The sequence below is a fragment of the Andreprevotia lacus DSM 23236 genome (assembly GCF_900176275.1).
GTDB classification, from domain to species: Bacteria; Pseudomonadota; Gammaproteobacteria; order Burkholderiales; family Chitinibacteraceae; genus Andreprevotia; species Andreprevotia lacus.
Genome location: NZ_FWXD01000002.1, coordinates 44,917 through 102,587, shown reverse-complemented (window position 1 = coordinate 102,587; position 57,671 = coordinate 44,917). Strand labels below are relative to the sequence as shown.

Sequence of the window (57,671 nt, the reverse complement as noted above, 5' to 3'; positions counted from 1 at the left end):
GCGTCATATCCACTGCTGCCGGCTCAAGCCGGCGACCTGCGGTCAACCCAGCCAGGACGTCAGGCGCGACCACAGGCCGCTCTGGGCCGGATAGTCCCGCTTGATTCCGACCAGCACGACTGAAATATTGTCGCGACCACCGGCATCGTTGGCCATTTGCACCAGCTGCTCGGCAGCCAGCGGCAAATTGGCCCGCAAAGTGTTAAGTGTATCGGCAATATCACCATCTTCGAGCATGTCGGACAGGCCATCTGAGCAGAAAAGATACAGATCGCCCGGCTGGGTCTCGAATTCACTGAGGTCAACGGCCACATCGGGGTCGATGCCGACCGCACGCGTCACCAGATTGCGGTTGGCCGAATGGCGCGCTTCCTCGGCGGTGATCAGCCCGGAATCGAGCTGTTCCTGCAGCAGCGAGTGATCGCGGGTAATCTGCTCCAGCGCGCCACCACGCAGCCGGTACAGCCGCGAATCGCCCACATGCGCCACCAGCACGCGGTTGTCGAAATACAGGCCCACCACCACGGTAGTGCCCATGCCGGCGCATTGCGGCTGGCTTTGTGCGGTGCCATAGATCGAGGCATTGGCCTGGCGTACCGCGTGTTCAAGCATGTCGTAGGCGGCCGGCTGGCCGTGTGCCTGCAAGGCGCGCTCGGGGGCATTCTTCAGCAGCATTTCGCGCAGCAAGTGCGCAATCACCTCAACGGCGATGCCGCTGGCCACTTCGCCTGCGTTATAGCCGCCCATACCGTCGGCCAGTACGACGAAGCCGTCGGCGGCATCGAAGCCGATGGCGTCCTCGTTGTGCTCGCGCACCTGGCCGGAGTCGGTCAGGCCGGTAATGTCGAGGGCCTGGGTGAGATTAACCATTCTGTTTTGCCTGACGTGCTTTCAGCCCGGCTTCCAGCTTGGCCAGCGCCGCAGCAAAGTGCGCGCCGGACTGGAAGCGGGTCTCGGTTTTCTTGTGCATGGCCTTCATGATAATCGCGGACATGATGGGTGGCAGCTGCGGATTGAGCGTGCGCGGGTCGGCCGGCTCGGTATTGGCGATGCGGTACATCAGCTCGGCCATCGAATCACCGTTGAACGGCAGGCTGCCGGTCACCAGCTGATAGAGCATCACCCCCAGCGAGAACAGATCGGAACGACCGTCGATCTTCTGCCCCGACAATTGCTCGGGCGACATATAGGACGGCGTACCCAGCACCATGCCGGTCTTGGTCTTGGACGAATCGGTAATGCGCGCGATGCCAAAGTCGGTCACCTTCACCGTCTTGCTCTCCGGCTCGTACATGATGTTGGCCGGCTTGATGTCACGGTGCACCACGTTCTGCTTGTGCGCGTAGTCCAGCGCTTCGGCCACCTGGCGCACAATGGCCAGTGCATCGAGCAACGGCAGCAGGCTGTCCGGTTTGGTGTAAGGCAGCAGGTCACGCCCCTTGAGGAATTCCATGGCGATATAGGCGAGGTCGTGCTCCTCGCCGGCATCGAAAATGGTGACGATATTCGGGTGGTTCAGCCGCCCGGCGGTTTCCGCCTCGCGGAAGAAGCGCTCGCGGGCTTCATCCAGCAGCTCGGCCTCGAATTCCTCGCTCAGCGCCATGGTCTTGATCGCCACTACACGGCTGATCTTGGGATCGATGCCCTTGTAGACCACGCCCATGGCGCCCTTGCCCAGTTCCTTTTCGATCTGGTAGCGCCCCAGCATTGGCTTTTCGACATCACCGCTGGCCAGCAATACCGTGCCGCCGGGGCCGCCACTGCCGCCGCCCAGCATCACCGTCTCGGACAACTGGCGCGCGCGCTTGAGCTTGGCGGCAATGTCCTTGAAGTTGGCATCGAAGTCGGCCATGTAGCGATACACGCTCTCGGCCTTGTTGAACTGGCGCTTGCGCTCGAAATCCAGCGCCAGGTTGTAGAGGATTTCCAGCATCGACTCGTCCAGCGTCACCTTGCGGAACTTGTCGAACGCCATGTCCAGCTGCCCCTGGCCCTGGAAGGCCAGCCCCAGCATGCGGTTGGATTCGGCCGACTCGGCGCTGCTTTTCTGATGTTTCTCTTCGGTCAGCAGGTAATGCTTGGTAGTCAGCACGCCGTGGCCCAGCAACAGCAGCAAGGCCGGCCCCAGCAGCGGTACCCACAGCATGCCCTGGGTCAGCAGCGCGAATTCTGCAATCACCAGCAGCAGCAGCAAGCCCCCCGTGATGGCCGCGCCTGGCCCGGCCTTGAGGCGCGGCAGCGCCAGCGTGAGGTAGAGCGCAATCAGCAGCAGCACACCCAGCACTGCCACCGTGGCCCAGTGTGGCGATACGAAGTAATGCTGTTCCAGCAAGGCGGACAGCGTATTGGCGGTCAGCAACACCGGTGATTCGGCTGGCGATACCGGCGTGACCAGCGAGGCACCGATGCCCAACGCCGTGGCGCCAATCAGCACGATCTTGCCGCGATATTTCTCGACCGGAATCTTGCCCGAGTACACGTCGTAGAAGGAATCAACGGCAAAGGCCGGCGTACCGCCGTTGCCGCGATAGAAATAGGGACGGAAACGCCCGTCGCTGCTGATGGGGATATGCACATTGCCCAGCGCGATCGACTCGCCAAAGGTGAGCTTGATCTGCGCCGGTTTGAGGTTGAGGCCATAGGCCGCCGCCAGCAGTGGATAGGTCGGGAATACCTGATCGTAATAGCGCACCACCAGCGGCACGCTGCGCACCACACCGTCGCCGTCGGGCTGCTGCGTATCGGTGCCGATGCCGCGCGCCTTGTCACCCAACTGGGCAATCGGCACCGTCGCGGCATTCACCGCCAGCGGCCAGCCATTGGCCGGGTCGCCGGACGGCTCCAGTTCGGTGCGCGCCACATAGGGGGGCAGCGGCTTGTCCGGTTCTCCCTTGGGCTCACCCAGCTCGAACAGCATGGGCAGCATCACGTTACCGGCACGGCCCATGCTGTCGGCCAGCTGGCCGTCCACATCCAGCGCCTTGATGGAGGTATCCAGTTCGCTGGCGATCTCGGACGGAAACGAGGCTTGCGCTGTGGCCATGCCCTTGATCTTTTGCAGCGCCTGCAGGCCCTTGTCCTGCTGCGGCTCGGTAAAGAACACCGTGGTGGCAATCAGATTGGGCTGGGCGGCAGCCAGCTTGTCGATGAAACGGGCGTGGATGTCGCGCGACCAAGGCCAGCGGCCGATGTTGTCGAGGCTCTGCTGGTCGATGGCGATGACGGCGATCTTGGCATTGGGCTCGCGGCTGGTCATGCGCACGCCCACGTCGTAGCCACGGCGCTCCAGCCCGCCGATGGCCGGCGTCAGCAGCCAGACGGCCAGATAGATCAGCACGACCGCGAGCGCAATCAACCAGTCATGCTGCCAAATCCGCCGCTTCATCCTGCGCCCTGCCTTGTTTTTCGTCATCTATTGATAGCCGATCCTGCCTGCTTTGGACACCTGACACCAGCATGCCGCCGTGCATGCGGCAACATTCAGGGTGCCTCGGCATAAGGCATGCGGCGCTGGATGATGGCCGCCTTGCGCAGCAACTTGCGGTCACTGCGGTGCTCGTCGAAATAACGCGGGTTGGGCACCATGGCCGCCAGCTTGGCGGCCTGCGCGCTGCTGAGCTTGCTGGCCGGCACCTGATAGTAATGTTTGGCAGCCGCCTCGGCGCCGAATACGCCGTCGCCCCACTCGATCACGTTCAGGTAAATCTCGAAAATGCGCTGCTTGTCCATCACCGCCTCCAGCATCACGGTGATGATGGCCTCCTCGCCCTTGCGCCATGGCGTGCGCTTGCTGGACAGGAACAGGTTCTTGGCCAGCTGCTGGCTGATGGTCGAACCACCGGCAACGATGTGGCCCTTCTTGAGATTTTTTTCCCAAGCATTCTGGATACCTTCCCAGTCGAAACCGTCATGATCGAGGAACTTGGCATCTTCGGAGGCCACCAGTGCACGCTTGAGATTGGGCGAAATCTGCGCATACGGCACCCACTGGTGGCGCAAGGTGGCATTGGGGTCTTCGGCCTGCAGGCGCGCCTGCTGCTCGTCCATGAAAGCGGTATCGGACGGATTGACCCAGCGCCAGGCCAGCACGTGCAGGAAAATCCACAGGTTCCACAGCAGGAACAGGCCGATCAGGCCGAGCGTGATCCGCCCCAGCCACCATCCGAATGAACGCTTCTTGCCCGCTGCCATATCCCGGCTTCTTGTAAGAGAACGGCCCGCAGTATACCGGGGCCGCCATATTTTGAACCGAACGCTTTACAGCGCGCTGCGCAATGCCTGCAACACGGGCGCGACATCCGGCCTGTGGCCGGTCCACAGCGCGAATGCCTCGGCCGCCTGCCCTACCAGCATGCCCAGACCATCGACCCGCAGCAGCACACCAGTCGTGCGTGCCTGGGCCAGAAACGCGGTTTCATCGCGGCCATACATCATGTCGTAGGCCAGCGCACCGGGGGCGAACACGCCGTCCGGCAGCGGGATACCCTCGCCGCCCAGGCTGGCCGAGGTGGCATTGATCACCACGTCATGGCCGCCCTGTAGCGCATCGAAGCCGCAACCGTGCAGCGGCAAGGCGATATGGGTGCGGAATTCGTCGATCAATGCCACGGCCTTGGCGGGGGTACGATTGGCCAAAGTGATGGATGCCGGCTGTTGCGCCGCCAGCGGCAACAATACGCCGCGCGCCGCACCGCCAGCGCCCAGCAGCAGCACGCGCTTGCCGGCCAGCGTGGTGTGGCGCAACACATCGGCCACCAGTCCGGCGCCATCGGTGTTGTCGCCCAGCAAGCTGCCGTCGGCCTGCAGCTTGAGCGTGTTCACCGCCCCGGCCGCTTGCGCACGCGCGGTCAGCGCATCGGCCAGGCGGAAGGCTTCTTCCTTGAATGGCACTGTGATGTTGCAGCCCTGCCCGCCCTCGGCAACAAAGCCGCGCACCGTGGCGGCAAAACCATCCAGCGGCGCCAGCAGGCGCTCGTACGAGAAGCCCGGCAGGTCGAACTGGCTGGCAAAGGCCGCATGGATTTGCGGCGACTTGCTGTGGGCAATCGGGTTACCGATAACGACATATTTCATATTGGCATTCACGCTAGTGGACGAGGCTGCGGCCGCTTACGCCACGCGGTCGGCCGATTCGAGCAGCGATTCTACCGCGCGCTCGAACACCGCCGGCACTTCGATGAAGCGGGCGCGGCCAGACGACAGCAGGCGGCGGATCAGCTTGGCACCGATCACCAGTGGTGGCCTGTCGTCGCCCATGCTCAGGATCAGCGTCGATTCGGACTGGTTGACCCAGCTCAGCGTGCCTTCCGTGGGGTTGCCATCCAGATTGACCTCGATGGGCACGCCGCTGCGCAGGATGGCCAACGGGTCTTGTTGCGGTACGACGGCAACGGTCGCATCGCCCAGCGCACCGGTATCGACCATGCCCTCTTGCTCTACACTCGCATCGTTGGCGCTATCGCTATCACCCAGCATGCGGTCGAACACCTGCAGATCGACTTCCAGCTCGCGGATTGCCTCGTCGAACAGGCGCTCATCCATTTGCGGCGGCTCGCTGGCCGACACAGCCTGTTCGGCCTCGCGGGCCTTGGCAAACACCGGCGCAAAGCGCTCGTGCAGCATGGACAGCGGCGGCGGCACCCCCGGCAGGTCTACCACACGCAACGCGTCCTTGTGCGCCTCCACCAGCCAGTGCACGAATTGCTGGCGCTGTGCCTCGCTCCAGCCGATCAGGCTCAGCCCCTGCTGCAACGCAGGCAACAAGGCGGGAATCATGGCAAACAGCTGCTTGCGCTCATGGGGCCCCGGCTTGGGCACGATGCTCCAGATCAGGTCGGGAATCAGCAACTGATAGCTTTGGGCGCGCGCTTCGTCGGTGCGGCCGGCATGCTCGATGACTTGTGCCCAGGTCTGGATCAGGAAGTCACGCAGATAGCCGTCCAGCGTCAAGCCGGTCAGCCCCTCGGCAATCATCGCGGTGATGCGTGCATATTGCAGCGTGCGGCTTTCGGTGTTTTCCACCGCCTGCGCGGCACGCTGCACCCGTGCATCGGCCGTGCGCAGCTCGTGCGCGATAAAGGCATCGAGCTGGTCGAGCATGGTGCTGAACAGGGACACATCGTCATGCGGGTCAGCCAGCAGCGCCTCGATGATGCGGCGGATTTCATTCGCCACACGCTCGCCACCCGGGTCAACCCGGTGCAGGCCGGCCGAAATCGAGCCGATGCGGTTCACCAGCATGCGCGCCGGGTGATTTTTCTGCGAGAACAGTGCCGGGTCCAGCAGCGCGATCCGCAGCACGGCAAACTGCAGCCGCCCCAGTTGCGCACGCACCTCGGCCGGCACCTGGTTATCGCGCAGGATGAACTCGAACAGCATGCCGACGATGTCGATGATCATCTGCTCGTTGCTATCACCCACGGCCTGATTCAGCGTCTGGCGCTGCTCGATGATCAGGTTCTGCAGTGTGCCTTCGGCACCGTCCTGCTCATCCGGACGGAACGGGCTGTGCTGCAGCGACTGCACCATCTCCAGCAGCGGTGTTTGCACCCCGGCGGCAACCGGTTCAAGCGGACGCAGCCCGCCGGGCCGCAAACCGGAAAACAAGCCGCGCAACACGTTGCCGACCGATTGGGCACCAGCCAGCCAGCCGGTGCTCTGCGTTGCGGGTGGCACGGTCTGGCCATCACGCAAGGTATGGGCCAGTTGCTCCACGGCGGCGGAATCAATCACGATGGGCGGTGGCGCGGCACGATCCGGGTGCTGAACCAGCTGGAACAGATTGTCGAGCCGGCTTTGCGCGCTGAGCAGCTCGCTCAGCTCGCTCAGCTGGCTCATGGTCGCGGCCATGGCGGCGGCATCAAAGGGTTGTGCAGCGGGCGGTGCGGCTGCCGCTGCGTCGGGCGCCCGGTCAGCCTCCGCGCCAGCGGGCTGCGGTACTGCACCCGGCCCGGCAACCTGACGACGTATCTTGAGCTGCAGTTCGGCGGCGATGCCATGCCGGGCGAGCAGCACGTTCAGGCGTTCATAAAGGACGGCAACCCGATCGAGCAGGCCATCACACAGGTGGTCGGTCAGCAGCACGACGATCTCGGGCACCGTGCTCATGCTCTCCGCCGAGCTGGCAATGCAGCGCGACAGCAAATAGGGGCGGAAGGGGTTCTCGCGCTCCTTGATGTTGTCTTGCTCGAACAACAATGCCACACGGATATTGAGGTCGCGTAGCGCTTCCTCGGCCTGGCCGCGCAAGCGGTTGGTGACGGCATCAAGCCGTAGCTCGCCCTCGACCGCGCTGGTATCGAGCAGGCTGAGCGAACTGGCGGAAAACGAATCGGAGAAGGATGGGCGGAACGTGCTGTAGGCGGTCTGGAAGCTGCGGTTCAGCAGCCGTTCCATGCCATCCAGCAATTGCGCGTGCAGTTGCCCCGCATGCTGCCCCAGCACGATGCGCGCATCGAGCAGATCACGCTGCTCGGCCATTGAACGGGCGCGATCGGCGCTCTCGAACAAACTGGCCGACGCACGTTCGGCCAGATCAGAAATGCTTGCGGCAAAGGCGCGCAGAAATTCGCTGCGCGTTGCCGCCAGAAGGTCGTTCCGGTCCATGCTGCTCTCATCCCCGCCATCCGCCTGTGGCGGACGCCCGGATCGGGGCCGGCACGGCCTGCGATTCCGGGTTCATTATTGGTTTATTTGTTGCAGAATCAGGTAGCTAGCGCCACGCCGGCCACCTTGGTCCGCGGGCCGGAGTTTAGCACAGCGTTGTAAGCACACGCAGGGCCGCGCGTCGCTGCAGCGGCCTAGGGCCTGTTAACACTTATTTCGCGCTTGCGCTGGGCCGCAAAGAGGTCAGCTACAAGGCACGCAACGCGGCAATAACCGGTTATTGCCAAGGCGCGTAACGCCGTAGATGGCCTCTTTGCGGCCCAGCCCTGCGGGTTCGGGGTATTTCGGGCGGTTCGCTGCGTTGCAAACCGCTTGCGGTACCCGTACCGCGGCGCGTTCTGCGCCTTGCGCTCCATCCCGAACTACCCCAAACGCAAGCGCGAAATAAGTGTTAACAGGCCCTAGAGCACGCCGTCGTCGGGGCCAAGCACCATGCTGGGCGGGTAAAGCTGATTACGCACGCGCTTGCGCGTCAGCAGCTTGCTTTGCGCCTCGGGCGGCAGATCGGTAATGCGCAGCAGGTTCTTGTGGATCAGCACGTCGATCAGGTCTTCCAGCACACGGATCAGGTCCTGGTCCAGATCGCCCAATGCCGCCGTATCGGCAGCAAGACCGAGAAAGGCCTGCACTTCCGGGCTGCCCTGTGGCAGGTATTCCTGCGCCTCGCCTTCGGCAGACTGGAACAGGGCCTTGATGGTGCCATCGGCTGCACGCAGCGCATAGGGCATGGAATTCTCCTGCAAATGGGCCAATGGCGGATTCACTCCACCCGCCCAGCCACAATAAACGATATTGCGTCACCTTGCTCGTTGCGCAAGCAAGCTGCCATTCCGGCCATGCCCTGGCGCGCAGCCCACAGGACTGCGCCCTTCCCGAGTGGGCACGCGCTCAACGCAGCTGGTACTTGCCTGCCACATCCAGCAAGGATGCAATGGCGCGATCAAACAGCGGTTGTGGCTCGACAAACTGCAGCTTGCCCTGTGCAAACAGTTGCATCAAGGCGTCAAAACCCAGCAACAACGGCTTGCTGTCATCCGGCCAGACCAGCAAGGCATGGTGCTGATCGGCGGCCAGCCAGCCCAGCAGGCCGCGCCGTGCGGCAGCACCATCCTGCCAGCGCAGTGCCACGCCGGGCTGCAAGCGGGCCAGCACGGCATTGCGTCGTTCGCTCAGCGGCAAGCCGGCCAGGCCGGATGCAGCAATGACGTCGCCGATCTGCATTTCGTCCGGCACATGCATGACGTCGACATCGGCCTGTGCCGCTTGCAGCGCGGCGGCCAGGTAGCGCGCCTGCGTGCCGGCTTCGGGCTCGACCACCAAAGCGCCGTTGAACAACTGCTGGTAATGCGGCGCAAAGCGGTCACGCAGCATGGTCAGCGACGGCACGGTGTACTGCGTTTCCGGCATGTGCAGCGCGAGCTTGTGCGCCTCGACCAGCCAGCGCTGCATTTCATCCAGCTGCGCCTGTGCCCAGCCCAGCGCCTTCAGCCCGTCCTTGAGCACCGGCAGCAGGTTGGGAATCAAGGTCAGCAATTGCTTGCGCTCGGCGGCATCGGTCTTGGGCGCGATGCTCCAGATCAGGTCGGGCACCAGCCACAACGATTGCTCGGCCAGCGCCGGGCTTTGTCGCCCCTGCAACTCGATCACTGCCGGCCAGGTTTCCTGCAGCAGCTCGACGACATAGGGGGTGAAGCGCAAGCCATCCATGCCAGCCACGATGGCGGCACGAATGCCCTGATAACGCGCGCTGCGCGCCTGCGCCAGCGATTGGGCCTGTACCGCGGCGATGGCCAGCGCGGCATGACGCTTGTAGCGATGGCGCAAGTCAGCCTCGAAACGGTCCAGCATCACGGTCACCAGCGGCGGGTTGTCGCCCCGGTCGGCCAGCAGCGGCTCGATGGCAAGGCCCGCCTCGCGCTGCAGCCACTCGGCGGCCTCGTCGTTGCCGGCACTGGCAATGGCAACGCTGGCCAGACGGTTGATCAGCCGGCGCAGCGGGTGGGTGTCGCGGGTAAACAGGTCAGGCTCGACCAGACCGATCTTGAGCGCCAGAAACTGCAACCGCGCCAGCTGCTGGCGTATGGCCAGCGGCACCAGTTCGTCGCGCAGGATGAATTCGTACAGCAAGCCCACGATATCGATCACGCGCTGGCGCACGTCGCCGGCCGCGCCGGCGCTGAGCTGCGCATGGTGCTGCATCAGCAGGTTGTCGAGTGCGCGCTCGCCCTGCGGCACGCCCAGCGCGGCATTGGCGGTCAGCAGGCCATCCAGCGTGGATTGCAACTGCGCAGCCGGGTGATATTGCGCCAAGGCATTCCCGGCCACGCCCGCAGCATCGGCGGAAAAAACCGAGCGCAGCGATTGCTGCAGGGTCAGGCCCAGATTGGCTGCGGCCGCCGGCAGCATGCCGGCCGACGCGGGCGCGCTGCCCAGCATGGCATCCGGCAGCGTTTGCCCCTGCGCGGACAACACCAGGCGCAGCAAGGACTCCAGCCGCGTCTGCGCCGCCAGCATCTGCTCGGGCGCCAGGGTCTCGGCACCGGCCTGTGTGGCTGGATCATGCAGCTGCGGGCCGGCAGCGGCATCGGCACCACGCGCGGCCGAGGCTCCGGATACCGCTTCGGCCTGTTTCTTGATGGTCAGGCGCAGGTCGGCATCCACACCGTGCTGCGCGAGGAAATCGTTCAGTTGTGCGTAGATGCCCACGACTTCGCTGGTGGTGCTGGTGCCCAGCGCCTCGCACAGCACGGTGGCCACATCGCCGGACTGATCCAGCAGATCAACGGCACCGACGATGCAGCGCGCGAACATATAAGGGCGGAACGGGTTCTCGCGCTCGTGGATATGATCCTGGCCAAACAACTGGGCCACGCGGATGTTCAGATCACGGATTTCCGTTTCGGCTGCGTTGCGAAAGCGCCGCGCCAGCCAGTCAAGGCGGATTTCCGATTCGACCGCACCGGTATCGATCAGCGACAGCGTGGGCGCATGCGCCGCATCGGCAAACGAGGGGCGGAATGAATCATAGGCCGTCTCGAAGCCACGCTCGACCAGCCGCACCATGCCCTCGGACAGATGCTGCTTGAGCGCCATGTCGGCATTGCGCAATGCCTTGCCGGCATCGGCCGCCACGCGCTGGGCATCGCCGCTTTCAATGGCGGCGCGCTCGGTCAATTCCGTGCCGCAGCGCTGCAGCCACTCGTCGATACCCTGTACAAAGCTGCGCAGAAACAGCCCCTTGGCCGTGCTCAGCAAATCATTCCGATTCATGCGGCGCTCAAGTCCCTACCCATGTTGTTCCAGACTGCGGCCTCGGCCGCAGCAGCGTTGCGGCAAAAAGATCAGCCCTGCACCCACGGCAGGCCAGCGGCCTTCCAGCCGTTGACCGTATTGCGGTGCTGATCGGCGTTCTTGTCGCCCTCGAAGCCCTCAAGGATGTTGTAGGCCTCGCCATAGCCCAGCTGCGCGGCCAGCGCGGCGGCATTGTGGCTGCGCGCACCGGAACGGCACAGGAACAGCACCACGCTCTGCGGATCGACCTGCTGCTTGAGCTGGTCGGCAAAATGCGGGTTGGGCTGCATGCCAGGAAAGTGCGCCCACTCGATCTGCGCCGAGCCGGGCACGGTGCCGACGAACTGCCATTCTGCCTGCGAGCGCACATCCACCAGCCGCGCCTGTGGCAGCGCCTGCAACACTGCATGCGCCTCGGCCGGGGTCAGTGCTCCCGAATACGGCAGTTGCTGCGCCTGCGCACGTTGCTGCGCAGTCTGCAGGATGGCGTTGATCTGGCTCATGCCCGGCACTCCTTTCAATTGATGATCTGCTGCCTGCGATTCTCTGCCAGGGCGACAGCAATGGCAATCCGCAACAACCATGACGCCACGGCGCACAACGCACCACAATTGCGCACCACCTGACCGCATTCGCACCATAACAGTGCAAAACAAAAAGTCGCCGGACGGCGAGCAACACCGTGCAAGCGCTGGCGGCGGTTTGTGGCACAATAGGCGCGCCGTGCGAACCAGCCCTTGGCACGCTTCATGCTTCCCAGTAGGGCCACTCCCCCGCCAGTGCCTTGAGCCCCGGCCAGGGATACCAGGATTCGCTTTAAATCACTTTCGCAACCAGGAGCACTAACATGGCGGCAGCCGACGTTCTCAAGTTGATCAAGGACAACGACATTCGTTTCGTTGATCTGCGTTTCACCGACACCATTGGTAAAGAACAACACGTGACGATCCCGTCGCACGTCGTTGACGAAGAGTGGTTCACCAACGGCCACGCCTTCGACGGTTCGTCGATCACAGGCTGGAAGGGTATCCAGGCTTCCGACATGCTGCTGCTGCCGGATCCTTCGACCGCCAAGATCGACCCGTTCTACGACGAACCGACCGTGTTCATCACTTGTGACGTGATCGAGCCGGCTACCGGCAAGGGCTATGACCGCGACCCGCGTTCGCTGGCCAAGCGCGCTGAAGCCTACCTGAAGACCACCGGCATCGGCGACACCGCCTTCTTCGGTCCGGAACCCGAATTCTTCATCTTCGACAACGTGCGCTGGAATGCAGACCTGTCGGGCTCGTTCGTGAAGATCGGCTCGGAAGAAGGTGCCTGGGCAACTGGCGAAAAATTCGAAGGCGGCAACCTCGGCCACCGTCCGCGCCTGAAGGGCGGCTACTTCCCGGTTCCGCCGGTTGACAGCCACCAGGACATCCGCGCGACCATGGTGATCGTGCTGGAAGAACTGGGCGTTCCGGTTGAAGTGTTCCACCACGAAGTGGCCAACGCTGGCCAGAACGAAATCGGCACCAAGTTCAGCACCCTGACCCAGCGCGCTGACTGGACCCAGATCCTGAAGTACGTCGTGCACAACGTGGCCGACCAGTACGGCAAGACAGCCACCTTCATGCCGAAGCCGATCGTTGGCGACAACGGTTCGGGCATGCACGTTCACCAGTCGATCTGGAAGGACGGCAAGAACCTGTTCGCAGGCAACGGCTACGCTGGCCTGTCGGAAACCGCGCTGTTCTACATCGGCGGCATCATCAAGCACGCCAAGGCACTGAACGCCATCACCAACCCGGGTACCAACTCGTACAAGCGTCTGGTTCCGCACTACGAAGCACCGGTCAAGCTGGCTTACTCGGCCAAGAACCGCTCGGCTTCCATCCGTATCCCGCACGTGGCATCGGACAAGGGCCGTCGTATCGAAACCCGCTTCCCGGATCCGCTGGCCAACCCGTACCTGTGCTTCGCCGCGCTGCTGATGGCCGGTCTGGATGGTATCCAGAACAAGATCCACCCGGGCGATCCGGCTGACAAGAACCTGTACGATCTGCCGCCGGAAGAAGATGCCAAGATCCCGGCAGTGTGTGCATCGCTGGACGAAGCGCTGGACGCACTGAACAAGGACCGCGAGTTCCTGACCCGTGGCGGCGTGTTCACCGACGAATGGATCGACGCGTACATCGAGCTGAAGATGAACGACGTGAACAAGATCCGTATGTGGACTCACCCGGTCGAGTTCGACATGTACTACTCGCTGTAATTTTTCGAAGCGTCCAGAGCAATCCGGGCGCGTCCAGAAATACAGCCAAACCCCGCGCCGTCACTCGGTTGCGGGGTTTTTTATTGTCCAGATCATTCCAGCGCCGTCCTGTCGAAGCCAGCGAATTTGTCCCCTACCCTGCCCCTTAGATGTACGATGGTCACAGCAGGGGCAAAAAACAGGGGACAGAAATGCCGCTAACCGAGCTGCAATGCGCCAAAGCAAAGGTCACAGGGGACGAGTACCAACTGGCCGACGGCAACGGGCTATCACTGGTGGTGCGCGCCAAGGGGACGAAAGCCTGGCGGTACGAATTCCGCCTGGGTGGCAAGAAGCAGAAGCACCTGTATGGCAACTACCCCGAAATCAGCCTGGGCGAAGCGCGAGCCATTCATGCGATAGCGCGCAAGCTGATCGAGCTGGGGCAGCACCCGGCCGAGCTGCTGGATAACGAAGCAGCCCGACGTCTCGCACTGGCCGGCGCATCGCTCGATGCCATCCAAGCAGCGGCAGCGCAAACCGAGGCTGCAGCCGCCGCGTCTGCCCGCATGACCTTTGGCGAAGCAGCCGCACGCTACAAAACGGAGTGGGTGGACCACAATTGGAAAAGCCCGGACAAGGGTTTTACCCCTGCCCGCGTTCACCTGCTGCCGGCGCTGGGCGACCTGGCCCTTGATGACATCAATGCTCCACTGCTGCGCGAGTTGTTTTACGACATACGCGAACGGCGCGGCCCACAAGCGGCCCTGCATTCCCACGGCTGGGCAGCGCGCATCTTTGGTTATGCGCTTGAGCACGAATGGTGCAGCGCCAACCCGGCCCAGCAGATCAAAGCCGCGCGGATCGGCACCAAGGGAAAGCGCAGCCGCTGGCTGACCCTGCCGGAGCTGCGCCGTTACCTGATCGGGCTTTACCAAGCGGATTGCTATCGAGGCTACAAGCTGGCCCTGCATCTGCTGTTGATATTGGCGCTGCGCAAAAACGAGCTATGCGGCGCCAACTGGCAGGAGTTCGACTTTGAAGCCGGCGAATGGCTTATCCCTGCCAGCCGGATGAAGGCGGCCAAGGAACACCGCGTATTCCTGCCAAAGCAAGCGCTGGAGATACTCGACGAGCTGAAACGCTTGGCCAACGGCAGCGATTGGGTCTTGCCCATGCCCACCAACCCCAAGCGCGCCATGAATGGCAACAATCTGGATGGCGCACATGCTGCCGCCATCAACGCGGCCAAGATCGAGGACTACGTAATCCACGACCACCGCCACACCATCAGCACGCAGCTGCGCGAACAAGGCCACTTGCCCGAGGTGGTAGAAGCAGCCCTCAGCCATGCCATACCCGGCATTGCCGGCGTCTACGCTCACGCCCAGTACAAGCAACAGCGCCTTGCCATGCTGCAGGCTTGGGCTGATTTTCTGGACAGCACCATGAACGAGCAAACTGTGATAGCGGCCACCTTCCGCAAGCTGGCCTGACCAGCGCATGACACCTGCGACACCTCTACGGGATAAGGGCGTTTCCTATAGATTTGAGGGAAAGAAACAGCGCCATCCGGCCGGAAATAGGCAATGCCACCACCTCGAATCCGGGCTGCGGCACTCAGCCCACCCCGGCTTTTGTGGTGTCACACGTGTCACAGGTGTCACGCCGTTGATTTACAAGGCGAATTTTCGTGGCACGGGCTGAATTTCTTGTGTCACAGGTGTCACGCGCCGCCTGCACAACAAAAATGCGCTAACCCACGCCGGCCCAGCGTTTGGCCTGTACTCGCCGGGTTAAGCGACAGTCGGACAGGGCTAAAAATCGCGCGCGGATGCCTTCCCGCTGCCAGCCATAACAGCGCCCAACGTTGCCCAGAAAGCAATGTCATTCCCAATGATCAAGGCAAAAAAGCAGCGGAGAGCAACGACTACCTGCAACAGGCCACAAGCGGCGCTGCAAATCCCTGTTACAAAGCATGCGTAATCGCCACACAGAGTTATATCGCACATGTTTGATGGCGCGCGTGAGAGTAACACTGGACACAATCGAGCATGATTGGCTCAAAGCGCATAAGCATCTACAGTGATGACCTGCCACGAGGGCCACTTATGACCGCCAGTATCGCCAGCCAGATAACACACCAAATCGTCCACGCAACTGCAAGTGTCGCTAGCAGTGCTTTCCACGCTATTGCGAGTCAGCCGGCCAACTCCACCACCCGAGCGGCTAGCCAAACATTCAGGATTGCGTCGGCAGATTGGCCGGCTTGGGTGCAAGCGGTTGGTTCCATCCTCGCCATCCTTGTCGCCATCGGTGTAGCTGCATGGCAGACCAGTGAAAGTCGCGCACTACTTCGCGAGCAGGAAGAACAAGCTCGCAGAGACGCGAAGGAAGCTGAACGCGCGAAGTACGGAAAATTTGTCGCTTTAGCGAAAACACTTACTAAACGTATATGCCAAGCAAAGGTGCTGGTTATGCAGCCAGAGCCCAATATCGAACATCTGGGGCGCGTACTTCGAAACCAAGAGACTGTCTCGCTTGCGTTGCAGGCACTGCAAGATGTTCGGTACCTTGAACTGCCATCGGCACAAGCAATCAACGCATTACAACAACTACAAAGCTTGGCTCCGCCGATGAGCCGGCGCCTCACCGCATTGGCAGACGACTTCCGCTTTTCAACGAAGATCGACGAATTCTTTGATGAAAGGAACGAAAAGAAGAAGGCGCTAGTCCTTGACCTTCAGTCCATCGGAGAAAAGTTCAGGGAGTTCGCGCTCGCATTGGGCATTAATGAATCAGAATTTTCAGATGCCGAATGGACGTGGAGGTAAATCATCGCCGTAATACGTTCGATATCCCTACACAAACGCGTCAGCTTTAATCAAACCCGCATGGCCGCGGTAAAACGCAGCCTGCTCATCTAACTTCGTGCCCGCTATGCCGACCAACACCGCCAGCCAAATTGCGCACCAAGTCGTCAGCACTGTTGCTAGTGCAATACACTCAAGCCCTGTAACCGCATCTGCAGCGCAGCCGCTGCACCTCACTCCATCCGACTGGGCTGCCTGGACCGGAGCAATAGGCACGGTACTAGCAGTATGCGTTGCGATATGGGTACCTGCACAACAAAACCGCAATGCCCGCAAGGAACAAATCAAAGCAGAAAAGCGTCGACTGAAAGCCACCACTGTCGTTGTCCGAGCAGTAGTAACCGCGCTATGTGACACTAGGCTGCGCCTACTGCAAGAAACCAGCGATCCTATGCGGTACTGGCGAACTGGATACCAAAAAGACATTGTGCAGATTGGCTTGAAAACGATGGATGAGATTCGGAGCCTTGATCTACCAACAGAAAAAGCAATCTCCCATCTCCACGCCATCAAGATTTTGGTGCCGAGGGCTATAGAGCGGCTCGAAGCGCTCCAGAGCATTGGCTCACCAGAACGGCTGAATGCATTTTTAACAGATGGCTCCAAGGAGAGTCTGCTTAATGTCCTTCAAGTCATCGGCAGAAATTTCCAAGGATTCGCCAAGGAACTGGGGGAGACAGATGAAGACCTGCAGCATTTTATTCCGCTTTGGGAGTAGCCTGTCATAAGCAAGCGCGCCATGCACCCTGAACAAGTCACCACCATACGGCGACTCGCTGTAGTCCGACCTTTCCGTTGCCTGTATCTTCCGTCCCTGCGCGAAATATTGTCCCCGTCTATGCTGTGACCCATGCCCATCAATCTGCAAACTCTAGGCTCAAAGCTAGCCAGATACAGAGAACAACTCAAGGAGACTATCGCCGAAGTCACCTCTTCAACCGGTATTGGTGTTGCTCGCTTAACATCTATCGAAGCCGGTCACGTTGAGCCGACAGGCGATGAAATTTTAATCCTTGCCGACCATTACCGCTGCGACTTCAAGTTCTTCATCTCCAATGAGCAGGTCGCCCCATTTGAGCAGGCCGAGACACTTTATCGCGCGCACGGTAACGACTTCACGAAAGAAGATCGTCGATCCATCCAAGACTTTCTATACCTTTGTGAGACCGAAGATTTTTTGATGCGAGAACTTGGCCGCACGCCGAAAGCTTTCTCGTTTACTCCTACTGGCAGCTTCTTCAAAGGTCATGGCGAAGCCGCGGCCGCTCGCCTTCGTACAGCTCTGGGGTACTCGGATCGCGCGGTTCCTCGCGATATCTACGCGGAATTTCGCAGTGTTGGCGTGCATGTATTTCGGCGCAAGCTGGGAAACTCCAATATCTCAGGCCTCTTTGTAATGCATCCGTTAGCAGGAAAGTGTGCCCTAGTAAACTACAGCGAGGATATCTATCGGCAACGTTTTAGCGCAGCGCACGAAATGGCACACGCCATCTTCGACTCAGCGCAGGGGGCCAGCGTTAGCTTTGACGACACTAGCGGATCGGACTTGGTGGAGTTGAGAGCCAATCGTTTTGCATCATGCTTCCTGATGCCTCCCGCCTTCTTGGCGAGGCTACCAGCACCCTCCCTATGGACGGATGCTGATGCGCAGCGGCGGGCTAACGAGCTGCGCGTGAGCTGTATTGCGCTTGCAATTGCTCTCAAAGAGGCCAACCTCATCGACGCAAGTACCTACAATCGTATCCGGAAATTACATGTGCCGCGCGATGCAAAGATTGATCCTGAGCTACCCGAACACCTCACCGCAACTCAGCGCCAACGCAAAGCCCACCTCTTGGAGCAAGGCCTCTCAGACTACTATGTCGGATTGTGCTTTGACGGATTCAGCGCAGGCGTGATCAGCCTTGGTCGGTTAGCCGAAGCTCTGTTATGTAGTCACGGTGAGCTCTCCGAACTTGCAAGTCTTTACGGTCGGACTCTCCATGGCCTTTGACCCTTCAAAATTTCATCCAATCAATGTTGCCGATACCTGCTCGGTATGGAACGTACTCTCATCCACTCGACTGCTAGCAGCCGCCAAGGAAGCACATTGCGATTTCTGCATCACCAGCTTTGTTCACTACGAATGCTTGACTAAGCCTCGCAAGAAAACACCGAGTGCTGCAGAAACGGAGCTCATTAGGCGATTAACCCACGAGCAGAAACGCGGCGGTTTTGCAGCGCATTCGTGCAGCATTGATGATCTGCAAACTATCCAGCTGCTGGAGAGCCGAAAGCGCTTGGGCAAAGGGGAACTGTCGTCAATTGCCTTTGCCATGAAAATTAGGCAAGCCTTCATTACGGACGATATGAAGGCACGCAAACTGGCAGAAGACTCTGGCCATACTCTGACCCAGACCACACCACGCCTGTTTGCGTGGCTGATCTTCAGGGGACGACTTGGCGACTCAGACAAGAGCACTGTGATTGCTCAGCATGTAGCTATGGAGCGCCCATTGGCACCGCACTTGGAGACGGCTTACGAAGTTGCGCTGCAATGCAGGCTCAACGCACGCCCATAAAGCTGGCTACCCTGCATGGGCTTCGGGTTGGGATAGGCACGGGATAGCTAAACAGGGATCGAGGCCTCTTGCGCACAGTAGCTAGTTAGCTATGTCCGAGTTTGAATGCACCTGGCGCCGAAACTCACCGACTTGTTCGATAACCCGGTCGGCCTGCTCCCCGTCCAAAATAGCTTCGCCGCAGGCAGGACAGAAATCAGCGGTTACCTCGGGGATGGCGGTACTTTGGCCTTTGTAGATATAGGGCATGTCGCGCGTGTCGTGCACCAGTTCCGCCCCACCACAACATGGACACCTCATCGTCAGGACTCCTTGAGGGAACAATCAGCCCATCTTTTGATGGTGACTGGTTTCAGATAAACGCTATTGCGGCTTGCCCCCGCCGTCGGCCCCTCTAGCCAAGCGCCGGCCGGATCGCGGCACGGATTTCCTGCCGAGCCTCAAGCGAGATAGCGCTCAGCTCATAGGCTGCCTGTAGGGCCAGCCATTCTGCTGCGGGCAAGCCCAAATATCTTTCCAGACGTAGTGCAGTATCCGCACTAATGCCGCGCTTGCCCAGTATCACATCATTCAGTCGCGGGGTTGGGACACCGATAGCCTTGGCTGCTGCGTTAACGGAAACGCCCAGCGGAACAAGGAACTCGGCTTTGATGATTTCGCCTGGGTGCACGGGTGGTAATTTGTTCATGCTCGCAGGTATACGTTGAGGGCGCCGTGGCGGGTTGCTGCCGAGCGGCAGAAATAGCACGCAGTCCAAGCTGACGGCGGCTTTGCCGAAGCCCAGAGTTGAGTGAATCTGGAACCACAAGACCAGCCCCTTCCCTACCTCGATAAATCGCCACCCACCCTTGCCAGCAGCTTGGCCGACATTCAAACAAGCCGGGGTCTGCAGCGCATCAGGCAACCGGCTGGCATTGAGCAGACAGAGCCACCTTGCCATCAACGCATGGCGGTCAGCTGAATCGCCGTGAAAAAGCCTGGCGGTGTGTTCACATGCGAACGAGCAGATCATGCGCAAGTATAACGGAAATCGTTAAACGGCAACCCCTGTATACCAAGCATTTTCAAGGATTGCACTGGACGGGCTTACACGGCTTCGTGCAAAATATTGTATCGTGACTACTGCTGCGTCAACTCGACACTAAAATCGCGAAAAGACGGGCTTGCTTATGTCAAGCCATGAAACCCCGTTACCAACGTGATTAACGGGAGTTCGAGCCGCCACGGTTGCGAGGTGGTCCATAGAAGCCTGTTGTGACGGGCTTTTTTTACGCCCGTATCTTTTGAAGCCCGCCCGCTAACGGCGGGCTTTTTATTTTGGCTCGTCATGAGCCGCCCACCAAACCCGCCCCTGTGGCGGGTTTTTTTATTGGAGTTCGTATGAGTTGCTTAAACCTACTAACCGCAAAGCAAGCCGCCACACAAATGGGCGTAGCCGTTACCACGCTGGCCACCTGGCGCAGCCGGGGCAACGGGCCTGTCTACCTCAAACGCGGCGGCAAGGTGTTCTACCGCGCAAGCGATATAGAAGCTTTTGTCGCGGCCCGTACTACCGAGCATGGGGGTGCGCAATGACCGCTCCTCGTCCCTTGCGCGCAACGGGCATGCCGGCTCCGACCGTGGACTATCTGATCCGATGCGATGAAGTTTGCAAACAAGTTGCGCTATCACGTAGCTCAATCTACGCGGCCATCGCAGCCGGCGACTTTCCCCGGCCGGTGCAATTGGGCAGCAACAGCGTGGCTTGGCTGCAAAGCGAAGTGTCTGCGTGGGTTGCCTGCCGAATTGCTCAACGCAACAAGGCCCAATACTAATGCCCGTCGAATTGATCGCAGCAGTTGCACTGATGATCACCTACGCAGCTCTTTCCCACTAAGGAAAACCCCATGCACACCACAACACTGCCCGAAATCAACGCCTCCACACTGACCTACAACAAGATTGAAGTACACGTGCCGACGCATCGTGACGATGGCGTTGAATTCAGGTTCAACGATCTGATGGCCACTTTTTCCGAACCGGTATTGCTCAACTCTCCGGACCAATCTCGCCACGCGATCCTGCCCCCATTCACCAGCCTGGAGGCTCTTTATCTTTGGCAAATGATGGAAGGTGATAGCTGCAGTCATGCGATGCCGTCGGCAGTCGCCACCAACCTCAAGCGCGATTTCTGGCTGGAGGAGATCAAGCCTTTTCACAATGGCATCGTTCTCGCTTGCAACGACGGCCATATCTTCGAGGACTTGTTTCCTGCGTGGCCGGACGAATACGAAGCAAAGGGACGGTTTGCACGGCTGGTAGACCAGTGGCCCTTGCTGGCTTGGTCAACGCTCGTTTGGCGCTGGGCGCTAGCCGTTGGCGAAAGTCAGATCGAGGTAGGCCAATGAACCAAGCGCCCTGCGTGTTGACCCTTCAGGGAAATCCGCAGCACAATAGCCCCGCTTCGTTCAATAGCGAAGCCGGGATTGGCGTCCCGCGTCAACAAGTGCGAGACCGGAAGCGCGGCCTTGCGCTTTGCCTCTGCGCGCTTTCTATGGCGAGCCTAGGCGGTGGGCACCTTCGGGTGCACCGGTCTGTTGACCCGGTACGCCAACCCCGTCTAGCGCCCGCCGCCCTCGATTGGCGTCGAATGGTGGGCCTCACTCGTCAACAGGAGGCCACTAACATGGCTGATTTCGTTTCGCTCCTCGCGCCGACACCGCATTGGTTCAGGTGCGCCTACCTTGCTTTGCCCTATCTTGGCCACGCGCTGCCGTGGCCTGCCAACTACGTCGCTATGCGGGGGGGTGCCCATGCGTAAGCCCTCTCGCCGCATAGCTGTCGTGGATCGCGCCCAGCGCGACCGTCTGGCCGCTGCGCTAAGCCATCTGCGTCGCTACAAACGATCAGACCGGCCGCACCGCTCGGCAACCCGTAGCAAAAACCGCTAACTCACTATCGGAGATTTACCCATGCAAACGACCAGCATTCTGGGCGGCGGGTCCGCTCGCGCTCGCAAATCAGTCCCGAGCCTGCCTATTCAAACCTCAAAAAACAGCTATCGCCCAGCCTCAGTGAGTGCAGAGCGGAACGCCCGGTATGCCCTGCTCAAATGGCTGAAACCGGTTGTAACTTTGCCGCTACCTCCACTCACTAGAGACGAATACCTGAGTGGATATATCCCTCGCTTTGTCTCGGTCTCCATATCCGCCTTTTGCAACAGCTTAAGCATCGTTGGGCAGTATCCAGACGGAAAGCTCGCGGCGCTCTACGTATTTCTGGAGTGCCCATGCTCCCACCGGCAACGGGTTGCAGCTCACGAACTAGCGGAATGGCTTGCCGCTAGAGAACAAATGCCGGTCAAGGTTGGCCGCAGGACGATGTTTTGAACAATGAAAGGGGGAATCGACATATCTGCCCTCAAGGTGCTGGCCAGCGACCATTGGCCAGCAATTCTCCAAGCGGCCGGAATCGAACAACGTCACCTGGGTAAGGGCCACGGCCCTTGCCCGGTTTGTGGCGGCAAGGACAGATTCCGCTTCACCGACCGAGGCGGGCGTGGCTGCTTCGTATGCAACAAGCACCGCCCGGACGGCGGCGATGGTTTCCACCTGCTGGCCGACTGGTTGCGCTGCGACTTCATCGGCGCGGCACGCTTTGTCTCTGATTATCTCGGCGGCGCAGGTGTACAGGCTGTCGCACCTGACCCCGCCGAAATCGCCAAGCGCAAAGCAGCTGAGGCCGCCGAGCAGCGCCGGCAGTGGGAAAAGGCCCGCCGCGCCAATGCTGCGCTATGGCAGGCTGCTCGGCCGATTTGTGCCGATAGCCCCGCAGGCCATTACCTGGCCAACCGTGGCTTGCTGCTGGCAGATTATCCCAAGGCGCTTCGTTGGCATGCTGCCGTGCCCTACTGGTGCCGTGATGGCGGCAAGCCCGTGCAACTAGGTGTGTTTGCCGCAATGCTGGCTGCCGTGCAGGCGCAAGACGGCTCAGCGATTGCCCTGCATAAGACCTACCTGACCGACGACGGCAAAAAGGCTGCCGTCCCTAGCCCGAAGAAATGGGGAAGCCCGAGCGCTCCACCCGATGGCGCTGCAGTACGGCTCTACCCGGCCGGGGAACGGTTGGCATTGGCCGAGGGCATAGAAACCGCCCTAGCCGTGCACTGCGCCAACGGATTGCCGGTATGGGCCGGGCTTTCAGCTCATGGCATGACCCGTGTTGCGTTGCCTCCGCAGGTAAAAGAAGTCTTTGTCTTTGCCGATCTGGACGAAGGCGGCGCAGGGCAAGCCGCAGCAGAGAAGCTTGCGCTGCGGCTCTTGGATGAGGGGCGAATAGTGAGGGTGTTGCTTCCCTCAACGGCCGGGCGTGACTGGCTGGATGTACTGACAGGGGATCAAGAATGAGTGCCCAAAAGAACGACCGTGACCAACTGATGAACCCTGATTCCGTCCCGCCCATGAAACTTCCTCGCAAGCCCGCCTCCCGGTCCAAGACAGCGGCGAATGACGCAGACACGGTGGCCAAGGACACACAGACCAACAAGGCCGCCTCAAGCGGCCTTGATCGCTTCTTGAGCAAAGACGACGGGGTGTACTACCGCGCCGACGAGGAGAGCGAACCACGCAAGCTATGTGGCCCCCTGCGCATCGTGGCGCAAGTACGCAATCAGGATGGTGGTGCGTGGGCTGTGCTGGTCTACCTGCGCGATCTTGATGGCACGCTGAAAGAGCACGTGATACCGCGCGCCAAGCTGCTGTCGGACCAGTCATCCAAGGTGCTGGAAGAGCTGGCCGACAAGGGGCTGTGGTTCTCGTATGCGGCCGACCGTACCAAGCTGATGCTGCAGTACCTGCAGACAAGCGTAGACGCTCCGCGCGCCCGGCTGGTGCCGCGCACCGGCTGGCATGATTCGGCCTTTGTCCTGCCTGACCAGGTGATTGGTTCGCCGGCCGAGCTACTGATTTACCACGGCGGGGCAACCGCCGAGCTGGCCACGGCCGGCACGCTTGAGGGCTGGAAAACCGACGTTGCAGCCTATGCCGTAGGGAATCCAATCATGTTAATGGCAATCAGCGCTGCGCTGGCTGGACCACTGATGGCGTTCTTTGGCATGGATTCTGGCGGCTTCCATATTGCCGGCCCGTCCAAGAATGGCAAGAGCGTGGCTTGCCGTGCGGCTGCGTCGGTGTTTGGCATACCCAACCGCTATGAGAAATCGTGGCAAACCACGGCAACCGGTGCCGAGGGCCAGCTAGAGGCCCACAACGATCTCCCCTTGATCTTGGATGAGATCGGCCGGGCCAAAGCATCGGACGTGGCTGCCGTGGTATACATGCTCAGCCAAGGCCAAGGTAAAAGCCGAGGGCGTGCAGACGGCGGCCTGCGGGCAATGACGCGCTGGCGCTGCTTTGTGCTGAGCAATGGCGAGCACTCCGTTGCCGACTACCTGAAAATGCATGGCGTTCCGGTCAATGCCGGCCAGCTGGCCCGGCTGCTGCATATCAGCGCGGAGCGCCGGCATGGGGCCTTTGACGATCTACACGGCCACCAAGACCACCCTGCACTGTGCGAGGCCATTGCCAAAGCTACAGAGCGCCAGCATGGGGTTATCGGCGCTACCTGGCTGGAAACGCTGGCAGGGACTGATAGCGATACCCTGCGCCGCTCGCTGGAACAGGCACTGAGCAAGTTTGCTGCTGACTACGTGCCGGCCGGGGCATCCGGCCAAGCACGCCACGCTGCCAACTACTTTGCCCTTGCTGCATTTGCCGGCGAGACCGCCACCGCTGCCGGACTGACCGGCTGGCCAACACAAGCTGCGTGGCAGGCTGCGGCCACGCTCTACACCGACTGGCTCAGGCATCGGGGCGGCGCCGGCAACGAAGAGGACAGGCAAATATTGCGGCAGGTGCGGCTGTTCTTTGAGCAGCACGGCGAGGCCCGCTTTACCCGCTGGGATCGAGATGACGCCATTGTGGACGATCACGGCCCCAAGACCCTTGCTCGCTGCGGTTTTCGCAAGACTGAGATCGTCTGCGAGGACGGCACGGCCAGTGGTGCCAAAGCAGCAGAAACAACGTATTACGTGCTACCGCAATCGTGGGCAGGTGAAGTCCTCAAGGGCTGCGATCTGAAACGGGCAAACCGGCTGCTGCTTGACCACGGCATCTTGTTACCCGGCAAGGATGGCAAAGCATCGAAGACAGAACGATTGCCGGGCATGGGGTCACCTCGCGTCTATGTGGTGTTGCCGACGTTGTGGCATAGCGGGGGTGATGATGTCTGAGCGGCCCGATTTCCTTAATTGGATCAACGCATTACAGTCACCCTCGGCACCAACCCCGCGAGGGGTTGGTGCCCCAGTCTGTGACACCTGTGACACAAGCGAATCGGCGCGTGTCACGACAAATTCCCTTATGAATCAAGGCTGTGACACCTGTGACACGTGTGACACCACGAATTCACGGGTAGGGGAGAAAACCGCGCTGTTGGCAGACCTGCAGAAGCAACCCCGCGCCGCTGATTTGACGGCAGAGACTTGGGCGCTTTGGCGGGAGATTGCCACGCAAGTGGCATCGCACAGGCAGGACAGCAAGGAGGTGCAAACCCAACTTATGCGGCAGGTGTCCACGCAAGATGCCGACACGCTGGCGCTGCTGCTGGCCTATGCGCGCACCTACCAACTCCCGGTTACCGATAGCTTTGCCTTCTGGCTGTTGGCCTACCCCGGCCAGCACATCTTGCGGATTGTGACGCCAACGCATACCTGCTTCATGCGTGTCCCTGCAGACCGCCCGGCAGCAGACCTCTACCACGGTGCAACCCTGCGCATCGGCCTGGCGGCAACCGGGATGCCATAGGGGGAGGGGGCATAAAAGTCTGACTCATCGACAGCACAGACCGCGGCTCTAGGTTCGCTCCAGAAAATCCCCGATTTTTATAGGGGGGGGTCTAGGCCGGGGCTAGGGTGGCTTATCAGTAGTGCAGATATCAAAAGCCGTCAGGGTGTCCTTTGGATGAGCACTACGTAAGCACCAGCCACGCCCTACCCGCGTCAAATCCCTTTCCCGGCCAACATGGGCAATACGATTTCATTTTGACCACTGGGGAGGCCGCTTGTGGAGTGCCTAGGGATGGGGGGTGCGCATCTTTGGCGGAACCTGCCGAAAGAACGCGTACCCAGTCGCATTTTTTCGGGCAAGCATTTTGGAATGGGGAGGGGGTCAAATTCTGAGACGGGTTCCTTGGACTGCTGAGGCGATGGCCTTCCTTTTTGCTCTCCGCAACGCACGCGCCTCGTTACGGCCACCTATGCCTGTTGGTGACCATTTTCTTACCCCTGCCTCGCAGGGTGGCAGTTCACCGGCTGGAAGAAGTTTTGACCAGCGTCGCACCACGCCGCCCCTCATTAGTCCCAGATGCGCAATCGCACCAATATGGTGCACTCCATTCTTGGGGCCGGAGACCTCTTCTTGGCATGGCGAGACAGGCCCCCGATTCGACAAATCTGCTCTACAACCCCCTATTTTGTCCCCTATTTTCCATAGACAAGCCTAAAACACAAGCAAAGCACAGGCACATGCACTACTCGCTGAACCTCCGACGCGCCCTGACATCCGGGCGCTTCTGGAAAAGCAGCCAAACCCCGCGCCGTTACCCGGTTGCGGGGTTTTTTCATGCCGGCGCCGGCGAGCACACTTGCTCGCCCCGGGCGGAATCCCGCGCCAGCCGCAAACCGCTGAATTGCCAGCGCGCAGCCGGATTGAAGAAATTGCGATAGGTCGGGCGGACGTGACCTGATGGCGTGGCCATTGAGCCGCCGCGCAACACCATCTGGTTGATCATGAACTTGCCGTTGTATTCGCCCACCGCCCCGGCCGCCTGGCGGAACCCGGGATAGGGCAGATAGGCACTGGCCGTCCATTCCCATACCTCGCCACTACCGGCAGCCAGGCCTGCGCGGGCCGCGCATTCCCATTCCTGTTCAGTGGGCAGGCGCGCGCCGGCCCAGCGCGCGTAGGCGTCGGCCTCGTAATAACTCAGATGCATCACCGGCACGTGCGGCTCCGGGGCTTGCTCGCCGTGCAGCATGTAAGTCTGCCAAGCGCCTTGCGCATCACGCCACCAGTACAGCGGAGCCTGCCAGCCCTCGCGCATGCAAGCATCCCAGCCGTCCGACAGCCACAGTTCGGGGCGGCGATAACCGTCATCGGCCATGAAAGCCAGGAACTCGCCTTGCGTCACCGGGCGCGATGCCAGCTCGAAAGGTGCCAGCCACACGGCATGTGCAGGCCGTTCATTGTCGAAGGCAAAGCCATCAGCGCCATATCCGACTTCAAGCACCCCGCCCGCCAGCGGCAGCCAGCGCAACGGCCCAACCGGGCCGGCGCTGCGCGGGGCCGAATCGAGCACCGGATGCAGCGGGTTGCACCAGAAATGATGCTTCAGGTCAGTCAGCATCAATTCCTGATGCTGTTGCTCGTGATGCAAGCCCAGCTCGATCAGGTTCAGCACGTCTGCCGGCTGTGCGCTGTCCATCAGCGCATCCATGCGCAAATCGACGTCGCGGCGATAGGCCAGCACCGTATCCAGCGCCGGTCGCGACAACACGCCACGCGCGGGTCGTGGGTGACGCTCGCCCACACCGACGTAGTAGGAGTTGAACAACACGCGAAATGCCGGATCAAAAGGCTGAAAGCCCGTTTCCGCAGGCTCAAGCAAAAAGGTTTCAAAAAACCACGTGACATGAGCCAGATGCCATTTGACCGGACTGGCATCAGGCATGGATTGCACCATGCAATCTTCCGCGCTCAGACCGGCAATCAGTTGCATGGAGCAGGCGCGCACTCCGGCATAGGCTCGGCGCAGGCCCGCCTGGCGCATGGCCAGGTCTGCAGAAGCATCCTGCTTCATGCGCATGCCCCTGCTGGTGCGGCAACGTAGACATTGAACCAGCCCTGCCCGTCGCTCCAGCGCTGCACCGTGCCAAAGCCCGCCTCGGCCAGCAAGGCCGCGAAGCGTGCAGGAGTGTACTTGTAGGAGTGCTCGGTCACGATGGCCTCACCGGCGGCAAAATGGCGAACAACACCGGCCAGATTCAACTGCAGACTGCGTTGCGCCACCAGGTGCATTTCGATGCGCTCGGCGGCCTCGTTGTATACCGCCCGATGCCTGAAATCCTGCGGCTGCAACGCGCAGCCCAGCTCACGGTTCACCACCCGCAACACATTGAGGTTGAACGCTGCGGTAATGCCCAGCGCATCATCGTAGGCGGCCTCCAGCGCGTCGCGCGGCTTGGGGGCATCGACACCGATCAACAAGCGCCCCTCGCAGCCCAGATGCTCACACATGGTGCGCAGCATGCCCAGCGCATGTTCAGGCTCGAAATTGCCGATGGATGAGCCTGGATAGAAAAAGACCGGTGCATGCTCAGGGTGGCGCATCAGCAACTGCACGATGGAAAACGGCCGCGTGAAATCGGTGACCACCCCGGCAAAGCCAACATGGGGAAACCGCTTGTGCCCCGCCTGTAGCGTGGCAGCCAGCCAGTCCTGCGCAATATCCACGCCGATATAGCGGCTGGCACCCGCCACATCCAGCCAGCCCCATGCCTTGGCGCCATCGCCACAACCCAGATCAACCCATTGCGCCCCGCACGGCAGACAAGCCGCAATCTCGCGCCGGTATTGGGCAAAAATCGCTGCCTCGGTCCGGGTGGGGTAATACTCGGCCAGCTCGCAGATGGCGCTGTAGATGGCACAGCCCTGCGCATCGTAGAAAAACTTGGGGCTGATCTGTGCAGGCTCGGCCAGCAGCCCGGCCAGCAGTCCCTGCAAACGCTCGCCGGGGCTTTCCAGTGCATGCAGATGCAGCTCGGGCGCCGCCCGAGCCTCCTCCATCGGGACGAACCCCGGCCGGGCCGAACCGGCATCCAACAATTTGCTCAGCAAAGCACTCATGCAGCAGCTCCGGACAAGAATCGGGCATCAATGGGCAATCAGGTGTTCTTTCCGCGCCAGGCGCTGTTATTTCTATAGCGTCAAAACGCCCGCCCGTCCTAGGCCTTTGCCTGCCCGACCGGGGCACGAGCTTGAAGCAGCTGTGTGAAGGGGATATTTCCCTCCATGCGGCCGGAACCATACTTCATGCCAACGGGCCAAATGCGGCATCCGGGAACAAGGCGTTACCAAAAACCACAGAACCAATCCGTCGCAGCGCAGTCTGCCACCCAAGCTCCGCCATCCAGCCCAAAGGGGAAGTCATGCTCGCCACCACGCTCGACGAACTCGATGCAATACGCGCTGACTGCAAGGCCATGGTCACCCGCCGCGCAGCGCTGTCCGCTGGCGTCGCGCTGATCCCCTTGCCCGGTCTCGACCTGGGGACAGATGTGGCGGTACTGCTGCGACTGATTCCGGCCATCAACCACCGCTTTGGCCTCAGCCCGGCACAAATCGCCGCGCTTGAACCCGCCCTTGGCAAGCTGGTCTGGGTAGGCATCGGCAGCGTGGGCAGCGAAATGGTCGGACGCTGGGTCAGCCGGCAATTGCTGCTGCGCCTGCTGCGTGCACGTGGCGGCCGCATGGTGGGCAAGTCACTGGTAAAATTTGTTCCCGTGCTGGGGCAGGCCGTTGCCGCCGGACTGGGCTTCAGCGCAATGAAGCTGGCTGGCGACACGCATGTGGACGACTGCTATGCAGTGGCCAGGCATGTGCTGCAGGTGCGATCCGCACCAGCCCTTGTGACGCCCGGCACATCAGCTGCCGGCTGATACGCTGGATCCGACCAAGCAGAGACAACGGCATCCACCCCGCACCCTGACAGAAGGCCAACATGACGCAAACAGTAGCAAACCCCATCGTGGTGTTCGATCTCGGCGGCGTGCTGTTCGACTGGAACCCGGATTACCTGTTCCGCGAGCTGATCCCCGATGCTGGCGAGCGCGCGTGGTTTCTGAGCGAGGTGTGCAACCCGGACTGGAACATCCAGCAGGATGCCGGCCGCTCGCTGGCCGAAGCCACCGCCACGCTGAGTGCGCGCCACCCGGCCTATGCCGAACAGATCGCCGCTTTTTATGGCCGCTGGCCGGAAACGCTGCGCGGCACATTGGTTGAGGGCATGGCCATTTTCGAAACGCTGGAAGATGCCGGCATCCCGCTGTACGCACTCACCAACTGGTCGGCCGAGACGTTTCCGTATGCGTGGGAGCGTTACCCCTTCATGCAGCGCTTCAAGGATGTGCTGGTGTCGGGCCGCGAGTTGCTGATCAAGCCCGACCCGCGCATTTATGCGCTGATGCTGGAACGCATCCGCGTGCACCATCCCGATGCGCAGCCGGCACAACTGATTTTCATCGACGACAGCCTCAAGAATGCCGACGGTGCTCGCGCCTGCGGCTGGCATGCCATCCACCACACCGATCCGGCCGAAACCACCGCACAACTGCGCGCCTGGGGCCTGCCGCTATGAGCAAGCCCCGCGTGACCATCCTCTACTGCACACAATGCCAGTGGTTGCTGCGTGCAGCATGGCTGGCGCAGGAGCTACTGAGCACGTTCAGCGACGAACTGGGAGAGGTGGCCTTGCAGCCCGGCACCGGCGGCGTGTTTGCAATCCATTGCAATGAGGTGCTGGTGTGGGAACGCAAGCGCGACGGTGGATTTCCGGAAGCCAAGGAACTCAAACAGCGTGTGCGTGATCAGATCGCACCGGATAAATCGCTGGGTCACAGCGATCGCACATCGTAAGGCGCGGCGTCAGCCTCGCTGTGTTAAGGTTATTGCATGAATGCTCGTATCATCCTGATTCCTTTGCTGCTGGCGGCACCGCTGGCACTGGCCGACATCTACAAATACGTGGATGAGGAAGGCCGCGTCACGTTTTCCAACATCCCCATCAAGGGTGCGCAACGCATCTATGTCGACCCGGCCCCGGCCGTGCCGGCGCCGCGCGCCCGCACCACCACCGGCAAGGCCGCCAACAGCGAACGCGTGTATGCACCGTCGCCTGGCAACTTCCCCAAGGTGGATGCCGCCACGCAGAAAAGCCGCGACACCAACCGCAAGCTCATCCTGCAGGAAGAGCTGAATGCCGAGCAGCAGGCGCTGACCGACGCCCGCCGCTCGCTGAACGATGCCGACGCCAACCGCACACCGGAAGAGCGCACCAACGTCGCCAAGTACACCGAACGCCTCGGCCGACTGCGCGAGGCAGTGGTCCTGCACGAGAAAAACGTTGCCGCGCTGACCAACGAGCTGGCGCGCGCCCGCTAGCAACACCTCCGCGCCCGGCAGCCAGCCGCGCTGGCCGGGCCGGCAACGCCCCGCGTCTGCGCACGCCCCATCTTGCAGCCCTGCCGCACCCTGCTGCGCCATGACATTGCCCAATTTGCACCAAATCGGTGCAACAGTGGGCTACGATGCAATGGCGCCACGCCATTTCCACCATCTGCAACAAGGCAATAGCACGAGCGGCGCGCCTTTCAGAAGGCTGGCCCGGTAATTGCTTGATGCTGGGCCAGATGCATACAAGTGGTAGCGCCCAGATGAAACACCCTCCTCCATCCCCGTTCTTTTCCGGCCTGGAATATCTCGATGCGGCCATCGTGGCGGTACGCAAGAATGGCGAAGTGGCCTACTTCAACCCGGCCGCTGCCGACCTGCTCGGCCTCAAGGACGAAGAGCTGGGGCTGACGCTGTCTGCCTGCCTGGCACCGGAAAGCCCGCTGGTGCAGGCCGTGGTCACCGCGCTGGGCGACAACATCAGCATTACCGAGCACGAGCTGCTGATGCTGACCGCACACGGCGAGGTGTATGTGTCGCTGTGTGCCACGCCGATCGAATCCGAGCACGCCGACGCGCTGCTGGAAGTACGCCAGATCGATCAGCAACGCCGCATTGCCAACGAAGAACGCCTGCAGGCACAGCAACAGGCCAACCGCGAACTGATCCGCAATCTGGCACACGAAATCAAGAACCCGCTGGGCGGCATCCGTGGTGCGGCGCAATTGCTGTCTGCCGAGCTGGCCGATGCACAGCTCAAGGAATACACGCAGGTCATCATCGAGGAATCGCAGCGCCTGCAGGGCCTGCTGGACCGGCTGTTGACGCCGCACCGGCTGCCCAAATTGTCGGAACTGAGCATCCACGAAGTGCTGGAGCGCGTACGCAGCCTGGTGCTGGCCGAAACGCCCAATGGCCTGGCGGTGCGCCGCGACTATGACACCAGCCTGCCCGGCTTGATCGGTGACCGCGAGCAACTGATCCAGGCCACGCTCAACGTGGTGCGCAACGCCGTGCAAGCCATGTCCGGCATTGGCGAAGTCATCCTGAAAACCCGCATCACGCGGCAGGCCACGCTCAACCGCAAGCGCTTCCCGCTGGCCATCATGGTGCAGATCATCGACAACGGCCCCGGCATCCCCGAGGCGCTGAAAGAGACGCTGTTCTACCCGCTCGTGTCCGGCCGGCCGGGCGGCACCGGCATCGGCCTGCATCTGGCGCACACCTACATCAGCCAGCACCACGGCGCGATCGAATTCGACAGCCGCCCGGGTTACACCTGTTTCACCATCATGTTGCCGCTCAATGGCTGGCAAACCCAAACTGCATCGGAGAAAGCATGAGCAACGTCTGGGTTATCGACGATGACCGATCCATCCGCTGGGTGTTCGAAAAAGTCCTGACGCGCGAAGGCATCGCCCACAATACCTTTTCCTCGGCCACCGAGGCGCTGGAGCGCCTGCGCCGCGAGGTCCCGTCCGCCGTGGTGTGCGACATCCGCATGCCGGGCGAATCGGGCCTGACCTTCCTGGAGCTGGTCAAGCAACAGCACCCCGATCTGCCGGTCATCATCATGACCGCGCATTCCGATCTGGAAAGCGCCGTGGCCGCCTTCCAGGGCGGCGCATTCGAATACCTGCCCAAGCCCTTCGACGTCGATCAGGCCGTAGCGCTGGTGCAGCGCGCACTGGCCGAGGGCGAACGCCAGCACGCCGAAGAGGCTGCACCGCTGGAAACGCCGGACATCCTCGGTCAGGCGCCGGCGATGCAAGATGTGTTCCGCGCCATTGGCCGCCTGTCGCAATCGGCCGCCACGGTGATGATCACCGGCGAATCGGGCAGCGGCAAGGAGCTGGTGGCGCGCGCGCTGCACCGCCACAGCCCGCGCAGCAGCAAGCCCTTCATTGCCATCAACACGGCTGCCATTCCCAAGGACTTGCTTGAATCGGAGCTGTTCGGCCACGAGCGCGGCTCGTTCACCGGTGCCGAGGCGCGCCGCCAAGGCCGCTTCGAGCAGGCCGAGGGCGGCACCCTGTTCCTTGATGAAATCGGCGACATGCCGGCCGACCTGCAAACGCGCTTGCTGCGTGTGCTGTCGGATGGTTTTTATTACCGCGTCGGCGGCCACCAACCCATCCGCGCCAATGTGCGCGTGATTGCCGCCACGCACCAGAATCTGGAAGAACACGTCAAGCTGGGCCGCTTTCGCGAGGACCTGTTCCATCGCCTCAACGTCATTCGCCTGCGCCTGCCTGCACTGCGCGAGCGCCCGCAGGACATCCCGCTGCTGGCCCGCCACTTCCTCACCCGCAGCGCGCAGGAGCTGGGCGTAGACCCCAAGCGGCTGAGCGACGACGCCATGGCGCGCCTTACCGCCTTTTCCTTCCCCGGTAACGTGCGCCAGCTGGAGAACCTGTGCCACTGGATGACGGTCATGGCGCCCGGCGCCGTGGTCGAGGCCAACGACCTGCCGCCCGAAGTGAGCGAAACACCGCAAGGCAGCGGCGCGCCGTTGAGCTTTGGCGACTGGCGCTCGGCACTGGCCGAAGAAATCGGCAGCCGGCTGGCGCGCGGCGATCTGCGCGTGCTGGACGACATCGTGCCCGCCTTCGAGCGCACGGTGATCGAGCGCGCACTGGCCCACACCGGTGGCAAGCGCATCGAAGCCGCCGAGCTCTTGGGGTGGGGCCGCAACACGCTGACGCGCAAGATCCAGGAATTGGGCATGGACAGCCGTTGAGCGCCTTTTATGCACCCTCGACCGTCATCTCCGGGTAAACCGGCATCAAGCACCCGGCACAGCCAGGCGCCCACCGCTTGTTGAGGGTGAAGTAACGGCGCTCGCTGATGGATTCCACGCCCCCGCCCTCGCGAGGGAGCCTCGCTACGCTCGTCAGTGGCACGAATCGGGTCTTTGAAAATCAAGCGTTCGGGTGCCTGACAGGCGCCACGGCAGAGCTGCCGCCTGGCCTGCCACCCGCGACGGAAACCCGCCGGGTTTCCGTACTTCGGGCGCGGTTCCTGCCCATGGTTTGCATCAAGCATCTGACAGCCAGATAATCCACCTACCAAGTCGGCTGTAATGGCATTTCTCGCGGAAGCGGTTAGACTGTCCGCCTACGTCGAGACCCGGAACGGCCATGCAAGCAACCCTGACCCTGGACGCCGGCCGCGCAGTGATTGCGCTGGTGGGCAACTTCACTTATGAAGCGCACCGCGAATTCAAGCAAGTCACCACTGCAGCCGTCGCTGCAGAAGGCGTAACCGAGCTGGATATCGACTTCGATCAGGTGGTCTATATGGATTCGGCAGCGCTGGGCATGCTGCTGCTGCTGAACGAGCGTGCCGCCGGCCGCAAGATCAAGCTGAGCAACTGTCGCGGCACAGTCAAATCGGTGCTGGACATCGCCAATTTCGGCAAGATTTTCCAGATCAATTAACGCCAGGCTGCGTGCGCCAGGCAGGCCGGACTTGCACCGGCCTGTTGCCTTTGTGGCGCAGGCAGGCGTATCGCAACTATCATCAGCATTGCGGCGCCATCGCCGCTCTTGCGCAGGATGCTGCAATGCTGAAACTCGCCACGCCCCTGCTCGCCCTGCTGGTTTCGACCAGCGTGATGGCCAGCAGCTATACCGATGCAGTGAGCCGCTGCCTTGCCGACAACACCACCGGGCGTGACCGCAAGGATCTGGCGGCCTGGATCTACGGCATCATGTCCGCCCATCCCTATGTGCGCGAGACCTTCAACGCCCCGGCCGTAGACCGCAAGGCCATCACCCAGCGCGCCGGTGCGCTCTATACCCGCCTGATTGCCGAGAGCTGCCGCAACGAGTTCAAGGCTGCGCTGGACGCCGAGGGGCTGGACACCACCAGAACCGCCTTCCGCTATCTGGGTGAGCTGGCGATGACCGAGCTGATGAGCGACGCTGCAGTCAAAAAAGCCATGGGCGAGATCGAATACACGGTCGATACCAAGCGGCTGGAAGCAGCGCTGAAATAGGCCGCCGCCGGCCGGGGCGGCAAGCCGGACAGCGGTACTAGCGCAGCCAGAGCGTGGCCAGCAAACCGGCCAGCAGCACGGCAATGGCCGCCAGCAGCCAGTTGCGCTTTTTCTGCTCCCACATCAGGCCGCGATAGCCGTGCACCAGTAGCTCGGTGGGGTTCTGTGCGGTCAGCTCGGCCAGCTTGCGCGGCAGGGTGGGCAACAGCGCGGCCCATTGCGGCACTTCCTGCTTGAGGTTGCGCCACATGCCCCGCCAGCCGATCTGCTCGTTCATCCACCGTTGCAGGAACGGTTTGGCCGTTTGCCACAGATCCAGATCGGGGTCGAGCTGACGCCCCAGCCCTTCGATATTCAGCAGCGTTTTTTGTAGCAGCACCAGCTGCGGCTGGATTTCGACATTGAAGCGGCGACTGGTTTCGAACAGACGCAGCAGCACCTGGCCGAACGAGATTTGCGAAATCGGCTTGTCAAAAATCGGCTCGCACACGGTACGGATGGCCGCTTCCAGCTCTTCGGCGCGGGTATCCTTGGGCACCCAGCCCGATTCGATATGCGCGGTGGCCACACGGTGGTAATCGCGGTTGAAGAAAGCGAGGAAGTTGATCGCCAGATACTGCTTGTCGCGCTCGGACAGCGTGCCGACGATGCCGAAATCCAGCGCGATATAACGATTGTCGGCGGCGACGAAGATATTGCCCGGATGCATATCGGCATGGAAAAAGCCGTCGCGGAACACCTGGGTGAAGAAGATTTCCACGCCAAAGCGGCTGAGCTTTTTCAGGTCGATGCCGGCGGCACGCAATTCGTCGATGCGGCTGATGGGAATGCCGTCCATCCATTCCAGCGTCAGCACCTCGCGGCTGGTCCAGTCGTAGAACACCTCGGGCACCAGCAACTGATCGGAATTGAGGAAATTGCGCCGCAGCTGGCTGGCATTGCCGGCCTCGATCATCAGGTCCAGTTCATCGTGCAGGTATTTGTCGAACTCGGCCACTACCTCGCGCGGCTTCAGCCGCTTGCCGTCGGCAAACAGCCGCTCGACCAGCCCGGCCATCACGCGCATCAGCGCCAGATCGGATTCGATCACCGGCAGGATATCAGGGCGCAATACCTTGACCGCCACATCGCGCGCGCCGTGGGCGCCATCGTCATGCAGGCGGGCACGGTGCACCTGCGCAATCGATGCGGACGCCACCGGCGTCAGCTCGAACTCGGCATACAGCTCGGCCAGCGGGCGGCCCAGGCTGCGCTCGATGACGGCAACGGCAATTTCGGTCGGGAACGGCGGCACCTGATCCTGCAGCCGGGCCAGCTCGTCAGCGATATCCAGCGACAGCAGATCGCGCCGGGTAGACAGCACCTGGCCAAACTTGACGAAGATGGGGCCGAGGTCTTCCAGCGCCAGCCGCAGGCGTTCGCCACGCGGCCGGGTGAGCGAGCGCCAGAAGAACAGCGCCCGCAGCAAACGGCGCAGGCCATGCACGCGCTCGTGGCCGAGCAGGAATTCATCCAGCCCGTAGCGAACCACGACACGGGCAATCTTGATTAAACGAAACAAACGCATCAGACGGTTTTCTGCTCTAGCAGCGCAAGGCGTTGCGCCAGCCGCGCCACGTCGTCGCGCAGGGTATCCACTTCGCTGCAATAGCGATCCACCGCCGGCCGGTTGGCCAGCAGCGGGGCCTCATCGCGCCAGTATTCAACCAGGTGCACCAGCATGCGCGAGGCAATGGCGCCCGGGATACCGCCAACGATACCGGCCAGCCACACCAGCCGCTGCGCGGCTACATCGCCGATCAGTTGCGACAATTCCTCGGCCGCATCCCAGCGCACCTGCCCCAGTACGCGACCGATGCCGGCAGCCAGCTCGGCATCGCCGCTCATCTGCAGGCGTTTCTGTGCCGCCACGCGATCAACCAGCAAGGTGATGAAGAAGGCAGTCGACAGCGTGAGCGTGGCTTCCGGCTCGGCCTCGCTGGCCAGCCACACGCCATCCGCACCGACTTGCAGGGTAGCCTGCAGCACGGGAAAGGTGAGGCGGATGGCACGCCCCTGAAAGCGGGTCAGCTCGGCTCGGGCGGGCGCGTCGTGTTCGAACAGGTGATTGAGCAGTCTGGCCAGCATGGCGTGCCTCAGGCCTTGATGCCCTTGTGCAGCGCCACCACACCGGCGCTCATGTTGTGATAGTCTGCACGAATGAAACCGGCATCCAGCATCATCTGCTTGAGTGTTTCCTGGTCCGGGTGCATGCGGATGGATTCGGCCAGATATTGGTACGAGTCGGCATCGTTGGCTACCAGCTTGCCCATGAAGGGCAGCAGCTTGAACGAATACAGGTCATACGCGGGCTTGAGCGGCGTCCACACCTTGGAGAACTCCAGCACCAGCAGCCGGCCACCGGGCTTGAGCACGCGGTGCATTTCCTTGAGCGCGCCGTCCTTGTGCGTCATGTTGCGCAGGCCGAAGGCGACCGACACGATATCGAAGTAATTGTCCGGGAACGGCAGCTTTTCGGCATCGCACTGCGCTACCGGGGTGGCAATGCCCTTGTCCAGCAGGCGATCACGCCCGACCGACAGCATGGAGCTGTTGATGTCGGTCAGCCAGACCTGGCCGGTCTTGCCGACCTTTTTGGCAAATGCCTTGGACAGATCGCCGGTACCGCCAGCAATGTCGAGTACCTTGTCGCCCGGCTTGGCGCCGCTGGTTTCGATGGTGAAGAACTTCCAGGCGCGGTGCAGGCCGGCGCTCATCAGGTCATTCATCACATCGTATTTCTGTGCCACCGAGTGGAACACTTCGGCGACTTTCTGCGCCTTGTCGGATTCGTTGACGGTCTTGAAGCCGAAATGGGTCTGGTTATCGGACATGGTGTGCCTTTTCAATCGCGTGATGCACCGGCTGCCGCCAGTCGATGCAGATAATCCTGCCAGCGGGCGGCTTGCTCACGCCCCAGCGCATGGAGGTAATCCCAGGAATACAGCCCGGAATCGTGGCCATCGTCGAACACCAGCTTCACGGCGTAATGGCCGACCTGCACGATGTCGACGATGTTGACGTTGCGCTTGCCAGTCTGCAGCGTGCCCGGCCCGGCACCGTGGCCGCGCACTTCCGCCGACGGCGAATAAACACGCAAATATTCGCATGGCAGTGAAAAACGGCTGCCGTCATCGAAGGCAATATCGAGCAGGCGCGAACTTTGATGTAACTGAATTTCAACGGGGAGCGGCGTCGCCGCATTCAAGCCAGCCATGGTTTTCGCGGGGTTGGGGTTCAGAATCGAATGATAACGCGCGCGGGCAAGTGCCGGATACCTCACAATGCAGCACGACTTGTCATATTAGGTTCACAATGAAGTACTAATCTCGCAACAAATTTCAAAATTGTGAGCCTCCCATGCCTGCCAATATCCTGCTCGTTGAAGATGAACCGGCCATCCAGGAACTGATCGCCTTCAACCTGACGCAAGCCGGGCACCATGTGATGCGCGCCGATTCGGCCGAATCCGCCCAGCACATCGTGCGCAACGCGCTGCCCGACCTGATCCTGCTGGACTGGATGCTGCCCGGCATGACCGGCATTGAGCTGGCCAAGAAGCTGCGTGCCGAAGAGCGCACCAAGACCATCCCGCTCATCATGCTGACCGCACGCAGCGATGAACAGGACAAGATTACCGGCCTTGATACCGGCGCCGATGATTACATCACCAAGCCGTTCAGCCCGCGTGAACTGCAGGCCCGCATCAAGGCCGTGCTGCGCCGCCGCGCGCCGCAGGTGACCGACGATCTGGTGGAAGTACAGGGACTGAAGCTGGACCCGACCACCCACCGCGTGACCGGCAACGGCGAGCACATCGACTTGGGCCCGACCGAATTCCGCCTGCTGCATTACTTCATGACGCACCCGGAGCGTGTACACTCGCGCGCCCAGCTGCTCGATCAGGTGTGGGGCGACCATGTCTTCGTCGAAGAACGTACCGTCGACGTGCACATCCGCCGCCTGCGCTCGGCGCTGGAAGCCACCAATTTCGACCGTTTGATCCAGACGGTGCGTGGCACCGGCTACCGCCTTTCGGCACAGTAAACGTCACAGGCTGAACCCGCGTTAAAGCCGGATCGCCCAACAATGCGGCTGGCAGGCCCGACAGCTTGCCACCCACCCATCTCGGTTGAAATCCATGCTCTGGCTGCGCTCGATTATTTACTACCTGATCATCACGCTGATCGCGCTGATGATAGGCGCGGTGCATGGCACGATCTGGGCATTGGGCTTTGCGCTGATCGTGGTTGCGGCAGCCTTGCTGTTCCACCTGTACAACCTGGGCCGTCTTTACCAGTGGGCGCAGCAGCCGCGCGTGGAAAACGTGCCGCAAAGCTATTTGCTGTGGCAGGACGTCTTCGACAAGTTCTACGACCAGGTGCGGCTGCAGAAAAAGCAGCAGGACAGGCTGGCCAATACGCTGGAGCGCTTCACCAGCGCCGGCGAGGCACTGCCGGACGGCGTGATCATTCTGGATGAACACGACCGCATCGAATGGTGCAACCAGGCCGCCAGCCTGCATCTGGGCATCGACCGCATTGCCGACGTCTGGCAGGTGGTGACCAATATCCTGCGCCAGCCCAGCCTGCGTGAATACCTGCGCACGCAGGATTTTGCCCACCCGCTGCAATTGCGCACTACCCGACCGACCGAGCAGGTGTTGTCCGTCCAGCTGGTCCCGTTTGATTCGACGAGGAAACTCCTCTTGAGCCGCGATATCACCCAGCTTGATCGCGTGCAGACCGTCCATCGCGACTTCATCGCCAACGTGTCGCACGAACTGCGCACGCCGCTGACCGTGGTCGGCGGCTTCATCGAAACCATGATCGACATCCCCGATCTGGATGCCGCCACACGCTCGCAGCAGCTGCAGTTGATGTACGAGCAGACCCAGCGCATGCAGCGACTGGTGGAAGACCTGCTCACGCTGTCCAAGCTGGAAAACGGCCAGCAGCTGCGCGAAGAGGAGGTGGACGTGCCGCAGCTGATGCGCCTGCTGGCGGCCGAGGCCGAAGGCTTGTCGCAGGGACGCCACCAGATCAAGATCGGCAGCATTGCGCCGGCACGGCTGATCGGCAACCACGATGAACTGCACTCGGCATTCGGCAACCTGGTGTCAAACGCCATCCGCTACACCCCGGCCGGCGGCACCATTACCCTGCATTGGCGCGCCGAGGGCGAGCATGGCTGCTTCGGCGTCGAGGATACCGGCATCGGCATCGCGCCCGAGCACATCCCGCGCCTGACCGAGCGTTTCTACCGCGTCGATCGCGGCCGCTCGCGCGCGACCGGCGGCACCGGGCTGGGGCTGGCCATCGTCAAACACATCCTGCAGCGCCATCAAGCGCAAATGGTGATCCGCTCCCGGCTGGGCGAGGGCAGCGAATTCTCGGTGAAGTTTCCGGCGCAGCGCTTGCTGACCGATTAAAGACAAGGCCACCCATGCGGTGGCCTTTTTTTGACTTGGCGCAGTAAATACCGGCATTCATTGCACTTTGCGCGTGCAGGATGTCAAACTCTCACATCTTCCCGATTTCCGGGCTTTGACGTCCCACATACGAGGTGCATGCAATGAGTAGAATCGCCGCCATCAAACCCTTAGGACAACGCATCTGGCTGGACAACCTGTCTCGTGGCCTGCTGCAATCGGGCGAGCTGCAAAAGCTGCTCGACGAGGATGCGATTGCCGGCGTGACGTCCAACCCGGCGATCTTCTACAAGTCGATCTCGAGCGACCCGCTCTACGCCGCCGACCTGGCCGCCCTCAAGGCGCAAAACCTGAGCGCTGAACAGCGCTACGAAGCACTGGTGATCCCGGACATCCAGGCCACCTGCGACCTGAACCTGCCGCAATACAAGTCCAGCGAAGGCCTGGACGGCTACGTGAGCCTGGAAGTATCGCCTTACCTCGCCAACGACGCACAAGGCACCGTCGACAACGCCAAGCGCCTGTGGGCCGCGGTGAACCGCCCGAACGCCATGATCAAGGTCCCGGCCACCCATGCCGGCATCCTGGCCTTCGAGCAGCTGATTGCCGCCGGCATCAACGTCAACATCACGCTGATGTTCAGCCTGAAGCAGACCGACGACGTGCTGACCGCCTACATCCGCGGTCTGGAAGCCCGTCAGGCCGCCGGCGAGCCGATCGGCCACGTGCGTGCGGTTGCATCGGTGTTCCTGTCGCGCGTTGACGTACTGCTGGACAAGCAACTGGAAACCATCGGCAGCCCGGAAGCACTGGCACTGCGCGGCAAGAGCGCGATCGCCTTCGTCAAGGTGGCGTACGAGCACTACAAGCAACTGTTCCACGGCACCCGCTTTGCCAAGCTGCAAGCCGCAGGTGCGCATCCGCAGCGCCTGCTGTGGGCGTCGACCGGCACCAAGAACCCGGCCTACCGTGACGTGCTGTATGTGGAAGAACTGATCGGCCCGGAAACCGTCAACACCGTACCGGATGCCACCCTGAACGCCTTCCGCGACCATGGCGAAGCGGCCAACAAGCTGGAAACCGGCACCGCCGAAGCCATCCAGACACTGGCTGCCCTGCGCAAGCTGGGTATCGACTTCAACAGCGTTGGCGAACAACTGCAAGTCGATGGCCTCAAGCTGTTCGACGAAGCGTTCGACAAGCTGCTGGAACTGACCAAGTAACCGGTCGCCAGGACAGCAAAAAGGCCAATCTGCGGATTGGCCTTTTTATTTGCCCTAAGCCGCTGCGTTGCCCGTCATCTCGATTTGACCGTGAGCAGCAAGCTGGCTATTTCACGCTGATTGGCTGCCTCGAATGCGGCCTGATAGTCGCGATTGGCAAAAGAGAATCTGATCGACGTCACCATGCCCGAGAAAAACTCGCGTCTGACCTCGACGACGCGCACCGGCTGATAGTAGCTCGCCTGCCCTGTGCGCGGTCTGGCACGCCAATGCACGAAGGCCGTCACGCCGGCAGTCATCAACAGCGACAAAGGCAGCAGCCCGTACTTGAGCAGCAAAGGGTTCTCCAGTACCTGATCACCCAGCACGATCAGTGACGCCGCCGACATGGCAAAGGCCAGCAGAAATACCAGCATCCAATGCACGGCACTTCTGGGGCGTCGCCTTGCCGAAGGTGCACAAGCATCACAAAACGGCAGCCGCAACTGGAAAGTCAGCTCGCTGCCACCGCCAAACAAATAAGTAGTACGCCGCGTATCTTGATCCAGCATCAGCAGCCCCTGCGCGCACCCGCAATTGCAGCACATGTGCTTGGGAAAACGGTAGGTCAGCCCTTGCTTGAAATGAAGCGGCCGTTTTTGCACCTGCATGTTGCCTGACTCCCTGAGGCCCAGTCACCACGATAACAGCGTGCAGCCTTGTCGGCACCACGCCAGCCCTCGCTATTGCATGCCGCGTACGAGCAAGACCCAATAAAAAAGGGCAGGCCCGAGGCCTGCCCTTCAAACCGGTTGTAACCGGTGTTATTGCTGTATTACTGCACGCCGGCCGGCAGGTTCGGATATTCCTGCTTCAGCGAGTACTTTACACCGCCAATGGTGACTGTGTAGTTCGACGGACCCGAGATCGGCAGTTGGTAGTTCAGGGTCAGGTCAACCGATGCCCACGGAGCCAGCGATTGCCACGACGGGATCGCAAACTGCACGTGGTTGAAGTTGGCCTTGAAACCACCGACGTTGTTCGGACCGCTGTAGCCAGCATTGGTCACCTTCAAGCCGTAGCCCGATTGGTCGCTCATGTTGGACGGAGCCGAAACCGGATAGTCAAACTCGATCACGGTGCCGCCGGGCAAAGTAGCCCCAGTTGCATTGGTTACGGTCATTACCGGATTGATCGGATAGTTCTGGTCACCCAGCTTCCAGCCACCCAGAGTAACTCGTACGTCAGCGGTTGTTGCCGGCATGGCGGTCTCGGCGCGCTTGTTGCCATAGGCGCTGGCTGCGGTGAACTTGTTGTACAAGTCAGTCGTCAGCGTTGTGCCCATAAAGTACTCGCCCTTGCCACCATTGCGGGTAGCATCCCAAGCGTAGTCACCGGCCATTTCCCAGATCATCGCGCCGCCAATACCGTTGCTGACGATGTAGTCGGCCTTGGCATTGATCGATTGCTCGGTTTCGGTCGAGATGAACACCTTCTTGGTGGCGTTCCACAGCCACGGAGCAACCAGGGTGCTGCTGTAGTTCGGCGCGTAGGTGCCGACGATGGTCTTGTCGGTCACCTTGTAGGCGTCCAGATAGCTCGGGACGATGCCGTTCTGCAGGTTCAGCGCGTGCCACAGCGGGTTACCGCCGCCCGGCACCGGGTTGCCGTTAGCGTCGAGGTCGTACCAGATGTTGTCGATGCCAACCGCACCCTGGCCGCAAGTTGCTACGCCGGCGCAAGTGGTGGTCGAGCTGACAGTACCGGTGGTGCCCCACAGGCCGTTGGTGCCGCCGGTCACGTTCTGCCAGCCGCGGGTGTAGTACGGCAGGCCGATGTTGATACGGCCGGCTTGCATTGCACCGCGGTAGTAGCGATAAGCCCAGTCGGTATTCAGATAGCCGATACCCTGGAACTGGTAGGCGTTGCCGGCCTTCAGTTCTGCGTCGTTGCCATCGTCGAACAGCGCAGCGTTCGGGCCAACATACTGGTTCCAGCCGCCGTGCAGGTCATACGACATCAGGCTGGCGTAGTCCAGGTATTGCAGGATGGACAGGTTTTCTTCGCCACGCAGGATCCAGCCCGAAGCCGAACCAGCGATGGTGAGCATGTAGTACTTGTTGTCCTGCACCGACGCAAAGTCCAGCTTCTGACGAAGTGTTTGCATCAGCACGTTGTAGCTCTTCATCAGGCCGGCCAGACGCGGCTTGGAGTACTGGAAGTCCAGCGGGTTGCCGGCTTCGTTGTTGGTGGTCGGATGTTCGTAGTCGATATCCACGCCGTCGAAGAACGGATACTGACGCAGGAAGGCCACCACCGAATCAGCCAGCGTGTTGATGCCGTTAACATTAACCGAACCGTCCGCATTAGTGGTCGCGGTATAGAAACCGGTACCGCCAGCCCAGCCGCCGATCGACATCATCAGCTTCACGCCCGGGTGCAGCTTTTTCTGTTGCGCGAACAGGTTGAAGTGGCCCTTGTACGGCAGGCTGCCGTCCATGGTCACGCCAGCAATCGCCGGCTTGCCATCGGAACCGTCCCACACCATATCGGTATCCGGATTGCCGGCGCCCGAACCAATGGAGATCTTGTAGGTGTTCTTGTCAACGGCAGCGAAGGCGTAGTTGATGTGCGAAACCTTGTCCCACGGCAGGTTGTTCACCAGGTAAGCCGGCGAACCATCCTTGCCGGTACGCCAGGTGGCGAAGTAACCCACGATACGGCGTTTCAGGCCATTCGGCAGCACTTCACGGCCATTCGCATCGTAAACCTGGCAGTACGGAACCTTGAAGCCTTGGCTAACACTGCTGATCAGGCCGTCAGGCTGGCAGTCTGCGCCCGGTACGGTGGTCGGAACCGGGGTAGCTGTCGGCTTCGGAGTAGCGGTCGGTGCCGGTGTAGCAGTCGGAACCGGAGTCGAAGTAGGAACCGGAGTGCCGGTAACCGGGACCGGAGTAGCGGTCGGCTTCGGTGTTGCGGTCGGAACCGGTGTCGAAGTCGGAACCGGGGTGCCGGTAACCGGAACCGGAGTCGCTGTCGGCTTCGGTGTGGCTGTCGGGGCCGGGGTTGCTGTCGGCACCGGCGTAGCTGTCGGAGCGGTCGTCACGCCGCCGCAGGGGCCGTTGTCGGTCCACGGCTGGCCGTCACCATTGCTCGACGACGGGATGTTGTTCTGTGTCCACCACTTGGCGGTGTAGTTGCGACCGTTGTAGGTCACTTGTGCGCCGCCGTTATAGGCGGTGCCGCTGTTCCATGCCTGATAGCAGCCGGTGTTCGGAACCGGGGTCGCTGTCGGGGCCGGAGTAGCCGTCGGCTTCGGGGTAGCGGTCGGCGCGCTGGTAACCGGAACCGGCGTAGCGGTCGGGGCCGGGGTAGCAGTCGGTGTCGTACCGGTGCTCACGCCCAGATCTTTCCACAGTGTCGGGGTGGAGGACGGCGTCCAGCCAGCGCCAACATAAGCGGTGTGGGTAACGAGGGCTTGGTAGTCGTGGCCGTTGTAGCTCACGTAGGTGCCGGCGGTATAAGTGTTGCCTTCCTGCCATGCCGGATAAGCGGCATAAGCGTGAACAGCAACCAGCGCAGCCGGGATCACCGCGAGGGCGAAGCGTTGCATCATGGTATTAGTCTCCTCCAACCTTGGAATTGGCATTGTTTGTGCACCGTAAGTGGTCTTGGTGCGCATGGCCACCTTGCAATATTCCGGAAAGGAAATTGTTTTCGGTGGCACACAAACCGGTTTGGACTCACAAAAACCGGTTCAGGCAACCTGATTAGCAGATACCGCCAAAAGCTTGTCAAGCGCACTGCCCCACACCTCGGGGCGAGATGTAGGCCCTGTAACCAACTACATACAAACTCGACTACACAATTACCAAGCGTCCCCTTGTTGCAACGCAACATTACAAAAGGACATCCTTAGTAAAAATGCGACCTGCAGTCACATTTGTTTGCTTTGCAGCACATCATTAGCCACCCCTGATGTAAGTAGTTCTCCTGATGTCTTGTAGTTTTTCGTCAAAAAAAATTGTTGAAAACAACAAAAAAGTTCCAGATTGGTGCGGTAAAAATCACCAGGGTACTGTAGCCACCCACCCATTTCTTTCATGTGATTTACGATTTTCAAGCCGTTTTTTTAAGCCATGTGTGCACGAGCCTCGGCACCAACTTGGCGCAAGCCGCATTTGCCGCGCGTGGACTGGCTGTCAGAGACTGGTCTTGGCCGACAGTGGCAGAAGTCGTCTTGAAGCCGGCAGTGGCATCTGTTACAACTTCTCATCCAGGAAATTGCCGCCATGTTGATTCGTAAACTGTTCAAGTTTGAAAACGCGCACATCGTGCGCAACTGTTCCAGCGACCGCTGCCGCCGCTCCATCCACGGCCACAGCTACAAGGTCGAGGTACTGCTGGAAGCGCACGCGCTGGATCATGGCCAGATGGTGTATGACTTCGGCCTGATGAAGGGCACGATCAAGGACGTGATCGATGCGTTCGACCATGCGATCTGTTTCTGGGACAAAGACGACGCCGAGTACATCCGGCTGTGCAAGGAATTTTCGGCTCGCTGGATCGCACTGCCGGTGTCGCCATCGGCCGAGCAGTTTGCCCGGCTGTTCTTCGTGCTGATCGATGCCATTCTCAAGCAGACCGTGATGAAGAATGGTGAGGCCGATGTGCTGCTGCACTCGGTGATCGCGCACGAGACCGATACCGGCTATGCGCAAGCCTTCCGCGACGATGCATACAACCCGCGCATGGGCAGCATCGCACTGGCGGATATCGTGTTCTCGGATCAGGTGCGTGCCGAATGGGGCGACCCGCAGCTATATGACAAACTGCAGTCCGGCACGCCATTGGTCAACCCGGACGTCACGCTGCAGGTAAAGATTTAGCCGCTGTCACACGGGGGCAAGAATCCCTCGCGTCCTGCAGCGGATTACAACTGGCCCTGTTGTCGTGGCCAGAGCATGCGCAACAGGATCAGGATGGCGCCGTATGGCCACAGATCACCAATCACCGCAGCCAGGCCTGAAAAGTGCATCAGGTGGCCGTAGTGCCAGCGGAACAACGGCAAGGTGGCCGACATCTGCGGCGTGAGCGGCCATGCCCAACTCACCGCGGCTGCGGCCGCCAGCGACAGCACACCCAGAAATGCGCGCAAGCGCCACTGCAAGCGCCACAGCCCCCACAACAGCAAGGCGCCGGCGACGCCGCCCACGATGATGTTGCGGTTGATCCAGCTGAAAAACTGCGCCGGCTGCAGCAACATGCCGGCAAACGCCAGCTTCACCAGCAGGCCAACCAGCAGGGTGATGCGAATGGCGGCCGGGATCTCGCGCGCATGCCGCATCAGCGTCGCCACAAACAGCGCCACACCGATCATCTGCAGCATCATGCCGCCACCTTCCAGCAGGCGCAGAAACAGCTCGGCATTGGCAATCGGCGAATCAAACGGCTGCGGCAGGCCGCGTGCCTCTACCACCACGCCCAGAAAGGGCACGGTTGGATCGAACTGGGTAACGAACCATAGCACCAGCCACACAACGCCCCATTCCACCGCGCTACCCTCGCGCAAATGGCTGTAGCGCAGGATTTGCCAGCGCCGCTGCCAGCGCCGGCTGGACAGCAGCAGTGCCAGCACGCCGCCAATCAGCGCGCCGAAGCCGTTGCTGAGAATATCCATGTTCGACGCCACGCGGCCGGGAATGAACTGCTGCACAAACTCCACCCCGCACGACAGCACCGTGCCGGCCAGCGCCCCCAGCAACCACGACAGACTGCGCGGCCAAACGCTCAGCGCCACCGCGGTACCGATGGGGATATAGGCCAGCACGTTCACCAGGTTATCGAACAGGGTGAAGTAATACGGCAGCGGATAGGTATAGAAGGCGAACACCGGCTCGCCAGTGAAACGCCAGCCGGTAAACGGATAAAAGCTGACCACCAGCACCAGCAGCAGATAGCAGGCGAGGAAAAAGCGCGACACGCGCGACGGGGCAACGTCACGGGCAAGATAGGCGATGGGAGGAAAGGCACGCATCGTCGGTCTGGTCACTTCTTCGGTTGGGCAATCGATCCGGCAAAAAAAAAGGGGCAGCGCAAGCTGCCCCTCATTCTAACCCGGAGCGCGCCCGGGTAAGCTCATACTTACTTGGCTGTTTTCACTTCAGTCCACAGCTTGTTCAGGTCGCGCAGGTCCTTGCCTTCCAGCGCGTTCAGCTGTTGCAGACCCTTCATTGCAGCCGCATCCGGGAACACGGCGCTGATCTTCTGGATATCCGGCTGCACGAACTTGGCCGCAGCTGCGTTCGGGTTGCCCGAGCCGATCATGTTGGTCAGGTCGGCCGAGTTCTTGCCGTCCAGCATGAAGTTGATGAACTTGTGTGCCAGGTCCGGGCGCGGCGCGTTCTTCAGCACCATCATGTTGTCCACCGACAGGGTGTTGCCTTGTTTCTGCAGGCCAAAGGCAATACCGAACGGGCGCTTGGCAGCGTGCGCATCGCTATTGGCCTGGAACATGTCGTTCGAATAACCATGGGCGATCCAGATATTGCCCAGGGTCAGCTCCTTGATATAGCTCTGGCCATTGAAGGCAGCCCAGTACTTTTTGGCGGTCTTGATGGTGTCGGCAGCTTTCTTCCACTCTTCGCGCTTGGTCGAATTGGCCGAGTAGCCGTTGTACATCAGCGCAGCGGCAAACACTTCGCGGCTGTCATCCAGCACGGTGACCTTGCCCTTCACCTTTTCCAGCACCTTCGGATCGAAAATGATGGACCAGTCGCTCGGGTCGATGCCCAGTTCCTTGATCTTCTTGTCGTTGTAGCCAACCAGCGTGGTGGTGAAGGCATAAGGCACCGACACCTTGTTGCCCTGGTCATACCACGGGTTCTGGAACGACGCGTTCACGTTCTTGAAGTTGGGCAGTTTGGATTTGTCGAGCGGCTGCACCAGGTTCTGCTTCACCAGCGGCGGAATGGCAAAACCGGTCGGCACCACGATGTCATAACCCTTGGCGCCGGCGGTCAGCTTGGCCAGCATCTCTTCCATGGCGCCGTAGTAGTCCTGCACCACCTTGCACTTGCACTCGGCCTCGAAGCGCTTGACCGTTTCCGGCGCAATGTAGTTGTTCCAGTTGTATACGTGCAACACGTCTTCTGCGTGTGCAGCACCGGCAGCCAGACACAAGGCCAGCAACAGCTTTTTCATCGCTCTATCCATCCCAGAAAGTGAACAAAAACCCATAAAAACCAACGCGGCAGCGCTGCACCGCATCATTCGCCAGCAATTATGCCCTAATGGTCTAACCGGGCAAGGCGCGGCAGACCGGTAACGCATGAGCTCGGCATATGGTCGACTTGGCGATATCAAAAGCGTGAGAAAAGCCCCCCCACTTCTCTTGGGCACAAATCAAATCCCTCATCAAAACCCGGCAGCCAGAAAGCAACGAAGCACCCGCACCTCGCGCGGCAAGCAATGCAACTGCTTATTTCCTGTTCCCTTCTTTTTTCTGACAAAATAAGTCAATATATTTTCATGCAGGCATGGCTCTCCGCGTGGTCGCCCCCACATGCAGCCCAGCGAGTTTTGCCTACCGCCGTGGTAAATCGGCACCTCAACACAACCCCAAGAGATGAGCCAGGTGGAATTCTCTTCGTCAGAACTTAAAACCATACTTCACTCGAAGCGGGCCAACCTCTATTACCTTGAGCACTGCCGCTTGCTGGTTAACGGGGGCAGGGTCGAATACGTCACCGAGCAAGGCAGCGAATCGCTTTACTGGAATATCCCCATCGCCAATACCACGTCGATATTGCTGGGGACTGGCACCTCCATCACCCAGGCTGCCATGCGAGAACTGGCCAAGGCTGGCGTGCTGGTTGGCTTTTGCGGCGGTGGCGGCAGCCCGCTGTTTGCGACAACCGAGGTAGAGCCTGCCGTCTCCTGGCTGACATCACAAAGCGAATACCGCCCCACCGAATACCTCCAACAGTGGGTCAGCTTCTGGTTTGACGACCAGCAGCGCCTGAATGCAGCAATCCGGTTTCAGCACATCCGCATCGCAACCATACGCAAGCGCTGGCTGGATGCCCGTATGCGGCGAGATCAAGCATTTGAAGTAAACGCCCAGCAACTTGAGCAGATACTCGATCAATTTGCCTCGCGGCTGGGGCAATGCGGCAACAGCAACGACGTGCTGGCCCTGGAAGCATCCATGACCAAGGCGCTTTACAAGCTGGTTGCCCACACAGTCGGCTTTGGCGATTTCACGCGCGCCAAAAACGGCAGTGGTATCGATCAGGCCAACCGTTTCCTCGATCACGGCAACTATCTGGCCTATGGATTGGCTGCAACAGCATGCTGGGTGCTGGGGCTACCCCACGGGCTGGCCGTACTGCATGGCAAAACACGGCGCGGCGGCCTGGTATTCGATGTTGCCGACCTGATCAAGGACGCAGTCGTTTTACCTTATGCCTTCATCGCCGCCATGGCGGGGGATGAAGAACAGGATTATCGCAATCGCGTCATCAACGCGCTGCAAAAGGCAGATGCGCTGGACCTGATGATCGAATCGCTGCAAAGCGTAGCCGGGCAGCTCGGGACAAAGTCGTGCAAATCCTGCTGATTTCGGAGTGCAGCAAACAGGCGCTGACCGAAACCCGCCGTGTCATCGATCAGTTTGCCGAGCGCATGGGACGCCGCACTTGGCAAACAGCCATTACCAATGATGGCCTGCTGATGCTGCGCAAGCTGCTGCGGCGCACCGCCCGCAAGAACACCGCCGTGGCCTGCCACTGGATCAAGACCAATGGGCAAACCGAATTGCTCTGGCTGGTTGGCAATGCCAGGCGTTTCAACGATCAAGGCCGCGTGCCGACCAACACGACCCGGCAAAGCATCATCACCAACCGGCATGAAAGCAGCTGGCAAACCGCCGAAGTGATTGCGCTGCTGGCCAGCATTGCCGGCCTGTTCCATGACTTTGGCAAAGCCAACCGGCTGTTTCAGCGCAAGTTGCAACCCGGCGCAGCAAAACATCATGAGCCGTTGCGGCATGAATGGGTCTCGCTCTGCCTGTTTGCCGCATTTGTCGATCAGCAAGATGATGCTGCGTGGCTGCTGCGGCTGGCCAATGCAGCCCCCGGTGATGAAACCTTGCTGTTGAACGCCTTGGCACGCATGCCGCTTGCCCACCGCCAAGGGCCAGGGCCCTTGAGCCAGCTGCACGGGTTGGCGCGCGCGATAGGCTGGTTGATCGTTACGCACCACAAACTACCCGCTTCTCACCCGCATCATGCCAAGCCCGATCTTGAAAAAGCCTGCATAGAAGGCGGGCGTTTTGACGCCGGCTGGATTTCCCCGCAAAGCTGCGACGCGGGCTGGACAACGCAGGACTGGGCAGACATATGGTGCTTTGATCATGGCACCCCGCTACGCAGCCACAGTTGGTGTGCAAAAGCCCGACAGATCGGCAGCCGGGCACTGAAAGCCCCTCACCTTGCCAACAAGGACTGGCTGCAGGAGGACCCTTTTTCCGTCCATCTGGCGCGCATGTCGCTCATGCTCGCAGACCACAGCTATTCGGCGGGGCCGGCGCAAGCCAAGTGGCAAGATGCCGCCTATCAGGCATGGGCCAACACTGCCATCGACAAGGACACCGGCCAGCGACACCTCAAGCAGAAGCTGGATGAGCACAATGCCGGGGTAGGCCATAACGCGCTATTGCTGGCCAGAAGACTGCCGCAATTACAACGGCAACTACCGGCAATCAGCCGGCACCGCGAGCTGAAAAAACGCACTACCGCCGCAGCCTATCAATGGCAGAACAAAGCCTTTGATCTGGCACGCCAGCTTGCTCAGCCAGCCAGGCAGCAAGGCTTTTTTGGCATCAACATGGCCTCGACCGGCTGCGGCAAGACCTTTGCCAACGCCCGCATCATGTATGGCCTGGCCGACGAGCAACGAGGTTGCCGATTCAGCGTGGCACTGGGCCTGCGCACCCTGACCCTGCAAACCGGCGATGCGCTGCGGCAGCGCCTGCAACTGGATAGTGACGAACTGGCCGTCTTGATCGGCTCGCAAGCGGTGCTGGCATTGCACGAGCTGAACAAAACAGAACAAGGGGCCGACACATCCGCCGCCGCAAGCGGATCGGAATCCGGCGCGGCCTTGATCGACGATAGCCAGCACGTGTACTACGACGGCACGCTGGACGATGGCCCGCTGCAACACTGGCTCAAACAATCAGGCAAGCTGCACGAACTGCTCAGCGCCCCTGTGCTGGTCAGCACCATTGATCACCTGATCCCCGCCACCGAAGGCACACGTGGCGGCCAGCAGATTGCCCCCATGCTGCGCCTGCTCACGGCGGATCTGGTGCTCGACGAACCGGACGACTTCGATATCAGCGACCTGCCCGCGCTATGCCGGCTAGTGCACTGGGCCGGCATGCTGGGCGCACGCGTGCTGCTGTCATCTGCCACCTTGCCACCCGCACTGGTCGCAGCATTGTTCGAGGCCTACCAACACGGCAGGCGTCACTATGACAAGGCATGTGGCAACGGGCAGCCAGACCTCGGCGTCTGTTGTGCATGGTTCGACGAATTTGGCTGCACCAGCGCCATGGCTGCTGAACGCGCGGCATTCCGCACCGCGCATGATCAGTTTGTTGCCAAACGCGTCAGCACCCTCGCAAAACAGCCACCACTGCGGTTGGGGCAATTGCTGCCGATCGGCATGCCCGCCGGCAAGCGCGACCGGGAGGTTTTTCAAACCGTTGCGCAGGCCTTGCATCCGGCAATCTGGCAACTGCATCGGCAACATCACGACATTGCGCCCGGCAGCGACAAAACGCTCTCTCTGGGTTTGATCCGCATGGCCAACATCAACCCGCTGGTGGCAGTGAGCCAGTTGTTGCTGCAAATACCGCCGCCCGATGACTGCCAGCTGCACTTTTGCGTTTACCACAGCCAGTATCCACTGATCGTGCGCTCGCATATCGAAGCCCGGCTGGATACCACGCTAAACCGGCGCGACCCGGCCAGTTTATGGCAGATACCCGAGATACACACCGCACTGACAACGCATGCAGCCACGCACCACGCATTCATCGTGCTCGCGACATCCGTTGCGGAAGTCGGCCGGGATCATGATTACAGCTGGGCCATTGCCGAGCCCTCGTCGATGCGTTCGCTGATCCAGCTGGCCGGCCGCATTCAACGCCACCGGCAACAGCAGCCCACCACACCCAATCTGCTGATCTGGTCACGCAGCATCAAAGCATTGCTTGGGGAGAAATTGGCTTACTGGCAGCCGGGATTTGAATCAAAAAGCCTGCAGCTCAAGCGCCACGATCTGGAAACCATTTTGCCGGCCGAGCACTACCAGCGCATCAGCGCCAAGCCACGGGTACAGCTACCGGCCAAGACCAACACCGAAACCGACCTGGTTGGGCTGGAGCATTTGCAGCTGGTGTACACGCTGTTTGGCGGCAAAACCGGGCATGAATATGAAGACTGCCATGCAGCGCGCTGGTGGCAGCAACAGCCGGGCCTGCACTGGTGCGCCGAACACCAGCACCGCACCCGCTTTCGCAAATCAGCGCCGGACGTGGGCTATGTGCTGTTGCTGGACGACAACGGCGAAACCCTGCGCTTCCACGAACGCACCGACGACGGCGAGTTGCTGCCACGGGAATCGGAATTTCAATGGGCTGATTTCTCGCCTGCCGCAGGCAATCGTGTTTGGCTGGCGCAGGACATCATGCCCCTCCTGAACGGTGTGGCCGAGCGGATGGATCAATCTGTTTCCACGATCTGCCAGCGCTTCACCGAACTGAGGCTGGATGAGCGGAAAAGTACTGACACATCGCGATGGTCTTATCACCCAGCGCTGGGAGTATGGAAGGCTTAGCCAAGAAGCTAAAAACGACCATTTGCCCTTGCGAGCAAATGATCGCGACAGAAGCTACCTATGCGATAGAAAAAAGACGATGCGAGAAACCATGACTGCTCCCCTGCGTACTGAGATCACAAACTACGTCCAAGCGCGTAAAGACGCCAAGCTGGACAAACTGCAAAAAGACCGCGAAGCCGCTCGCAAAAACGCCGGCACCGATCTAGTTGCAATTGAAGTTCTTGAAGCCAGCTTCGCCCAAGCCAGTTCAGCGCTCCAAGAGCGATTCGAAGCCGCCAACTGGCTAGATGATGCAGCAAACCGCGCAGCGCAAATCAAACTGGTCAGCCACGCACTGAAATACACACATAGCGATGCGAAAGGCACCAGCCTCAAGGCGGCCCCGCAGTCTGTTGCAGACGGCTACCTGACCAGCGCACAGCTTGCCGATCTGCAGCTGGATGTGGTCGGCAACGCGGCAGCACTCGACGTAGCCAACCTGCTGTTGCTCAGCGCAGATGGCAAATCACTGATCGCCCGACTACTGGCGGAGGGTGATGCAACCGCACTCAAGCCATTTGCCAAAGATGACGCACAACTGCAGCGCTGGGTAGCGGGGTTTACCCAAGCGTTGCAGCTTGATGGGGCGGCCTCGCATCGGCTGGCCAAGCAGCTGTACTTTCCGGTAGGCGACAACGAGTACCACCTGCTGGGCCCGCTGTTTGCTACCTCGCTATACCACGGTTTGCATGGCCGCATCAGTGACGCGCGCTTTGGCGATACGGCCAAAGAAGCACGCAAGGCAAGTAAACAGAAGCAGCACCACCCTGCAATCGTGCAGGATTACCCCAACCTCGCGGTGCAAACCTTCGGTGGTTCAAAGCCCCAAAATCTCAGCTTGCTCAACAGCCAGCGCGGTGGGCGGGCTTATCTGCTCTGCAGCCGGCCGCCCACATGGCAAAGCCGGTTGAAGCCACCAGCAAGCGGTGAAGCCTTTTGGGGGCAATACACCGACAAGGTGCGCGAATTGCTGGCCGAGCTGCGCAGCTTTTTGGTCAGCGTACAGGACGCCACCAGCACGCTCGCGATCCGCGATCACCGCAAAACGCTGGTGGCGGCACTGATAGGCGAGCTGCACCAACTCGCCGCCAGCTACCAGCACCTGGCCCCCGGCTGGAGCAGCAACACGAATCTACCCCTGGAAATGCAATGCTGGCTGGATCTGCAACGCGATGACCCCGCCTTTCTGGACGAGCGCGCACGGCGCGACTGGCAGGCCAAAGTGGCCAACCGCTTTGCGCTCTGGCTCAACAACAACCTTCACCATGAGAAATTGCAAATGGGTGATGTAGAGCATGGCGAATGGAGCAGGCTGTTGAGGCGCGAACTACTGCTACTCCGTGAAGACCTGGAGGTACTGGCATGAAAGCCATATTGCAACTGAGCCGTCTGCGGATAGAAAACGCCAATGCCATTACCGGCTGCACATGGGGCTTTCCGGGCATCAGTCACTTCCTGGGCTTTGTACATGCCCTGTCACGCAAGCTGAATGCCCAGTGCGGCGTGCAATTGGGCGGCTGCGCGGTGATTTGCCACGATCATCAGGTGCAGGCGCACCAGCCCGGCGGCTGGGAATGGGTATTTGCCTTGACGCGCAACCCGCTGACCAAGGATGGCAATACAGCCCCGTTCAATGAAGAAGGGCGCATGCATCTGACCGTCAGCCTGCTGATCGAGTGCGAGTTTGATGCGGACAATCTGGCGTTGGGGGGCGAAAACCGCCATGAAAACACACAGCGCTTTGAACAGCTGATCGCCAGCTTGATCCCCTTGCAGCGTCTGGCCGGCGGCACATTGACCAGCCACGGCCAGATCCGCTTTACCGAACTTGGCGCTGATGACGCCCAAAAAAAAGCCACTGTGCGGCGCATGCTGTGGCGCTTGCTGCCCGGGTTCGCGCTGATAGAAAGACGAGACCTGCTGAGCGAACACCATCAGCAGTGCCTGAAGCAACAAGCTGATGCCACGCTGCTCGATAGCCTGCTGGATTTTGTGGTGCTCAAGCAGGCCGCGCAAGCAGACCCGGATGGCAAGGTGGAATGGCAGCGCATACCCAAGCCCGAGGCTGGCTATCTGGTGCCCATCAGTGTGGGCTATCAGGCTATTTCGCCGCTATACGCACCGGGCGAGGTCAGCAACAGCCGCGATCCTGCCGTGCCTTTCCGCTTTGTTGAATCCGCCTACACCCTGGGTGAGTGGCGCAGCCCGCATCGCTTTGACGACCTGACGCCGCTGCTCTGGCGCTACCTGCATGTTGATGATTTGTATGTGTGCCGGAACGCGCACGAGGCAATACCCATGGAAACCGATATTTCATCTTTGTTTTAAGGAGCATCAGCATGGCCAAGAGTGAACTGAAGACCGCATCGGTGCTTGCTTTCGAGCGCAAGCTGGCTAATTCCGACGCCTTGCTTTATGCGGGCAACTGGACCGACCGCAATGACCCGACCGCATGGCAACCCATCGGCATCCAGAGCAAGGATGTGCGCGGCACCATCTCCAACCGACTGAAAAACCCCATTGCCAACGACCCCGCCAAGCTGGATGCAGAAATCCAGAAGCCCAACCTGCAGCGCGTCGACATTGCCGCCCTGCCCTTTGATGCCAACACCCTCTGCGTGCGCTTCAGCCTGCGCGTGCTGGGCAATCTGGCCACGCCATCGGCCTGCAATGACCCGGCCTATCAAGCTGCACTGGCAAAAACCATCAACGACTATGCCGACAGCCACGGCTTTGGCGAGCTGGCCGCGCGCTATGCCGCCAACCTGGCCAATGGCCGCTTTCTGTGGCGCAACCGCGTGGGGGCAGAAGCGGTGGAGGTTCGCATTACCCAGCTGGTTAACCAGCAGGCTGCCGCAAGCTGGGTATTTGACGGGCTGGCCATCAGCACGCGCGAATTCGCAGCGCCAACCGGTGACCTGGCCACTCTTGCAGACATCATCAAGCAGGGCCTGCAGGGCAGCCACTTTGTGCTGCTGCAAGTCGAAGCCTTTGTGCACCTCGGCGCCGGGCAGGAGGTATTCCCATCGCAAGAGCTGGTACTGGATAACGGGCGCGACAGCACCAAAAGCAAATACCTGTACCACGTGCGCGATGTGGCCGCGTTGCACTCGCAAAAGGTGGGCAACGCCCTGCGCACCGTAGATACCTGGTACCCCGGCGCAGAAGAGCAAGGGCCAATCGCGGTTGAACCGTATGGCTCGGTGACCAATCGCGGCACCGCCTACCGCCAGCCCAAAGAAAAACAGGACTTTTATACGCTGCTGGATAACTGGGTGCTGAAGCAACAAGCACCAGACCCGGCACAGCAGCACTATGTGATTGCCACGCTGATCCGTGGCGGTGTATTTGGCGAAAAGGCAGATTGAGGCAGCGCCATGGATCACTATCTGGATATTCGCCTCTGGACCGATCCCGATCTGGCACTGGGCACCGTCGAACTGATGAACACCCTCTTTGCCAAGTTGCACCGCCATTTGGGGCAAACGGCCAATGGCCGTATTGGCATCAGCTTTCCCAACCATGGCAAGCTGCTTGGTGATGCATTGCGGCTGCACGGCAACCGGCAAGACTTGCAGCAATTGATGGCAGACAACTGGCTGCAAGGGCTGCGCGATCTGACACGTATTGCCGCCATCAGCCCGGTACCGGATCAGGCCAGCCACCGGATCGTGCGGCGCGTGCAGGCCAAAAGCGCCCACAACAAACGGCTGCGCTCGGTACGCAAAGGCTGGCTAACCGAGACCGAAGCCCAAACTACGATCCCGGATGATCAACAAAAGCCCCTGCCCTTTCCGTACGCCGAGCTGCAAAGCAAATCGAACGGCAACCTGATGCGGGTTTACATCCAGCACGGCCCCGAACAGCCAGAGCCGGTGGCTGGCATTTTCACCGCATACGGGCTGAGCAGCACGGCCACCATACCGTGGTTCTGATTTAACCCTTTTTTCTGCCCCTCGCGGCAAGCCGCTAAAAAACGGGGCTTCTGCGGTGGGGGAGAAAAAAGGGCGCAGGCCCGAGAAATACAACAAGTTCTTTAACAATCAATAGATTGGAATCAAATCGCTACAGTTCGCTGCCGCACAGGCAGCTCAGAAAAAAACCGCGAAAACTGTGTGGCGAATTTGATCGTTCGCTGCCGCACAGGCAGCTCAGAAAAGC

General features: G+C 60.8%; 51 protein-coding genes. 30 read left to right on the top strand and 21 right to left on the bottom strand.

Annotated elements, in window-relative coordinates; genetic code table 11:
* Nucleotides 1-42 precede the first annotated feature (42 nt).
* The 9 genes from B9A19_RS02285 to B9A19_RS02245 form a co-directional block, all read right to left on the bottom strand.
* Entirely contained in the window at nt 43-870 is an 828-nt protein-coding gene (locus B9A19_RS02285; RefSeq protein WP_084088927.1) for a Stp1/IreP family PP2C-type Ser/Thr phosphatase, read from the bottom strand.
* On the bottom strand, nt 863-3,385 hold the full coding sequence (locus B9A19_RS02280; RefSeq protein ID WP_139798602.1) for a CHASE2 domain-containing serine/threonine-protein kinase: 2,523 nt from the start codon (nt 3,383-3,385) through the stop codon (nt 863-865). Before B9A19_RS02280 ends, B9A19_RS02285 begins: the two co-directional genes overlap by 8 nt.
* A 95-nt stretch (nt 3,386-3,480) precedes the next feature.
* A complete protein-coding gene (gene mtgA / locus B9A19_RS02275) occupies nt 3,481-4,191 on the bottom strand; it encodes a monofunctional biosynthetic peptidoglycan transglycosylase (protein ID WP_084088925.1) in 711 nt (236 codons plus the stop codon).
* 66 nt (nt 4,192-4,257) lie between these two features.
* A complete protein-coding gene (aroE, locus tag B9A19_RS02270) occupies nt 4,258-5,073 on the bottom strand; it encodes a shikimate dehydrogenase (protein ID WP_084088924.1) in 816 nt (271 codons plus the stop codon).
* A 36-nt stretch (nt 5,074-5,109) separates the two neighbouring features.
* Nucleotides 5,110-7,605 (bottom strand): DUF1631 family protein, encoded by a 2,496-nt coding sequence (locus B9A19_RS02265; RefSeq protein ID WP_084088923.1) that lies wholly within the window; start codon nt 7,603-7,605, stop codon nt 5,110-5,112.
* Between the two features lie 461 nt (nt 7,606-8,066).
* Nucleotides 8,067-8,393, bottom strand: coding sequence for a hypothetical protein (locus B9A19_RS02260; protein WP_084088922.1), 327 nt, complete (start codon nt 8,391-8,393; stop codon nt 8,067-8,069).
* 160 nt (nt 8,394-8,553) lie between these two features.
* A complete protein-coding gene (locus B9A19_RS02255) occupies nt 8,554-10,935 on the bottom strand; it encodes a DUF1631 family protein (RefSeq protein ID WP_084088921.1) in 2,382 nt (793 codons plus the stop codon).
* A gap of 71 nt (nt 10,936-11,006) precedes the next feature.
* A complete protein-coding gene (locus B9A19_RS02250; RefSeq protein WP_084088920.1) occupies nt 11,007-11,459 on the bottom strand; it encodes a rhodanese-like domain-containing protein in 453 nt (150 codons plus the stop codon).
* 14 nt (nt 11,460-11,473) lie between these two features.
* The gene (locus B9A19_RS02245) at nt 11,474-11,707 is read right to left on the bottom strand and encodes a hypothetical protein (RefSeq protein WP_084088919.1); all 234 of its coding nucleotides are present in this window, start codon (nt 11,705-11,707) and stop codon (nt 11,474-11,476) included.
* A 96-nt stretch (nt 11,708-11,803) separates the two neighbouring features.
* On the opposite strand from B9A19_RS02245, the gene glnA reads away from it, so the two are divergent.
* The 6 genes from glnA to B9A19_RS02215 all read left to right on the top strand — a co-directional run bounded on the left by glnA (nt 11,804) and on the right by B9A19_RS02215 (nt 18,626).
* The gene (gene glnA / locus B9A19_RS02240) at nt 11,804-13,213 is read left to right on the top strand and encodes a type I glutamate--ammonia ligase (protein ID WP_084088918.1); all 1,410 of its coding nucleotides are present in this window, start codon (nt 11,804-11,806) and stop codon (nt 13,211-13,213) included.
* 191 nt (nt 13,214-13,404) lie between these two features.
* Nucleotides 13,405-14,688: a tyrosine-type recombinase/integrase gene (locus tag B9A19_RS02235; protein ID WP_084088917.1), complete on the top strand. Its 1,284-nt coding sequence runs from the start codon at nt 13,405-13,407 to the stop codon at nt 14,686-14,688.
* A gap of 615 nt (nt 14,689-15,303) precedes the next feature.
* Nucleotides 15,304-16,026 (top strand): hypothetical protein, encoded by a 723-nt coding sequence (locus B9A19_RS02230; RefSeq protein WP_139798601.1) that lies wholly within the window; start codon nt 15,304-15,306, stop codon nt 16,024-16,026.
* A 106-nt stretch (nt 16,027-16,132) separates the two neighbouring features.
* A complete protein-coding gene (locus B9A19_RS21940) occupies nt 16,133-16,783 on the top strand; it encodes a hypothetical protein (RefSeq protein ID WP_139798600.1) in 651 nt (216 codons plus the stop codon).
* Between the two features lie 132 nt (nt 16,784-16,915).
* Complete coding sequence (locus B9A19_RS02220) at nt 16,916-18,058, top strand: XRE family transcriptional regulator (protein WP_084088914.1); 1,143 nt, start codon at nt 16,916-16,918, stop codon at nt 18,056-18,058.
* Entirely contained in the window at nt 18,048-18,626 is a 579-nt protein-coding gene (locus B9A19_RS02215) for a PIN domain-containing protein (RefSeq protein WP_084088913.1), read from the top strand. Before B9A19_RS02220 ends, B9A19_RS02215 begins: the two co-directional genes overlap by 11 nt.
* 81 nt (nt 18,627-18,707) lie before the next feature.
* Here the strand turns inward: B9A19_RS02215 and B9A19_RS23410 are convergent, their stop codons facing one another.
* Entirely contained in the window at nt 18,708-18,926 is a 219-nt protein-coding gene (locus tag B9A19_RS23410; protein ID WP_084088912.1) for a type II toxin-antitoxin system MqsA family antitoxin, read from the bottom strand.
* A 94-nt stretch (nt 18,927-19,020) separates the two neighbouring features.
* A complete protein-coding gene (locus B9A19_RS22875; protein WP_245804242.1) occupies nt 19,021-19,638 on the bottom strand; it encodes a HigA family addiction module antitoxin in 618 nt (205 codons plus the stop codon).
* A 368-nt stretch (nt 19,639-20,006) separates the two neighbouring features.
* Between B9A19_RS22875 and B9A19_RS02200 the strand changes: the two genes are divergently transcribed.
* From B9A19_RS02200 to B9A19_RS02175, 6 genes are all read left to right on the top strand, one after another.
* Entirely contained in the window at nt 20,007-20,201 is a 195-nt protein-coding gene (locus B9A19_RS02200; RefSeq protein WP_084088911.1) for a helix-turn-helix transcriptional regulator, read from the top strand.
* Nucleotides 20,198-20,440 carry a helix-turn-helix transcriptional regulator gene (locus B9A19_RS02195; protein ID WP_217806956.1) on the top strand — a complete coding sequence of 81 codons (243 nt, stop codon included), beginning with the start codon at nt 20,198-20,200 and terminating at the stop codon, nt 20,438-20,440. The genes B9A19_RS02200 and B9A19_RS02195 overlap by 4 nt, the downstream gene beginning before the upstream one ends.
* A gap of 72 nt (nt 20,441-20,512) precedes the next feature.
* Nucleotides 20,513-21,013: a hypothetical protein gene (locus B9A19_RS02190; protein WP_084088909.1), complete on the top strand. Its 501-nt coding sequence runs from the start codon at nt 20,513-20,515 to the stop codon at nt 21,011-21,013.
* 1,017 nt (nt 21,014-22,030) lie between these two features.
* Entirely contained in the window at nt 22,031-23,011 is a 981-nt protein-coding gene (locus B9A19_RS02185) for a DUF7146 domain-containing protein (protein WP_176216737.1), read from the top strand.
* Nucleotides 23,012-23,178: 167 nt separating this feature from the next.
* Nucleotides 23,179-24,894 carry a DUF927 domain-containing protein gene (locus tag B9A19_RS02180; protein ID WP_176216736.1) on the top strand — a complete coding sequence of 572 codons (1,716 nt, stop codon included), beginning with the start codon at nt 23,179-23,181 and terminating at the stop codon, nt 24,892-24,894.
* Between the two features lie 313 nt (nt 24,895-25,207).
* Nucleotides 25,208-25,468 (top strand): hypothetical protein, encoded by a 261-nt coding sequence (locus B9A19_RS02175; protein WP_139798599.1) that lies wholly within the window; start codon nt 25,208-25,210, stop codon nt 25,466-25,468.
* An 814-nt stretch (nt 25,469-26,282) separates the two neighbouring features.
* On the opposite strand, the gene egtB is transcribed toward B9A19_RS02175, so the two are convergent.
* Complete coding sequence (gene egtB / locus B9A19_RS02170; RefSeq protein ID WP_084089072.1) at nt 26,283-27,521, bottom strand: ergothioneine biosynthesis protein EgtB; 1,239 nt, start codon at nt 27,519-27,521, stop codon at nt 26,283-26,285.
* The gene (gene egtD, locus B9A19_RS02165; RefSeq protein ID WP_084088905.1) at nt 27,518-28,567 is read right to left on the bottom strand and encodes an L-histidine N(alpha)-methyltransferase; all 1,050 of its coding nucleotides are present in this window, start codon (nt 28,565-28,567) and stop codon (nt 27,518-27,520) included. Before egtD ends, egtB begins: the two co-directional genes overlap by 4 nt.
* Before the next feature lie 302 nt (nt 28,568-28,869).
* On the opposite strand from egtD, the gene B9A19_RS02160 reads away from it, so the two are divergent.
* The 8 genes from B9A19_RS02160 (at nt 28,870) to B9A19_RS02125 (ending at nt 34,889) form a co-directional block, all read left to right on the top strand.
* Nucleotides 28,870-29,379: a hypothetical protein gene (locus B9A19_RS02160; RefSeq protein WP_084088904.1), complete on the top strand. Its 510-nt coding sequence runs from the start codon at nt 28,870-28,872 to the stop codon at nt 29,377-29,379.
* Between the two features lie 62 nt (nt 29,380-29,441).
* Nucleotides 29,442-30,077: an HAD family hydrolase gene (locus tag B9A19_RS02155; protein ID WP_084088903.1), complete on the top strand. Its 636-nt coding sequence runs from the start codon at nt 29,442-29,444 to the stop codon at nt 30,075-30,077.
* Nucleotides 30,074-30,355: an Rdx family protein gene (locus B9A19_RS02150; RefSeq protein ID WP_084088902.1), complete on the top strand. Its 282-nt coding sequence runs from the start codon at nt 30,074-30,076 to the stop codon at nt 30,353-30,355. The genes B9A19_RS02155 and B9A19_RS02150 overlap by 4 nt, the downstream gene beginning before the upstream one ends.
* A gap of 36 nt (nt 30,356-30,391) precedes the next feature.
* Nucleotides 30,392-30,880, top strand: coding sequence for a DUF4124 domain-containing protein (locus B9A19_RS02145; protein ID WP_084088901.1), 489 nt, complete (start codon nt 30,392-30,394; stop codon nt 30,878-30,880).
* A gap of 272 nt (nt 30,881-31,152) precedes the next feature.
* Nucleotides 31,153-32,232: a nitrogen regulation protein NR(II) gene (gene glnL / locus B9A19_RS02140; protein ID WP_084088900.1), complete on the top strand. Its 1,080-nt coding sequence runs from the start codon at nt 31,153-31,155 to the stop codon at nt 32,230-32,232.
* A complete protein-coding gene (gene ntrC / locus B9A19_RS02135; RefSeq protein ID WP_084088899.1) occupies nt 32,229-33,629 on the top strand; it encodes a nitrogen regulation protein NR(I) in 1,401 nt (466 codons plus the stop codon). The genes glnL and ntrC overlap by 4 nt, the downstream gene beginning before the upstream one ends.
* Before the next feature lie 400 nt (nt 33,630-34,029).
* On the top strand, nt 34,030-34,329 hold the full coding sequence (locus tag B9A19_RS02130) for an STAS domain-containing protein (protein ID WP_139798598.1): 300 nt from the start codon (nt 34,030-34,032) through the stop codon (nt 34,327-34,329).
* Nucleotides 34,330-34,454: 125 nt separating this feature from the next.
* A complete protein-coding gene (locus tag B9A19_RS02125; RefSeq protein WP_139798597.1) occupies nt 34,455-34,889 on the top strand; it encodes a hypothetical protein in 435 nt (144 codons plus the stop codon).
* A gap of 37 nt (nt 34,890-34,926) precedes the next feature.
* Here the strand turns inward: B9A19_RS02125 and ubiB are convergent, their stop codons facing one another.
* Genes ubiB through B9A19_RS02105 form a run of 4 tightly spaced genes read right to left on the bottom strand, consistent with a single transcriptional unit; the run spans nt 34,927 to nt 38,145 of the window.
* Nucleotides 34,927-36,456, bottom strand: coding sequence for a ubiquinone biosynthesis regulatory protein kinase UbiB (gene ubiB / locus B9A19_RS02120; protein ID WP_084088897.1), 1,530 nt, complete (start codon nt 36,454-36,456; stop codon nt 34,927-34,929).
* Nucleotides 36,456-37,016 (bottom strand): ubiquinone biosynthesis accessory factor UbiJ, encoded by a 561-nt coding sequence (locus tag B9A19_RS02115; protein ID WP_084088896.1) that lies wholly within the window; start codon nt 37,014-37,016, stop codon nt 36,456-36,458. The genes ubiB and B9A19_RS02115 overlap by 1 nt, the downstream gene beginning before the upstream one ends.
* 8 nt (nt 37,017-37,024) lie before the next feature.
* The gene (gene ubiE, locus B9A19_RS02110; RefSeq protein WP_084088895.1) at nt 37,025-37,762 is read right to left on the bottom strand and encodes a bifunctional demethylmenaquinone methyltransferase/2-methoxy-6-polyprenyl-1,4-benzoquinol methylase UbiE; all 738 of its coding nucleotides are present in this window, start codon (nt 37,760-37,762) and stop codon (nt 37,025-37,027) included.
* Nucleotides 37,763-37,773: 11 nt separating this feature from the next.
* Nucleotides 37,774-38,145 carry a gamma-butyrobetaine hydroxylase family protein gene (locus tag B9A19_RS02105; RefSeq protein ID WP_084088894.1) on the bottom strand — a complete coding sequence of 124 codons (372 nt, stop codon included), beginning with the start codon at nt 38,143-38,145 and terminating at the stop codon, nt 37,774-37,776.
* Between the two features lie 143 nt (nt 38,146-38,288).
* Here B9A19_RS02105 and phoB point away from each other — a divergent pair, with 143 nt between their 5' ends.
* The 3 genes from phoB to tal all read left to right on the top strand — a co-directional run bounded on the left by phoB (nt 38,289) and on the right by tal (nt 41,582).
* Nucleotides 38,289-38,975 (top strand): phosphate regulon transcriptional regulator PhoB, encoded by a 687-nt coding sequence (phoB, locus tag B9A19_RS02100; RefSeq protein WP_084088893.1) that lies wholly within the window; start codon nt 38,289-38,291, stop codon nt 38,973-38,975.
* A gap of 94 nt (nt 38,976-39,069) precedes the next feature.
* Nucleotides 39,070-40,359, top strand: coding sequence for a phosphate regulon sensor histidine kinase PhoR (gene phoR, locus B9A19_RS02095; RefSeq protein ID WP_084088892.1), 1,290 nt, complete (start codon nt 39,070-39,072; stop codon nt 40,357-40,359).
* A 143-nt stretch (nt 40,360-40,502) separates the two neighbouring features.
* Nucleotides 40,503-41,582 carry a transaldolase gene (tal, locus tag B9A19_RS02090; protein ID WP_084088891.1) on the top strand — a complete coding sequence of 360 codons (1,080 nt, stop codon included), beginning with the start codon at nt 40,503-40,505 and terminating at the stop codon, nt 41,580-41,582.
* Nucleotides 41,583-41,656: 74 nt separating this feature from the next.
* On the opposite strand, the gene B9A19_RS21935 is transcribed toward tal, so the two are convergent.
* Together B9A19_RS21935 and B9A19_RS02080 are read right to left on the bottom strand one after the other, a co-directional pair.
* Entirely contained in the window at nt 41,657-41,998 is a 342-nt protein-coding gene (locus tag B9A19_RS21935) for a hypothetical protein (protein WP_139798596.1), read from the bottom strand.
* Nucleotides 41,999-42,396: 398 nt separating this feature from the next.
* Complete coding sequence (locus tag B9A19_RS02080) at nt 42,397-45,177, bottom strand: chitinase C-terminal domain-containing protein (RefSeq protein WP_084088889.1); 2,781 nt, start codon at nt 45,175-45,177, stop codon at nt 42,397-42,399.
* A 676-nt stretch (nt 45,178-45,853) separates the two neighbouring features.
* On the opposite strand from B9A19_RS02080, the gene B9A19_RS02075 reads away from it, so the two are divergent.
* Complete coding sequence (locus tag B9A19_RS02075; RefSeq protein WP_084088888.1) at nt 45,854-46,450, top strand: 6-pyruvoyl trahydropterin synthase family protein; 597 nt, start codon at nt 45,854-45,856, stop codon at nt 46,448-46,450.
* 44 nt (nt 46,451-46,494) lie between these two features.
* Here B9A19_RS02075 and B9A19_RS02070 read toward each other — a convergent pair whose 3' ends face one another.
* Nucleotides 46,495-47,598 (bottom strand): VanZ family protein, encoded by a 1,104-nt coding sequence (locus B9A19_RS02070; RefSeq protein WP_084088887.1) that lies wholly within the window; start codon nt 47,596-47,598, stop codon nt 46,495-46,497.
* A gap of 107 nt (nt 47,599-47,705) precedes the next feature.
* Entirely contained in the window at nt 47,706-48,764 is a 1,059-nt protein-coding gene (locus B9A19_RS02065) for a polyamine ABC transporter substrate-binding protein (RefSeq protein WP_084088886.1), read from the bottom strand.
* Nucleotides 48,765-49,188: 424 nt separating this feature from the next.
* Here B9A19_RS02065 and cas1f point away from each other — a divergent pair, with 424 nt between their 5' ends.
* The 6 genes from cas1f to cas6f are packed head-to-tail and all read left to right on the top strand — an operon-like array spanning nt 49,189 to nt 57,445.
* Complete coding sequence (cas1f, locus tag B9A19_RS02060; RefSeq protein ID WP_084088885.1) at nt 49,189-50,181, top strand: type I-F CRISPR-associated endonuclease Cas1f; 993 nt, start codon at nt 49,189-49,191, stop codon at nt 50,179-50,181.
* Nucleotides 50,166-53,468 carry a type I-F CRISPR-associated helicase Cas3f gene (cas3f, locus tag B9A19_RS02055; protein WP_084088884.1) on the top strand — a complete coding sequence of 1,101 codons (3,303 nt, stop codon included), beginning with the start codon at nt 50,166-50,168 and terminating at the stop codon, nt 53,466-53,468. Before cas1f ends, cas3f begins: the two co-directional genes overlap by 16 nt.
* Nucleotides 53,401-54,876, top strand: coding sequence for a type I-F CRISPR-associated protein Csy1 (csy1, locus tag B9A19_RS02050; RefSeq protein WP_084088883.1), 1,476 nt, complete (start codon nt 53,401-53,403; stop codon nt 54,874-54,876). Before cas3f ends, csy1 begins: the two co-directional genes overlap by 68 nt.
* Nucleotides 54,873-55,838, top strand: a complete 966-nt coding sequence (gene csy2 / locus B9A19_RS02045) for a type I-F CRISPR-associated protein Csy2 (RefSeq protein WP_084088882.1) — start codon at nt 54,873-54,875, stop codon at nt 55,836-55,838. Before csy1 ends, csy2 begins: the two co-directional genes overlap by 4 nt.
* A gap of 11 nt (nt 55,839-55,849) precedes the next feature.
* Nucleotides 55,850-56,878 (top strand): type I-F CRISPR-associated protein Csy3, encoded by a 1,029-nt coding sequence (gene csy3, locus B9A19_RS02040; RefSeq protein ID WP_217806955.1) that lies wholly within the window; start codon nt 55,850-55,852, stop codon nt 56,876-56,878.
* 9 nt (nt 56,879-56,887) lie between these two features.
* Nucleotides 56,888-57,445: a type I-F CRISPR-associated endoribonuclease Cas6/Csy4 gene (cas6f, locus tag B9A19_RS02035; protein WP_084088881.1), complete on the top strand. Its 558-nt coding sequence runs from the start codon at nt 56,888-56,890 to the stop codon at nt 57,443-57,445.
* Nucleotides 57,446-57,671: the final 226 nt, after the last annotated feature.

Coding starts and splice junctions, on each gene's coding strand:
- B9A19_RS02285 (WP_084088927.1), bottom strand. CDS start 870: ATGGTTAATCTCACCCAGGCCCTCGACATTACCGGCCTGACCGACTCC.
- B9A19_RS02280 (WP_139798602.1), bottom strand. CDS start 3,385: ATGAAGCGGCGGATTTGGCAGCATGACTGGTTGATTGCGCTCGCGGTC.
- mtgA (WP_084088925.1), bottom strand. CDS start 4,191: ATGGCAGCGGGCAAGAAGCGTTCATTCGGATGGTGGCTGGGGCGGATC.
- aroE (WP_084088924.1), bottom strand. CDS start 5,073: ATGAAATATGTCGTTATCGGTAACCCGATTGCCCACAGCAAGTCGCCG.
- B9A19_RS02265 (WP_084088923.1), bottom strand. CDS start 7,605: ATGGACCGGAACGACCTTCTGGCGGCAACGCGCAGCGAATTTCTGCGC.
- B9A19_RS02260 (WP_084088922.1), bottom strand. CDS start 8,393: ATGCCCTATGCGCTGCGTGCAGCCGATGGCACCATCAAGGCCCTGTTC.
- B9A19_RS02255 (WP_084088921.1), bottom strand. CDS start 10,935: ATGAATCGGAATGATTTGCTGAGCACGGCCAAGGGGCTGTTTCTGCGC.
- B9A19_RS02250 (WP_084088920.1), bottom strand. CDS start 11,459: ATGAGCCAGATCAACGCCATCCTGCAGACTGCGCAGCAACGTGCGCAG.
- B9A19_RS02245 (WP_084088919.1), bottom strand. CDS start 11,707: ATGAAGCGTGCCAAGGGCTGGTTCGCACGGCGCGCCTATTGTGCCACA.
- glnA (WP_084088918.1), top strand. CDS start 11,804: ATGGCGGCAGCCGACGTTCTCAAGTTGATCAAGGACAACGACATTCGT.
- B9A19_RS02235 (WP_084088917.1), top strand. CDS start 13,405: ATGCCGCTAACCGAGCTGCAATGCGCCAAAGCAAAGGTCACAGGGGAC.
- B9A19_RS02230 (WP_139798601.1), top strand. CDS start 15,304: ATGACCGCCAGTATCGCCAGCCAGATAACACACCAAATCGTCCACGCA.
- B9A19_RS21940 (WP_139798600.1), top strand. CDS start 16,133: ATGCCGACCAACACCGCCAGCCAAATTGCGCACCAAGTCGTCAGCACT.
- B9A19_RS02220 (WP_084088914.1), top strand. CDS start 16,916: ATGCCCATCAATCTGCAAACTCTAGGCTCAAAGCTAGCCAGATACAGA.
- B9A19_RS02215 (WP_084088913.1), top strand. CDS start 18,048: ATGGCCTTTGACCCTTCAAAATTTCATCCAATCAATGTTGCCGATACC.
- B9A19_RS23410 (WP_084088912.1), bottom strand. CDS start 18,926: ATGAGGTGTCCATGTTGTGGTGGGGCGGAACTGGTGCACGACACGCGC.
- B9A19_RS22875 (WP_245804242.1), bottom strand. CDS start 19,638: ATGATCTGCTCGTTCGCATGTGAACACACCGCCAGGCTTTTTCACGGC.
- B9A19_RS02200 (WP_084088911.1), top strand. CDS start 20,007: ATGAGTTGCTTAAACCTACTAACCGCAAAGCAAGCCGCCACACAAATG.
- B9A19_RS02195 (WP_217806956.1), top strand. CDS start 20,198: ATGACCGCTCCTCGTCCCTTGCGCGCAACGGGCATGCCGGCTCCGACC.
- B9A19_RS02190 (WP_084088909.1), top strand. CDS start 20,513: ATGCACACCACAACACTGCCCGAAATCAACGCCTCCACACTGACCTAC.
- egtB (WP_084089072.1), bottom strand. CDS start 27,521: ATGAAGCAGGATGCTTCTGCAGACCTGGCCATGCGCCAGGCGGGCCTG.
- egtD (WP_084088905.1), bottom strand. CDS start 28,567: ATGAGTGCTTTGCTGAGCAAATTGTTGGATGCCGGTTCGGCCCGGCCG.
- B9A19_RS02160 (WP_084088904.1), top strand. CDS start 28,870: ATGCTCGCCACCACGCTCGACGAACTCGATGCAATACGCGCTGACTGC.
- B9A19_RS02155 (WP_084088903.1), top strand. CDS start 29,442: ATGACGCAAACAGTAGCAAACCCCATCGTGGTGTTCGATCTCGGCGGC.
- B9A19_RS02150 (WP_084088902.1), top strand. CDS start 30,074: ATGAGCAAGCCCCGCGTGACCATCCTCTACTGCACACAATGCCAGTGG.
- B9A19_RS02145 (WP_084088901.1), top strand. CDS start 30,392: ATGAATGCTCGTATCATCCTGATTCCTTTGCTGCTGGCGGCACCGCTG.
- glnL (WP_084088900.1), top strand. CDS start 31,153: ATGAAACACCCTCCTCCATCCCCGTTCTTTTCCGGCCTGGAATATCTC.
- ntrC (WP_084088899.1), top strand. CDS start 32,229: ATGAGCAACGTCTGGGTTATCGACGATGACCGATCCATCCGCTGGGTG.
- B9A19_RS02130 (WP_139798598.1), top strand. CDS start 34,030: ATGCAAGCAACCCTGACCCTGGACGCCGGCCGCGCAGTGATTGCGCTG.
- B9A19_RS02125 (WP_139798597.1), top strand. CDS start 34,455: ATGCTGAAACTCGCCACGCCCCTGCTCGCCCTGCTGGTTTCGACCAGC.
- ubiB (WP_084088897.1), bottom strand. CDS start 36,456: ATGCGTTTGTTTCGTTTAATCAAGATTGCCCGTGTCGTGGTTCGCTAC.
- B9A19_RS02115 (WP_084088896.1), bottom strand. CDS start 37,016: ATGCTGGCCAGACTGCTCAATCACCTGTTCGAACACGACGCGCCCGCC.
- ubiE (WP_084088895.1), bottom strand. CDS start 37,762: ATGTCCGATAACCAGACCCATTTCGGCTTCAAGACCGTCAACGAATCC.
- B9A19_RS02105 (WP_084088894.1), bottom strand. CDS start 38,145: ATGGCTGGCTTGAATGCGGCGACGCCGCTCCCCGTTGAAATTCAGTTA.
- phoB (WP_084088893.1), top strand. CDS start 38,289: ATGCCTGCCAATATCCTGCTCGTTGAAGATGAACCGGCCATCCAGGAA.
- phoR (WP_084088892.1), top strand. CDS start 39,070: ATGCTCTGGCTGCGCTCGATTATTTACTACCTGATCATCACGCTGATC.
- tal (WP_084088891.1), top strand. CDS start 40,503: ATGAGTAGAATCGCCGCCATCAAACCCTTAGGACAACGCATCTGGCTG.
- B9A19_RS21935 (WP_139798596.1), bottom strand. CDS start 41,998: ATGCTGGTATTTCTGCTGGCCTTTGCCATGTCGGCGGCGTCACTGATC.
- B9A19_RS02080 (WP_084088889.1), bottom strand. CDS start 45,177: ATGATGCAACGCTTCGCCCTCGCGGTGATCCCGGCTGCGCTGGTTGCT.
- B9A19_RS02075 (WP_084088888.1), top strand. CDS start 45,854: ATGTTGATTCGTAAACTGTTCAAGTTTGAAAACGCGCACATCGTGCGC.
- B9A19_RS02070 (WP_084088887.1), bottom strand. CDS start 47,598: ATGCGTGCCTTTCCTCCCATCGCCTATCTTGCCCGTGACGTTGCCCCG.
- B9A19_RS02065 (WP_084088886.1), bottom strand. CDS start 48,764: ATGAAAAAGCTGTTGCTGGCCTTGTGTCTGGCTGCCGGTGCTGCACAC.
- cas1f (WP_084088885.1), top strand. CDS start 49,189: ATGAGCCAGGTGGAATTCTCTTCGTCAGAACTTAAAACCATACTTCAC.
- csy1 (WP_084088883.1), top strand. CDS start 53,401: ATGAGCGGAAAAGTACTGACACATCGCGATGGTCTTATCACCCAGCGC.
- csy2 (WP_084088882.1), top strand. CDS start 54,873: ATGAAAGCCATATTGCAACTGAGCCGTCTGCGGATAGAAAACGCCAAT.
- csy3 (WP_217806955.1), top strand. CDS start 55,850: ATGGCCAAGAGTGAACTGAAGACCGCATCGGTGCTTGCTTTCGAGCGC.
- cas6f (WP_084088881.1), top strand. CDS start 56,888: ATGGATCACTATCTGGATATTCGCCTCTGGACCGATCCCGATCTGGCA.